24 protein-coding genes (2 of these 24 only partly in view) are annotated in these 57,671 nt (G+C 74.9%); 5 read left to right on the forward strand and 19 right to left on the reverse strand.

Features of this window, described 5'->3' with window-relative positions:
- The 6 genes from IL992_RS32780 to IL992_RS48590 form a co-directional block, all read right to left on the reverse strand.
- Positions 1-106, reverse strand: partial view of a beta-ketoacyl synthase N-terminal-like domain-containing protein gene (locus IL992_RS32780; RefSeq protein WP_193207196.1) — the beginning only. It extends 1,127 nt beyond the left edge of the window; the window shows 106 of its 1,233 coding nt (coding positions 1-106); it begins with the start codon at positions 104-106; its stop codon lies off the left edge, out of view.
- Positions 107-133: 27 nt separating this feature from the next.
- Complete coding sequence (locus IL992_RS32785; RefSeq protein ID WP_193207197.1) at positions 134-373, reverse strand: phosphopantetheine-binding protein; 240 nt, start codon at positions 371-373, stop codon at positions 134-136.
- 16 nt (positions 374-389) lie between these two features.
- Complete coding sequence (locus IL992_RS32790; protein WP_193207198.1) at positions 390-1,631, reverse strand: hydroxymethylglutaryl-CoA synthase family protein; 1,242 nt, start codon at positions 1,629-1,631, stop codon at positions 390-392.
- Positions 1,628-22,912 carry an SDR family NAD(P)-dependent oxidoreductase gene (locus tag IL992_RS32795; protein WP_193207199.1) on the reverse strand — a complete coding sequence of 7,095 codons (21,285 nt, stop codon included), beginning with the start codon at positions 22,910-22,912 and terminating at the stop codon, positions 1,628-1,630. Before IL992_RS32795 ends, IL992_RS32790 begins: the two co-directional genes overlap by 4 nt.
- 81 nt (positions 22,913-22,993) lie before the next feature.
- Positions 22,994-24,544 (reverse strand): AMP-binding protein, encoded by a 1,551-nt coding sequence (locus tag IL992_RS32800; protein WP_193207200.1) that lies wholly within the window; start codon positions 24,542-24,544, stop codon positions 22,994-22,996.
- 53 nt (positions 24,545-24,597) lie between these two features.
- Positions 24,598-24,861, reverse strand: a complete 264-nt coding sequence (locus IL992_RS48590) for an acyl carrier protein (protein ID WP_193207201.1) — start codon at positions 24,859-24,861, stop codon at positions 24,598-24,600.
- A 206-nt stretch (positions 24,862-25,067) separates the two neighbouring features.
- On the opposite strand from IL992_RS48590, the gene IL992_RS32810 reads away from it, so the two are divergent.
- Positions 25,068-27,128 carry an alpha/beta fold hydrolase gene (locus IL992_RS32810; RefSeq protein WP_193207202.1) on the forward strand — a complete coding sequence of 687 codons (2,061 nt, stop codon included), beginning with the start codon at positions 25,068-25,070 and terminating at the stop codon, positions 27,126-27,128.
- A 79-nt stretch (positions 27,129-27,207) separates the two neighbouring features.
- Positions 27,208-27,957 carry a class I SAM-dependent methyltransferase gene (locus tag IL992_RS32815; RefSeq protein WP_193207203.1) on the forward strand — a complete coding sequence of 250 codons (750 nt, stop codon included), beginning with the start codon at positions 27,208-27,210 and terminating at the stop codon, positions 27,955-27,957.
- Positions 27,958-28,132: 175 nt separating this feature from the next.
- On the opposite strand, the gene IL992_RS32820 is transcribed toward IL992_RS32815, so the two are convergent.
- The gene (locus IL992_RS32820) at positions 28,133-28,849 is read right to left on the reverse strand and encodes a PIG-L deacetylase family protein (RefSeq protein ID WP_193207204.1); all 717 of its coding nucleotides are present in this window, start codon (positions 28,847-28,849) and stop codon (positions 28,133-28,135) included.
- A 180-nt stretch (positions 28,850-29,029) separates the two neighbouring features.
- On the opposite strand from IL992_RS32820, the gene IL992_RS32825 reads away from it, so the two are divergent.
- Positions 29,030-29,437, forward strand: coding sequence for a DUF3224 domain-containing protein (locus IL992_RS32825; RefSeq protein WP_142562466.1), 408 nt, complete (start codon positions 29,030-29,032; stop codon positions 29,435-29,437).
- Positions 29,438-29,595: 158 nt separating this feature from the next.
- Positions 29,596-29,964 carry a VOC family protein gene (locus IL992_RS32830; protein WP_193207205.1) on the forward strand — a complete coding sequence of 123 codons (369 nt, stop codon included), beginning with the start codon at positions 29,596-29,598 and terminating at the stop codon, positions 29,962-29,964.
- Between the two features lie 120 nt (positions 29,965-30,084).
- Here IL992_RS32830 and IL992_RS32835 read toward each other — a convergent pair whose 3' ends face one another.
- The 7 genes from IL992_RS32835 to IL992_RS32870 form a co-directional block, all read right to left on the reverse strand.
- Entirely contained in the window at positions 30,085-31,008 is a 924-nt protein-coding gene (locus IL992_RS32835) for a DUF6039 family protein (RefSeq protein WP_193207206.1), read from the reverse strand.
- A 3-nt stretch (positions 31,009-31,011) separates the two neighbouring features.
- Entirely contained in the window at positions 31,012-33,492 is a 2,481-nt protein-coding gene (gene fabD / locus IL992_RS32840) for an ACP S-malonyltransferase (RefSeq protein ID WP_193207207.1), read from the reverse strand.
- An 88-nt stretch (positions 33,493-33,580) separates the two neighbouring features.
- On the reverse strand, positions 33,581-34,480 hold the full coding sequence (locus IL992_RS32845; RefSeq protein ID WP_193207208.1) for a DUF6039 family protein: 900 nt from the start codon (positions 34,478-34,480) through the stop codon (positions 33,581-33,583).
- 243 nt (positions 34,481-34,723) lie between these two features.
- A complete protein-coding gene (locus tag IL992_RS32850; RefSeq protein ID WP_193207209.1) occupies positions 34,724-36,454 on the reverse strand; it encodes an MDR family MFS transporter in 1,731 nt (576 codons plus the stop codon).
- A gap of 112 nt (positions 36,455-36,566) precedes the next feature.
- On the reverse strand, positions 36,567-43,505 hold the full coding sequence (locus tag IL992_RS46780) for a beta-ketoacyl synthase N-terminal-like domain-containing protein (protein ID WP_226874166.1): 6,939 nt from the start codon (positions 43,503-43,505) through the stop codon (positions 36,567-36,569).
- Between the two features lie 41 nt (positions 43,506-43,546).
- On the reverse strand, positions 43,547-45,415 hold the full coding sequence (gene fabD / locus IL992_RS32865) for an ACP S-malonyltransferase (RefSeq protein ID WP_193207210.1): 1,869 nt from the start codon (positions 45,413-45,415) through the stop codon (positions 43,547-43,549).
- Positions 45,412-46,224 (reverse strand): enoyl-CoA hydratase-related protein, encoded by an 813-nt coding sequence (locus tag IL992_RS32870; protein ID WP_193207211.1) that lies wholly within the window; start codon positions 46,222-46,224, stop codon positions 45,412-45,414. The genes fabD (IL992_RS32865) and IL992_RS32870 overlap by 4 nt, the downstream gene beginning before the upstream one ends.
- A gap of 176 nt (positions 46,225-46,400) precedes the next feature.
- Between IL992_RS32870 and IL992_RS32875 the strand changes: the two genes are divergently transcribed.
- Positions 46,401-47,255, forward strand: coding sequence for a 4'-phosphopantetheinyl transferase family protein (locus tag IL992_RS32875; protein WP_193207212.1), 855 nt, complete (start codon positions 46,401-46,403; stop codon positions 47,253-47,255).
- A 24-nt stretch (positions 47,256-47,279) separates the two neighbouring features.
- Here IL992_RS32875 and IL992_RS32880 read toward each other — a convergent pair whose 3' ends face one another.
- From IL992_RS32880 to IL992_RS32900, 5 genes are all read right to left on the reverse strand, one after another.
- Complete coding sequence (locus tag IL992_RS32880) at positions 47,280-48,074, reverse strand: thioesterase II family protein (protein ID WP_319018975.1); 795 nt, start codon at positions 48,072-48,074, stop codon at positions 47,280-47,282.
- A 24-nt stretch (positions 48,075-48,098) separates the two neighbouring features.
- Positions 48,099-55,418: a non-ribosomal peptide synthetase gene (locus tag IL992_RS32885; protein WP_193207213.1), complete on the reverse strand. Its 7,320-nt coding sequence runs from the start codon at positions 55,416-55,418 to the stop codon at positions 48,099-48,101.
- A gap of 241 nt (positions 55,419-55,659) precedes the next feature.
- Positions 55,660-56,364, reverse strand: coding sequence for a 3-oxoacyl-ACP reductase FabG (gene fabG / locus IL992_RS32890; protein ID WP_193207214.1), 705 nt, complete (start codon positions 56,362-56,364; stop codon positions 55,660-55,662).
- 81 nt (positions 56,365-56,445) lie between these two features.
- Positions 56,446-56,880 (reverse strand): group II truncated hemoglobin, encoded by a 435-nt coding sequence (locus IL992_RS32895; RefSeq protein ID WP_193207215.1) that lies wholly within the window; start codon positions 56,878-56,880, stop codon positions 56,446-56,448.
- 81 nt (positions 56,881-56,961) lie between these two features.
- Positions 56,962-57,671: the 3' end of an amidohydrolase family protein gene (locus IL992_RS32900; protein WP_193207216.1), read on the reverse strand. The gene runs 739 nt beyond the window's last position; the window shows 710 of its 1,449 coding nt (coding positions 740-1,449); the start codon falls outside the window, past its right edge; the stop codon is at positions 56,962-56,964.

Raw genomic sequence — 57,671 nt, forward strand, 5'->3', positions numbered from 1 at the left:
GTGGGCGCACGCCCCGCCGTCCCTCCCGCAGCGCCCGCTCGAACGCGCCGGCGTCGCCCGCGATCGCACAGACCACGCCGACGCCCGTGACGGTCACCGTCTCCATCGGAGCGCCTCCATCAGAGGGTGCCGGTCACGCGTGTTTCCGCAGCAGTTCGACGAGCTCCCCGACCGGCGCGCCCTGGCGGAACTCCGACAGCGGCACCTCGATCGCGAGCTCCTCCATCACCGCGGTGACGATGTCGGCCCGGTCCACGCTGTTGCAGCCGAGGTCGGCGAGGCTGCGGTCGGGCGTGATCTCAGCCGGATCGATCTCCGGGACCACCGCCACCGTCTGCCGCCGGATCGACTCGAGGATCGCGACGTCGTCCATGCACCCCTCACTCCCTTCAGATCCACTCGTACCGGCGGTGGTGGTCCTCCACCGCGCGCAGGGCCAGCATCGGGCGCCGGTCGGCGCACCGGTCCAGCAGGTGCTCGTAGGCGGCCACGTCCACCTTCCGGTCGCGCTCGGGCACCAGGCAGCGCATGCTCTCCGGCAGCACCTCCAGGTATTCGGCGAAGGTCAGCTCGGCCCTGGCCGACAGCCGTCCGGCGATGTCCATGGCCGCGACCTCCTGGGCCGACCTCTGGTCGGCCACCCCGCTGAAGAACTCCGACGAGCAGCCCGAGCCGTAGGAGAACAGGGCGACGCGCAGCGGCGCGGCGGGCCGTACGGTGTCGAGCGCGCTGGCCAGGGCGAGGTAGAGGGATCCGGAGAAGAGGTTGCCGACCTCGCCGGGATAGGCCAGCGACGGGCCCACCCGCCGCTCGAAGTCGGCCTCGATCTCGGCCGGGGCCGCCGCGGTGAACTCGCGCAGCAGCTTGCGGTGCCCGGCCTTGACCATCCCCGCGAACGGCGTGTGCAGCGCCAGCAGGTCGAACGTCGTCATCAGGTCGACGTCCTCGACCCGCGCGCGGTAGTCGGCGAAGCTCTCCCGCAGGCACTCCAGGTAGGCGAGCAGCGACCGGTCCACGTCGGCGATGTCGTACGCCGGGGAGGGCCGGGCGGTGTCGAGCGTCTCGAAGCTGTAGAGGCCGAAGGCCCCGGGGTCGAGGACGAGCACCCGAGGGTCGTCGCCGACCAGCATGGCGACCGCGCCGCTGCCGGTGGCCGGCTCGGCGTACTCCGCCCGTTCGTCGGCCAGCGCGACGTCGGTGGCGATCACCAGCGCGCGGGCGCCCGGCGAGACGCCCGACGCGACGTAGGAGGCGGCCAGGCGCAGCGCGGCCGTCGCCGAGTAGCACGCCTGCTTGACCTCCAGCAGCCGGCAGTGCCGGCCGAGGCCGAGGTGCTCGTGCACGTACGACGCGACCGACTTGCTGTAGTCGACCCCCGACTCGGTGGCCGTGATGAGGAACTCGACGCTGTCGCGCTCCTCCTCGCCGAGCCGCTCCAGCAACGGGGCGGCGGCGTTGACCGCGTTGGTCACCGGATCCTCGAACGGCAGCGCCACCGCGCGGCGCGCCATCATGAGATTGCCGAACCGGCCGGCGTCGAGCCCCCGCCCGGCGAACAGCTCGGCGACCGGCACGCACGCCACGCCGCCGTACACGTTGAGGGACTCGATGCCGGTGAGCCGTTCTGTCATCGTCGGCCCTGCCCTTCCTCGATCGATGCGGTCCGCCCCGCGTCGCCGGGGCGCTCGTCACCGGCTCCGAGGCGGAGGAAGCCGGCCAGTGCGCGGTTCACCTCGTCCGGGTGGGTGACGCAGGGGAAGTGACCCGCGTCGGGGATCTCGACGTACCGCGCGTCGGGAATGAGGCCGTGCAGCAGATGCGCGGTCTTGAGCGGGATGACCGAGTCGTGGCGGCCCTGGACGATCAGCGTCGGCACCGAGATGCCCGGCAGCCGGCCCAGCAGGTCGGGCTCGGCCGCGAAGACGTCGAGGTAGCGCAGGCCGATCCGCGGGTCCATGCTCTCGCAGCGCAGCAGCGCCGCCTCCAGGTCGTCCCGCTGCTCGCGGATCCGGGCGGACCCCGACCCGGCGATGATGTGGTCGAGGTCCTCGGCCACCACGCGTTCCAGCCGGTTGACGGCGCCGGCGCGGTTGGCGTACTTGTACGACCCGCAGATGATCGACAAGGACGCGGTGGCCTCGGGGTGCCGCAACGCGAAGTTCTGCGCCAGCAGGCTGCCGAACGACGCGCCCGCGACGTGGACCGGGAACTCCACCCCGAGCCCGCGCAGGACGTCGAGGTGCAGGGCGGTGATGCCGTCGAGGCTGATGTCGCCGTCCGCGGTGGTCGCGCCGACCCCGGGGTGGTGGATCACCACGACCCGGCACCGCCCGGCCAGGTCGCGGAACTGCCGGACGAACACCCCCGCCCCCATGTTGAACGGATGCATCAGCAGCAGCGTCGGGCCCTCGCCCGCGCTCAGCACCTCGACCTGTCCCCCGCCGTACGGCACGAGCGTGCGCCGGACGGCGGGAGCGGCCTCCCGCACCGCCGCCCAGTTCTGGTCGGCCGGGCGGTAGCCCTCGCGCAGCACGTCCTGGATGTCGGACGGCACCTCCCCGGCGGGACGGTAGGCGGCGCGGGCGGCGTCGAGGGCCGTGACCGGCTCCGCGGCGGTCATCAGGCGCGGCACCTCGGCGGCGGAGCCGAACAGCGCGGTCAGCCGCTCGGCGACGACGTCGATCTCGGCCTTGCCGTACCCCAGGGGGACGGCCAGCCGGACCAGCCGGTCGCCCGCGAGGTGCGGCCCGCCGCGCACGCCGGTCTCGCGGAACATCCAGGCGAGGAACGACGGCACCGGATGGGGCAGGCCGGCGAGGCGGTCCATGCGGGACAGGTCGAGCAGCAGACAGTGCCCGCCGGGAGGCCCGGCGAGCGGCACGCCCGCGGCGTCGAGCCGCCGCCACAGCGTCCGCACGCCGCGCATCCGCTGGCGCACCAGCTTCAGCACGCCCTCGCGGTCGGCGAGGGCCAGGGACAGCGCGCGGCGATCGAGCAGGCTGAGACCGGGCCCGCGCAGCTCGGCCTCCTCCCACAGCCGCGCCGCCACCTCGGGCAGGCGGGTCGCCACCAGGCCGCCCGCGTGGACCCCGAAGTCCTTGGTGGCGCTCATCGTCACGACGTCCGCCGACGCGAGCAGGTCGCGCACCACGTCCCACACTCCACGGCCCTGGTGTCCCGGCTCGTGCTCGGCCACGAACACGGCGTTCTCCACCACGCGGGTCGCGTCGACGACCAGCGGCACGCCGTGCGCCGCGGCACGCTCCCGCACCTGACGGAGATTGGCGGCCGACACCGGTGCGCCGCCCCCGGCGTTGCCGGTCAGCTCGACGGCGACGAAGGCGATCTCCCCGGCCTCCAGCGCCTTGTCCAGGGCGGCGAGGTCCAGGTCGCCGCCGAAAGGACCGTCGGAAGCGGACGGCACCGGGACGGGGTCGAAGCCGTTGTCGGCCAGATTGAACAGCAGGGTCGGGAAGAGCCCGTTGTGCGGCACCGCGCCGCGCCGTCCCGGCCACGACCGGCACAGCAGCGCCTCGGCCGCCCGGCCGGACGGCGCCGCGACGACCGTGTCGAACGACAGCCAGGGAGGGGTGAGCTCGTCGCCCGCGCCGGGCTCGGCGGCACGGCGGATCAGCTCCTCGACGCGCCGTACCACCGCCTCGTCCGTACGCTCGGCCCACGAGTCGGTGACCAGGTCGAACTCGACGGCCCCCGACGGCAGCCGCAGCGGGTTGTGCCCGTGGGCCGCCAGCAGCGCCTCCCGCTCCCCGGCCGTGGCCGCCGGGCCGGCGTCCTGCCGCCCGGCGGGGCCGGAGGAGGCGGTGACAGCGGCGGGGCCGCCGGAGGCGGCAGGTGCGGTGCCCTCGGCGGGGCCGCCGGAGGCGGCAGGTGCGGTGCCCTCGGCGGGGCCGTCGGAGGGGGCGGGTGGGGTGACGTCGGCGGGCATGGCCGGGTCGGCGATCATCAAGATGACGTCGGCGACCGGGGTCCGCGGCCCGTCGGCGGGCTGGCAGAGGTAGAGGGGCACGTTCACGGGCCGGAACTTGTTCTTGAACTGGAAGTTGCCGGTGCCGAAGATGCCCGCGCCGCGCAGCTCCTCCAGTCCCTGTTCGACCTCGGGCGCGGCGTTGGGCGAATCACACACCTTGGCCCCGAAGCTCGCGCCGAAGCTGAACAGCGTGCACCCCTCGGCCACGAGCAGTTCGATGATCTTCACGATGGCGTACTCGAGGCCGCCCAGCGGGCCGTCGGCGGGGTAGAACTCCACGTCGAGCAGGTAGCCGTTCTCCGACGGGACGCGGGTCACGACCACCGCGTTCACGAGGGCGTCGTCCAGGTAGGTCAGGAAGACCCGATGCCGCTCGTTCAGCAGGCCCTCGCGGATCTCTTCGCGGACCCTGCGGACGTACGGGTTGGTCATCTGCTTGCCTCCGGCCCAGCGGTCCACCAGCTCGGCCAGCCGGCGGTCCGTCGCGGGGTCGGAGCCCGAGCGGTACTCCACCGTGCGGCAGGAGCCGCTGCGCTCGAACCGCTGGACCATGTAGCGCAACCGGCTCATCCGGCCGCCCTTCAGCGTGAACCGGCTCAGGTCCTCCAGGCGCTGCACCGCGCCGAACGGCGTGGCGGTCAGGCGGTGGCCGCCCGCCTTCTCCAGCCGTCGCAGGGACAGGAAGTTGGCCCTGAGGCCGTGCCCGCGCGCGTAGTCCAGATATTCGGCCACGAGCTCGGTGAAGTACTCGTCCGGGCCGACGTAGCTCCAGGAGAACAGGTCGTCGTCGCGGCGCGAGAACGTGAAGAACCCCTGGCGGGACGAGCCGAGGAACAGCAACGGCGCGATGTCCCGGCCCGCGAGTCCGGTCTCCTTGGCGTACCGCCGCTCCAGGTCGGCCACCAGGTCGCGCAGGCCGGGTCGCTCGCTGACGGCGGCACGCGGGACGATCAGCGGCGCGCCCTTCCCGTCGTCCGATGCCCCGGCGGCCCGCACCGCGCCGCCTGCACCGGCGGCCTCGGGCGCGCCGGTGGTGGCGTCGGCGGGGGCGTCGGTGGGGGCGTCTGTGGGGGCGTCATCGCCGGAGGCGGCCAGCGAGGCCACGGCGGCGGCCCCGAACGTGTCCTGCAGCCAGCGGGTCAGCTCGGTGAGCGTGGGCCGGTCGAACAGCAGCGACTTGCGCAGCCCGCCGAGCCGTTTCTCCAGCGCGCTGATCACGCGCAGCATGTCGAACGACGTGAGCCCGTTGTGCTCGAAGCTCCGCGCCGGGTCCAGCGGCCGCCGGATGACGCTCTCGACGAGGTCGCGCACCGCCCGCTCGGCGGCCGCCCGGCCGTCGCCGTCGATCACTCCCCCAGCGCCCGCCCCCGCGGAGGCTCCCTCTGCCGGACCTTCCTGCCTTTCCGAGGGAGCACCCACGGGCGCAGCGGTTCCCCGGACGGCGGGCTCCGGCGCGGGCCGGGCGGGCCGGTCACCGGACGGCGCGGTCAGCGACGTGATGTGCGCGGCGAGCGAGTCGACGCTGTCGTGCTCGTACATGTCTTCGGCCTTGAGCTCCAGGCCGTACGCCGCGCCGAGCACGCGGGCGAGGTCCATGCGGAAGATCGAGTCGAGACCCAGCTCCGCGAAGGGCCGGTCGCCCTCGATCTCCTCGGCCGGAATGGCGAGGATGCGCGCCAGGTGTTCCCTGACGCTCCGCGTCACCGGCGCCGCCGCCTCGGCCGTGACCCGCACGGCGGCCGTGACGGCCACCGGCTGTACGGCGGGCTCCTCGGGGGCACGCGGGGCGGCGATGGTCTCGCTCGGCGCGGACCGGCCGTCGTCGGCGGGCGCCGCGCCGCGCATGGCGGGCTCGGGATGTTCCCCGGGCTCGCCGGGCCGGGCGGGGTTCCCCTGCCCCCGCGCGGCGTCCGGCGGGGCGAGCCGCACCCGGGCCCGGCGGGCCGGCCGGGGCCCCATGCTGTGCCGTACGTGCTGGTTCGGCTTCTGCACCGTAACCTCCGTGGTGACCTCCGTGGTGACCTCCGTGGCGGGACGGGACTCCTCTCGGGTGAACCAGAACCTGGTCCGGCCGAACGGGAAGCTCGGCATCGGCAGCCTGCGCGGCGGCCGGGCGCCGCCGCCCGCCCGCCGGGCCCTGTGGGCGGCCCAGTCGACGCGCGCCCCGGCGACCCAGGCGCGGGCCAGTGCGTCCAGGTCCTCCTCGTCGCAGTGGCCGGCGTTCCGCGCGGCGGTGCCGACATGGATCACAGCGTGGCCGCCGGGCGCCGTGTCACCCGCCGCCGCGGCGCGCAGCGCCGACACGAGCTCCTCGTGGCTCGCCGCCACCACGGCGAGCCGTTCGCGCAGTTCCTCCCGGCCGGCCTGCAGCGTGTACGCGACGCGTGACAGCTCCAGGCCGGGACGTTCGCCGAGGAAGCCCGCGAGGCGGGTCGCGTACGCGCGCAGCGCCTCGCGGGTCGGCGCGGACAGCACGAAAAGCTCGGGTCCGGCCGGCGAGGGCTCCGCCGCTTCCTCCGCGGGAGTCACCGCCCGCTCCAGCACGACGTGGGCGTTCGATCCGCCGAAGCCGAACGAGCTCACGCCCGCGCGCCGGATCGGCCGCCCGTCGGGCCCGGGGGTCGCGGGCCAGGGCAGGGCGGCGTCGACCAGGTGGAACGGCGTTCCGTCGAGCCTCAGGTAGGGGTTGACCTGTCGCCGGTGGAGGGTAGCGGGCAGTTCCCCGTGCTCCATCGCCAGCAGGACCTTGAGAACCCCGGCGATTCCGGCCGCCGCCTCCAGATGACCGATGTTCGTCTTGACCGAGCCGACGCCGATGTGCGGGGTCCGCGGCATCGGGCGGCCCCAGTCCTCGTACAACCGGGTGAACGCCTTCTTCAGGCCCTCGATCTCGATGGGATCGCCCAGGCGGGTGCCCGTCCCGTGCGCCTCGATGTAGGTGAGCGTGGCCGGGTCGGCGCCCGCCTCCCGGTGCGCCCGGACGAGCACGTCGGCCTGCGCCTCCGGGTTGGGCGCGGTGAGCGACGCCGACCTGCCGCAGTGGTTGACGGCGGTGCCCCGCACCACCGCGTACACGTGGTCGCCCTCGGCGAGCGCCCGGTCGAGCGGCTTGAGCATCACGACGCCGACGCCCTCGCCGCGCACATAGCCGTCGGCCGCCGCGTCGAACGTCTTGCATCGTCCGTCCGGGCTGAGCATCCCCGACTGGGTGAAGGCGACGAACACGTCCGGGTTGAGCAGCACGTTCACGCCGCCGGCCAGGGCCGTCTCGCACTCCCCCGCCTGGATCGCGCGGACCGCCCGGTGGATGGCCACCAGGGCGCTGGAGCAGGCGGTGTCCACCGCCTCGCTCGGGCCGCGCAGGTCGAGCAGGTGCGAGACCCGGTTGGCCAGCACCGCGTGCGCGACACCGGTCGCCATGTGGGCCTGGACCGGCACGCCGTGCCGGGTGAGCAGGGCGTCGTAGTCGGAGGTCGCGACCCCGGCGAACAGCCCGGTCGCGGTTCCGGCCAGCTCCGAGGGCCGGTGCCCGGCGTCCTCGATCGCCCGCCACGCGGCCTGCAGGAACAACCGCTGCTGGGGGTCCATCAGCGCCGCCTCCGCGGGCGAGATGCCGAACAGCCCGGCGTCGAACGCCGCGACGTCGTCCAGGAAGCCGCCCTGCAGGTGCCGCGTCCGATCGTCCGCGCGAAGGTCTGTGCGGTCGTCGGGCACCGGGCCCACGAGGTCGTCACCGCGCACCAGGTGCCGCCAGAACTCGGTCAGGTCGGACGATCCGGGAAGCATCCCGGCCATGCCGACCACCGCCACCTCGACCGGCCGGCGCTCACCACGGGGTTCCCCTACGGCGCCGTCCCCCTCGCGCGCCTCGCCGGGCCACTCCGGTCCCTCCTGCCGCTCGCCGCTGCGAGCCTCGTCGCGCGCGTCGTCGGCCGCCGCCCCCGTCTCCGGGGCCAGTGAGGCGGCGACGGCGGCGTCCGCCTCGGCCTGCACCGTGGTGTCCACGACGGTGGGCTCACCGGCGGCCGGCCGGTCCGTGCTCTCGTCGGCGGGCCGCTCCCGGCCGGCGTACCGGGCGGCGAGCTCGGCCCGGTGGTTGGCGTCGAGATAGGCGGCGAAACCGGTCAGCGTGGGGCACTCGAACAGGACGGTGGGCAGGAGATCGAGCGCGTAGCGCTCGTTGACCTCGTTGATCAGCTCGGTGAGCGAGACCGAGTCGAAGCCCAGCTCCATCAGGTCGGCGTCCGGGTCGACCTCCGACTCGTCCACCAGCAGGAAGCGGGCGGCCACCGCGCGCAGGTCGCGCTCCACGTGGGCCGCGTACCCCTCGGCGTCCTGCCCGCCGCCTTCCCGCGAGGCGGGCGCGGGCGCCCCGTGGGAGGCCTCGCGCGGCACAGGCGACGGCGTGTCCGCCTTCCGCGCGCCGGGCCCGCCGGCGGACTCGGCGACCGCCGGCTGGAAGACGACGAAGCTCGGCTCGTCCCCCGCGAGCGCCCGGCGGAACGCCTCCAGGCCCGCGGCCGTGCTCAGCGGCGCGATGTCCCAGTGACGGGCCATCAGGCGTTCGGTGGCCTCGTCCACGGCCATGCCGCCCTCACGCCACAGCGGGTAGCCGATGGCGACCGTGCGGCCCCGGCGCCGCCCGGCCAGCCGTTCCCGCTCCCGGTCGCGGGCGAACGCGTCGAGGAAACCGTTCGCGTACGCGTAGTCCGCCTGGCCGAGGTTGCCCATCTCGGCCGTCGCCGAGGAGAACAGCACGAAGAAGTCGAGCGGATCGTCCCTCGTCAGCGCGTCGAGGTGGAGCGTCCCGTCGATCTTCGGGGCCAGCACTTCGGCGACCTCGCCGGGCGTCTTGAGCACGGCCCGGGCATCGCGGGTGACGCCCGCCGCGTGGACGATTCCGTGGAGCCCGCCGAACTCCTCCCGCACCCGCTGGAGCAGGCGCTCGGCGTCGGACCGTACGGCGATGTCGGCGGGCAGGTAGCGCACCCGCACGTCCCCGCGATCGAGGGCCTCGATCCGGGCACGGCGCGTCTCGCCGAGCGGGGAGCGACCGGTCAGGACCAGGTTGACCGGGCCGTGCCCGGCCAGGAACTCCGCGACGAGCAGCCCGAGGGCGCCGGCTCCCCCGGTGATCAGGTAGGTGCCGCCGGGACGCAGCGGAAGACCGGCGCCGTCGGCGGGCGTGAAGCCCTCCAGCACGCGGATCCGGCGTCCCGCGCCGTCGTACCGCACCTCGGTGACGCCGCCGGCCTCGGCGCAGAGTTCCTCCGCCAGCAGGGCGGCGAGCCGCCCGCCGGGCGTGCCGGGGTCGAACTCCACCCGGGCGGCCGTGAAGCGGGTGTGCTCCAGGGCGAGTGTCCGCAGGGTCCCGGCCACGGCGGCGTACGCCGGGCGGATCGGCTCGGCGCCGCCCGCGTGCGCCACGACGACGCGCAGCGAGGCCCCGCCGTCCCGCCCGAGGATCGAGACGGCGGTCCAGAACGGCGCGTGGAACCCCTCCCGCACGTCGGCCGACGCGTCGCGAGGCTCCGCGGCCGGTACGCGCAGGAACGCGTCGGGCAGCAGGCCACGATCGGCGAGGTCGTCGATCAGCCGCCGGCAGTGGTCCGGGTGGCCCGGGACCAGCGTGTAAACCCCGTCGTCGCGCCGCCCGTAATCCGCTCCGGCGACCACGGACACGCAGGTCACACCGCGTCCCGCGAGCTCGCTCTCCGCGGCCAGGCGCAGGGGCTCGTCCGCGAGGTCGAGCAGGGCCACGCGGGGCGGGCGGCCCTGGCGTACCGGGCCTGCCGGACGCCAGACCGGACGCAGATAACGGCACCCACCAGCCCCCTCACCGCCTGGGGCGGCCGTTGCGACGGCGGTGGCGCCGGAGCCGGCGCTCTCCGAGGCGGCGCCGAGAGAGCCCGCGCTCCGCGACCCGTCGCTGCCCGAGCCACTGCCCGAGCCACTGCCCGGGCCGCTGATCGGGCCGCTGATCGGGCCGCTGATCGGGCCGCTGATCGGGCCGGTGCCCGCGGAGGCCGGCTGTTCGACCGGGGCGACCGGGGCGACGGTCAGGCCATCCACGGCGAGCAGGACGACGCCGTCGTCGGCGGCCAGCCGAAGGTCGAACCGTCGGCGTCCCCGATCGTCCGCGGCCGTCTCCGCGACATGGACCCAGCACGCGGGCGGCAGGGGGGCCGGGCACAGGGCCCGGTCGAGGCCGACGGGGACGTAGCCCGTCGCTCCCTCGACCAGCGCGGCGGCCGCCTGGAAGGCGCCGTCCAGGAGCGCGACCTGGCGCGCGAGGCCGCCGTCGACCCCGTCGAGCCCGTCCCTGCCCGTCTCCTCCGCCGCCGAGGAGCCCGGCACGGCTTTCGCGGCCGGGACCTCCCGGGCTGCCGCCGAGTCCGGCGCGGCGGACACCGCGGACACCGCCGGCACCGCGGGCACCGCCGGCACCGCGGGCACGGCGAGGCGGGCCAGGCACTCACCGTCGCCGACGCGCAGGGCGGAGACGACGCGGAGCCCCGGCCCGTAGTCGAGCCCCGCCCGGCCGAGCTCGCGGTAGAAGCCCGCGACGTCGATCTCCCGGCCGCACCGGGACCTGATCGCGTCGAGTTCGAGCACCTGCGCGGTGTCGCGAAGAACCGCCTCCGGTCCGGTCACGCCGTCACCGGCCGGGGCCGCGGCGGCGAGCGGGGCCAGCAGGCCCTCGGCGTACGCGGCGCCGTCTCCACGGGGTCCGAGCACCCGGAACCGCCGGCCGTCCTCCTCCGGAACGAAGCGGACCGAGACCTCACGAGTGCCGGATTCGAGGGTGATCGGGCGGTGCCAGCGCACGTCGCGCAGGGCTACGGCCGCGCCGGACAGGCCGGAGGCCGAGCGGACGAGTCCGAGGACCGCCGCGCCCGGCAGCCAGCGCGCCCCGCCGACACGGTGATCGGTCAGGTGCGGCTCACCGCCGTCCAACCGCAGGAGCACCGTCTCCCCGGAGCCGGGCCCTGCCTCGCCCGGCGGCACGGACGTCGTCGAGCCGCCGTGGGACGCGGCGCCCGCCGCATCCCCGTCGACCGCACGGGTCGTATCGGTCGCCCCGGTCGTATGGGTCGCGCTGGCCTCGGCGGGCGCCACCGGGCCGTCCAGGTCGAGCCAGTAGCGCCGGCGTTGGAAGGGATAGGTGGGGAACGACGCCCGCAGAGGCACGGGAGCGGGCCACAGCATGCGCCAGTCCACCGGCGCCCCGGCCACCCACACGCGGGCGAGCTTGGACAGGCTGCGCCTGGCCAGGAGCGCCGCCAGGAACTCCGCGCCCTCGTCGTCGTCCAGCAGGAGCCGGGTGTCGGCCCCCTCGGCCCTGCCGGTGACGACGTCGGGATGCGGCTCGCCCGACGCGTACGCGCGCAGGCGCTCCGCGAGGCCCCGCCGGTCGGTCGCCAGCACGGCCAGGCGCTCGGTCATCTCCTGGCGGCCGACCTGGCTGGTGTAGGCCAGCTCGCGCAGCGTGGCCTCGCACGCCGCGTCGTCGTCCACGAAGTCCGCCACCCGCGCCGCGTAGGCGCGCAGCCGTTCGGCGTCGCGGGCGGACAGCAGGAAGAGCTGCCGCTCTCCGTCGTCGGGCAGCCGGGGCCGGTTCTCCATGTGCTCCTCCACGACGACGTGCGCGTTCGCGCCACCCGCGCCGAACGAGCTCACGCCGGCCCTGCGGGGAACGGCCCGCGGCCCGCCGCCGAGGTCGATCACCGGCCGCCTCCACTCCGTCGCCCGCGACGGCGGAAGGAACGGCGACCTCACGAACTCGATCTTCGGGTTGAGGGTCTCGAGGTGGACGCAGGGCGCGATCGTGCCGTGGCGCATCTGGAGCAGCACCTTCGTCAGCCCGGCCACGCCCGCCGCGGCCTCCAGGTGGCCGATGTTCGCCTTGACCGAGCCGATCGCGCATCGGCCCACGCCGTCGTCCCCGGCCGCGCCGAACGCCCGGGTGAGACCGGCGACCTCGATGGGGTCGCCCAGCTCGGTGCCGGTGCCGTGGGCCTCGACATAGCCGATCGTCCGGGGATCAACCCCGGCCCGGCGCAGCGCCTCCGACACCAGCTCCGCCTGCGCGTTCGGGTTGGGGACGGTGAACCCGGCGGTCTTCCCGCCCGCGTTGACGGCGCTGCCGCGGATCACGCCCCAGATCCGGTCGCCGTCGGCCAGGGCCCGGTCGAGCGGCTTCAGCAGCACGGCGCCGACGCCCTCACCGGGCACGTATCCGTCGGCGCGGGCGTCGAAGACCTTGCACGCGCCGTCGGCCGACAGCATGTTCATCGCGCACAGGGACACGTGGTGGTTGGGGTGCAGGATGAGGTTCACACCGCCCGCGATCGCCATGCGGCACTCGCCCCGCCGGATGCTCTCCACCGCGAGGTGCACGGCGGTCAGCGAGGAGGAGCAGGCCGAGTCGACCGCGAAGCTGGGCCCGGACAGGTCGAAGAAGTACGAGACCCGGTTGGCCACCGACCAATAAGCAGAGTGCGCCCCCGACAGGCGCCCCCGCGGCCACTGGGTCGCCCCCAGCTCGCCGTACGTGCCGTACATGATGCCGACGAACACGCCGGTGCGCGGTTCGCGGGTGTGCTCACCCAGGTAGCCCGCTTCTTCGAGCAGGTTCCAGGTCGTCTCGAGGAACAGCCGTTCCTGCGGGTCGATGTCGACCGCGTCGCGCGGCAGGATGCCGAAGAACCCGGCGTCGAACCGGTCGACGCCCTCGATGAACCCGCCCCAGCGGCTGTAGGTGCGCTGCGGCCGGCCGCGGCGCGGGTCGAAGTAGGGACGCCAGTCCCACCGGTCTGCGGGCACCTCGGTGACGCAGTCGTTGCCCTCGGCCAGGTTGCGCCAGAAGGCCGCGAGGTCGGGCGAGCCCGGGTAGCGTCCGCTCACCCCGATGATCGCCACGTCGACCGGCCGTGCCGCGTCTCCGCCGCCGTCCACGCCGCCGGCACGGACAGTCGCGGGCGTGGTGGACGTGACGCCGGGGGGCGCGGACGCTCCGGAGGCCGCGGACGCCTCGGACGAGCCGGAGGACCCGGAAGGCTCGGATGAGCCGGACGAGCCGGAGGGCTCGGAGGACTCGGAGGGCTCGGAGGACTCGGAGGCGAGCACGCCGCCCAGCCGCTCCGCGTGCTCCCGTACGAGGTATCGGGCGAGCTGCTCGATCGTGAGCTGCTCGAACAGCAGGGTCGACGGCAGCGGGCCGAGGTCGCGCTCGAACCGGTTGATGATGTTCAGGCTGATCAGCGAGTCGATGCCGAAGTTCTCGAACGTCGTGCGCTCGCCCAGGTCCGCCTCGCGGAACTTGAGCACCTCGGCGAAGACGCGCTTGACGTAATCGCGGGCCTGCCGGTCGAGCCGCGCGCCCACCGGCGCCGGGACGGCTCCCACGCCGTCCTGCCGATCGGCCGCGATGGCCGAGGTCCCGGAGGTCTGCCGCCCTTCCCCGGCGGCAGACGTCGCGGCCTCGATCCCGAACCTGGCCAGTCCGGCGGGCCCGGCCTTCACCACGAGGGCCTGCGGCACCCCTGCGGCGAGGATCCGCGTGAACGCGGCCATGCCCTCGGCGGGCTCGACGGAGCCCACGTCGAGGTCGGCGAAGCGCCGCCGGTGCCGATCGGCCGCGCCCATGCCGACGGCGCCCCAGTAGCCCCAGTTCACGACCACGGCCGGGGCCTCACCCGCCTTCCGCAGGTGCAGGCCGTACGCGTCCTCGAAGGTCCCGGCCGCCGCGTAGGCCGCCTGCCCGGGGGTGTCCACGAACGTCGCGGCCGAGGAGAAGAGCATGAGGAAACGGAGCGGCTCCCCGCGCAGCGCCTCGTGCAGGTTGACCAGTCCCGTCGTTTTCGGCGCCAGCGCCGCGAGGAAGGTCTCCTCGTCGAGGTTGGCCAGGGTGCGGTCCGCCGCCACGGCGGCGGAGTGCACGGCGCCGTCGACAGGCCCGAACCGCTGCCGGACCCGCTCGACCGCGTCGCGCAGGGCGGCGGGATCGCAGACGTCCGCCCTCTCGTACATCGCCTCGCCGCCCAGGCCGGCGATCTCCGCGATGCGGCGCTCGATCTCCGTATCCCGCTCGCGGCGGCCGATCCACGCCAGGCGGGCGCCGTAGGTGCGGGCGAGGTGGCGGCTCAGCTCATGGCCGATGCCGCTCGCACCGCCCACGACGAGGCACACCCCGCCGTTCGGGAACGGCAGGCCGGTGGCGGGAAGCCGGGCCGGGACGAGCGTGCGCGTCCAGCGGCGGTCTCCCCGGCGCACCACGATCGGCGCGCCCTCCGTTTCCGCCCGTACGGCACGCGCGGCCGCATCGGCGTCGGGCACGTCGCCCAGGTCGACGCAGGTGACGGTCCACCGGGGGTATTCCGCGCCGAACGTGCGGGCCAGGCCGAGCAGCCCCGCGGCCTCCGCGCGTGCCGCCGCGCCGGTCGGCGCCGCCTCCACGTCGTCGAACGGCACCGCACCCGCCGTGACCACCGTCAGCGTCCCCCGCTCGGGGCGCTCGCCCGCGATGAGGGCCTTCATCAGCCGGAACAGGCCGAGCATGACGGGATGCCCGGAGGCGTCGCCGGGGCCCGTGCCGGCCAGGAAGTAGACCCGGTCGTACGGCGGGTCGAGCCGCGCCGGATCGAGTTCGGCCAGCGGCAGAGCCCGCGTGTGGCCGCCGTCGTGGAGCGCGACCAGCGCGCGGGCGAGGGCGGCCGACTCCGCCGTGTGGACGACCAGCACCCGCCGCTCGCCGCCGGCGTCCGCGCCGGCCGGGACGCGCTCCCGCGGTCCGGCCTCCCGCCATCGCGGCACGTACAGCATGCCGTCCAGGGCGTCCGGCACCGGGCGTACGACGAGACCGGACAGCCGCACCGCGACACGTCCGTCGCGGTCGGCCACCTCGATGGTGAAGCGGTGCTCGCCGTCCCGTCTGACGTGCGCGTACGCGGGTCCGGTCAGCGGCGCGAGGACGTCGACCCGGTCGGCGGAGAACGGCACGGCGGGACCGGTCGCGCCGTCCGCGACGAGGGCGGCCGCCGTCTGCAGCGCGCCGTCGAGCAGCGCCGGATGCACGGTGAAGCGGTCCTCACCCGGCCGGGGCGCGACCGGCGTGCCGTCGGGGGCGTTCGTGAGCGTGCCCAGTGCCTCCTCCGGGCCGAGGACGACCTCGGTGAGGGTCCGGAAGGCCGGGCCGTAGTCGATCCCCGCGGCGGTGAAGGTCCCGTACAGCTCGTCCGCGGTCCGCCGCTCACGGCAGCGGGCCCGGATGCCGGCCAGGTCCAGAGTGTCGGCCAGGTCAAGCGTGCCGGCGGACCCGTTCCCCGGGGACACCCGGCCGGTGACGTACGGGCCGGCCGCGTCGCCGGCCGCCAGCGCGAACGTGCCGTCGGCGGCCAGTTCGACGTGGACGGGCCCGGCGTCCTCCCCGAGGGGACGCAGCCAGCGCACCGACGACAGCGTGAGGGGCGGCGTGACGCCCTCCCGCGCGGCGGCACAGGCCACGGCCTCCACGGCCGCGGCGGCGGGCAGGATCGGCTCGCCGTTCACCCGGTGGTCGCGCAGGAGCCAGGGCACGGCGAGGCCGAACGCGTCCTCCCGTGCCCGCCCTTCCGGCGCGGCCTGCGCGGCCTGTGCGGCCTGCTGGGCGGGCCGGGCGGAGCGGGGGCCGCCGATCCAGTGCCGGTCGCGGGCGAACGGGTAGGCCGGCAACGGCACGCGGCGGGGCCGGCTGCCGTGGTGACGGTCCGCCCAGTCGACGGCCTCCCCCCTGACGTAGGCCGCGGCCAGCCGCTCCGCCTCGCCCGCCGTTTCACCTGCCGGTCTCTCGGCGGGCTCGGCGCCGTCCGGCGCGCCGGTCAGGAAGGAGCCCGGCGCCCGGCCCGTACGCAGGAGGGCGCGCAGCCGCTCCTCCAGTTCGGTCAGGTCGCGGGCGACGACGGCGGCCCGTACGGGCAGGTGACGGCGGCCCACGGCCAGCGTGTACGCGACGTCCTCCAGCGTGTACGACGCGGGCAGCGCGGCGACCGCGCCGGCCAGGTCCGCCAGCCGGCGGCGCAGCGCCTCGCCGGTCCGCGCGGAGACGGGGACGACGTGATCCTGCTCCGGGGTGTGGCCGTCCTCACGCGGCACCGGCCGCGGCGGCTCGGCGACCACGATGTGACAGTTCGTGCCGCTGAAGCCGAAGCTGCTCACCGTCGCGACCCGGCTGCCGGTCGGGCCCGGGCGCCAGTCGGTCAGCTCCCGCAGCACGTAGAACGGGCTGCCGTCGAGGTCGATGTTGGGATTGGGGCCGTCGAAGTGGACGGCGGGGGGCAGCTTGCCGTGCCGCATGGCGAGGAGCACCTTGATGAGCCCGGCCACTCCGGCCGCCATCGTGGTGTGGCCGACGTTGGCCTTGACCGAGCCGATCCCGCAGAAGCCCACCCGGTCGGTGCCGGTCCTGAACGCCTGGCTGAGCGCCTTCACCTCGATCGGGTCGCCGAGCGGGGTGCCGGTGCCGTGCGCCTCGACGTATCCGATGTCGTCGGGGCGGACCCCGGCCCGGCGGTGCACGGCGGTGAGCAGGTCGGTCTGCGACGTGGCGCTGGGCGCGGTGATGCCGTTGGTCCTGCCGTCGCCGTTCACGCCGGTCGCCCGGATGACCCCGTGGATGTGGTCGCCGTCGGCCAGCGCGCGGTCGAGCCGCTTGAGGACGACCACGCCCACGCCCTCGCCGAGCACCGTGCCGTCCGCCGAGGCGGCGAACGGGGCGCACCGGCCTGTCGGCGACAGCATGCCCACCTGGCTGCAGCGCACCTGGAGCTGTGGCGTGAGCATCAGCGCGACACCGCCGGCGATCGCCGTCTCGCACTGCCCGGTGCGGATGCTCTCGCAGGCCAGATGGACCGCGACCAGGGAGGAGGAGCACGCGGTGTCCACCGCCATCGTGGGCCCGGTCAGGTCGAGCAGGTAGGAGACCCGGGCCGCGAGGATGGAGGGCGAGGTGCCGAGGAAGCCGTACCCACTGTCGAGCACGCCCTCCTCCTGGAGCAGCCGCGCGTAGTCGCCCGCGCCCGAGCCCACGAACACCCCGCACCGCGGCGGCCGGCCCGAACCGGGGGCGGCGTAGCCGGCGTCCTCCAGGGCCTTCCACGCCTCCTCCAGGAACAGCCGCTGCTGGGGGTCCATCGCCTCCGCCTCCAGCGGCGACACGCCGAAGAAACCCGCGTCGAACGCGTCGACGTCGTCGAGCATGGCCGCCCAGCGGCTGCACGACTTGCCGGGAACCGTGCGGTCGGGGTCGTAGTAGGCGTCGGCGTCCCATCGGTCGCGGGGGACCTCCGTCACGGCGCAGCGCCCGGCCGCCAGATCGGCCCAGAAGGCGTCCAGGTCGGGCGCGCCGGGGAAGCGTCCCGACATGCCGATGACCGCGATGTCGTCCCCCCGCGGCCCGCCGTCCGGGATCGTCTCGCCGGGTTCGGTGCTTCTCGTCGCCGCACCGCCGTCAGAAGGCGCGCCCTGGTCGTGCGCTTCCGCGGTCGGCTCCTCAGCCGGAGACACGCCGTCGTCCGGTTGCGGGACGGCCGCATCGGCCCTCGGCCGCGGAGGTTCCTCCGGGCCGTCGGCCCGGGCGGCGGGCTCGGACGCGCGAGACGCGGCGGCGGGACCCGCGGCGCACAGTTCCTGGACGAAGTCCGCGAGGCGCTCGACGGTCGGATGGTCGTAGACGGCCACCGAGTCGAGTTCGACGCCGAAGCGCTCGCCGAGCTCCTGGCGCACCAGCTCCGCCGTGATCGAGTCCACGCCCATGTCGCTGAAGGGAGTGCGCGGGTCGATCTCCTGCCTGGACACGTAGAGCTGCTCGCACAGCGCGTCCTCGATGGCGCGGACGATCTCCTCGCGCGGCACGCTCGCCGTCTGCCCGAACACCGTCTCCTCGGGCGCCGTCTCGTCGAACCGCGTCTCCTCGATCGCCGTCTCCTCGATCGTTGTCTCCTCGGGGAGCGTCGCGTGGACGGTGAGCGGGCGGGGGCCGCCGGCCGCCACCGCTCGCCGGGCCGGACCGTCCTCGAAGGCATCGGCTTCGGCCGCGCCGGCGGGTGGGGAACCGGCGAGGGACACGAGGGTCCGCGGCGCTTCTGTCCCGCCGCGCCGCCAGTCGCCGAGCCAGCAGCGCTCCTCGGCGAAGGGGTACCCGGGCAGCATGGGCAGCCTCCGGGCGGGGCGGGGGTGGCACGCGGCCCAGGGCACGTCCGCGCCGCCTACCCAGGCCGCGGCCACCTCCGCCTGTCTTCCGGCCCGGAAGAGCCGGACGGGGTCGAAGCCCGCGAGGACGCCGCCGCTGACCGCCCCGGTGGCCGGCTCGGCGGCCGTTCCGGTCGCCGGTCCGGTCTCGGTTCCGGTCCCGGTCTCCGCCGGCGTCCACGACCGGACGCCGTCCCCGGGCTCGCCGTCCACGAAACGGGACAACGCCGTACGGATGTCCTCGAGGTCGTCCGCCAGCACGGCCAGCCGTACGGGCATGGGGGTCCGGCCGACCTGGCTCGTGTAGGCGAGGTCGGCGAGCTCGGGCAGCGGTTCCCCGTCGTCCCCGGGACGCAGGAAGGAGAGGTAGGCACGGGCGTACTCCCGCAGCGCGTCCTGCGTGCGGGCGGACAGGACGAACAGGTGCGGCCCCCTGCGGCAGGCACGGCGCGGCGGCCTGGGCGCCTCCTCCAGGATGACGTGGGCGTTCGAGCCTCCCGCGCCGAAGGCGCTCACGCCCGCCCTGCGGGGCCCGCCGCCCTCCGGCGCCGGCCACGGCTCCAGCCGCCGCTGCACGCGGAAGGGCGAGTTCGCGAAGTCGATGTGCGGGTTCGGCTCGGCGGAGTGCAGCGAGGGCGCCAGAGCCGAGTGGCGCAGCTGGAGCAGCGCCTTGGTGACGCCCGCGATGCCGGCGGCGCTCTCCAGGTGACCGATGTTCGACTTGACCGAGCCGACGGAGCGGGCGCCCGGGGCGAGCCCGGCGCCGGCGAACGCCTGCCGCAGGCCCTCGATCTCGATGGGGTCGCCGAGCGAGGTGCCGGTGCCGTGCGCCTCGACGTACCCCACGGTGCGGGGGTCGATCCCGGCCCGCCTGACCGCCTCGCCGATCACCTTCGCCTGCGCGGACGGGCTGGGGACCGTGAAGCCGCTGGTCCGGCCGCTGTGGTTGACCGCGCAGGCGCGGATGACGCCGTACACGTGGTCGCCGTCGGCGAGGGCCCGGTCGAGCGGCTTGAGCAGCACGGCCCCCGCGCCCTCGCCCGGCACGTAGCCGGTGCCGTCCCGGCCGAAGGCGCGGCAGCGCCCGTCGTCGGACAGGAACTGGCCCTGCGCGAGCTGGAGGTACTTCTGCGGGTGGACGCTCAGGTTGACCCCGCCCGCGAGCGCCAGGTCGCACTCGCCCCGGCGAATGCTCTCGACCGCCAGGTGCAACGCGGTGAGCGAGGACGAGCAGGCCGTGTCCAGGGCGATGCTCGGGCCGTGCAGGTCGAAGGTGTAGGACACGCGGTTGGCGATGGCCGAGTGCACCGCCATGGGCCGCACGCCGTCGTCGGCGGAGTCGAGGAGCTGGTAGTGGTTCCACATCACGCCGACGAACACCCCGACCGGCAGGCCGGAGAGCGCGGCCGGCGGGTAGCCGGCGTCCTCCAGGGCGTGCCAGCCGACCATCAGGAACAGCCGCTCCTGGGGGTCCATCCGCTCGGCGTCGCGACGCGAGATGCCGAAGAACGCGTGGTCGAAGCGGTCGACACCGTCGACGAAACCGCCCCAGCGCCCGTACGTGCGGCCCGCCGTGCCCCGCCGCGGATCGAAGATCTCCTCGTGGTCCCAGCGCTCGGCCGGCACCTCAGTGACGCAGTCGCGCCCGCCCGCGAGGTTGCGCCAGAAGGCGCGCAGGTCCCGCGCCTGGGGATAGCGGCCGGCCATGCCGATGACGGCGATCGGGGTCTGCTCGTTCGCCCCTGCCCGGCCGCCCGCCGCGCCGGCGAGGGCCCGCTGCTCCCGTACGGCGCCGGACCGCGCGCCGAACGGCAGGGACGTGCCGTGCTGTTCGGGCTCTTCGGATGTGACGGCCGGGAGGGCCCGGCCGACGGCCGCGCGGTCGCCGTACGCCGCGACGATCGTCACCTCGTCGTACGCCCCCGCCTCCTCGAGCGTGCGCAGCCCCACCTCGCTGGGCATCGGGGCCAGCCCCGACGACGCGCGGGCACGCTCCAGCACCTCGGGCGCGACGCGCATGCCTCCTTCGGCCCAGTAGGGCCAGCCGATCGCGAGCGTGCTCCCGGACCGGTCGGGCCGCTCCGCCCGCAGCCGGGCGAAGTGCTCGAGAAAGGCGTTGCCGTACGCGTAGTCGCACTGGCCGGGGTTCGGCAGGGTCGCCGACAGCGAGGAGAACAGCACGAACATGTCCAGGTCGTCGTCCGCCGTCGCCCGGTCGAGGCTGACCACGCCGTCGATCTTGGTCCGCAGGACCTCCGCCGACGCCGCCGGGTCCTTGGCGAAGAAGACCGCGTCGCGGACCAGGCCGGCGCAGTGGAAGACGCCGTCGACGCGGCCGTACAGCGCGCGCACCTTGTCGAGGGCCGCCGCGGTCTGCGCGGCGTCGGTGATGTCGGCCCGGAGGTGGACGACCTCCGCGCCCGCCTCCTCCCAGGCCGCCATCCGTGTGGCCGTCTCGGCCCGCAGCGGCCCCCGGCCGAGCAGCGCCAGCCGGGCGCGCCAGCGCCGGGCGAGGTGACCGGCCAGCAGGGCGCCGATCCCGCCCGTGCCGCCTGCCAGCACGTAGACCCCGCCCTCGCGGAACGGCAGCGGCTCGCCGCCCGGCCGGGCCTGCGCGTATCTGCGGACGAACCGCTCACCGTCGCGATACAGCACCTCCCCGTGGGCGTCCGCCGCCGCGCCGCGGGCGTCCGCTCCGGCGGCCGCCTCGGTGAGGATCGCGGCGGCGACGGCCTCGACGTCGTCCTCGTCGGCGTCCACCTCCACCCTGCGACAGCGCAGCGCCGGGACCTCGGCCGACAGGGTGCGGGCCAGCGCCCCGACCGCCGCGTCCTCGGGACGCGCCGCCCCGTGCGGGGCCGTATGGACGTACAGCACGTCGACCGGCTCGGCGACGCGGTGGTCGGCCAGCGCGGCGGCCAGTGCCCAGACGGCGTGGTAGGGCCCGTCCCGGTCCGCCGTCTCCGCATCGGCGAGATCGGCGAGATCCGCGGTGCCGCCGGGATCGGCGACGACGGCATAGGTCCTCGGCGCGGCGGCGGTCCTGGACAGCTCGCCGAGCAGCAGGCGCGCCTGGTCCCGGTCGCCGGGACGCATCTCGCAGGTGTCGCGGTCGATCACGGCGAACGCCTCGCCCGCCGTCACGTGCACGACCCGTCCGCCCGCGCCGGCGAGCCCGTCGCGCAGCGCGTCGGCCAGGTCGGCGGTGCCCCCGACGAGGACGAGATCACCGGGCTCACCGGGCTCACCGGGGTCACCGCGCTCGCCGGTCGGTGCGGCGGGGGATGCCGCCCACACCGGAGCCAGGCACGTCATCTCGGCCTCGCCGGACGCGGCGGCCGGGCGTTCCGCCGTCCCCGCGACGCTCTCCTCGCCACGGGTGCGCGCCGAGCCCTGGGACGGCGCAGGGCCGGTCCCGGTGTCGGTCGCGGTCCCGGTTTCGGTCGCGGTCCCGGTTTCGATCGCGGTCCCGGTTTCGATCGCGCCGCCGTCGCCGCCCGTCCGCGCCACGGGCCCGTACGTGTCCACCAGGTGGCGGGCCAGGCTGTCGATGTCGCTGAACTCGAACAGCAGCGTGGGGTAGAGCTTGCTGCCGACGACCTCCTCCAGGCCGCGGCTGATGCGCAGCATCGCGACCGAGTCGAGCCCGAGCTCGTAGAACCCGGCATCGGTCCGGACGTCCTCGGGGTCCACGCCGAGCAGCCCGGCGATCAGCTCCCGCAGGCGCCCGGCCACCTCGCCGACCGGGTCGCCCGTCTCGCCGGACCGATCAGCCTGATCGGTCTCGCCGCCCGCCGGTGTCGCGTCCTGCGCATCGGGACGGCCGACCGGAGCGCTCTCCCGCGCCGGCGCCGTGCCGTCGCCGCCCACCAGCTTGGTGATCAGCTCGGGATGACGGATCCGCTTGCAGGTGAGCTTGCGGAACTCGGCGACGAGCAACCCCTCCTCGTCGTACAGGAAGCAGTCGTTGTGGACCACGTCACCCGAGGGTGCGAACTCCTCGGGCGCCGGCACGTGCACGTGACAGCGGCCGCGCAACGGGCGAGGTGCGCGGAAGCGGTCGATGAAGACCGGGATGAACGGGTCGCCCGGCGACGGCCGCTGGCCGTAGGCCACGATGGAGGCCGCGTCGAGTGCCGCCGGGTGCAGGTGGAAGCCCTTCTCGTGGCCGGGCCCTCCGCTCTCCAGGTCCAGCTCGGCCAGCAGCTCGCCCTCCCCCTGGAACAGCGGGCCACGGCAGCGCATGGGGGCGCCGTGCTCGATCCGCTCGCCGCGTGCCTGCGCGTACAGCTCGGCGATGTCGCGGCGGACCGTTGCCCTCGCCCTGACGGCGTCGAGGTCGAGCCGCCCGGGCTCGGGCCCGTCGGCGAAGCGGAGCTCGGCCGAGAAGTTCCGTCGCCAGGACGAGTCGTCGGCGCCCGTCGGGCGGCTCTCCCCGGTCACCTGGCGTACGCCCTCCTCCTCGGGGCCGACGAGCACGCGGATCTCCCGGTCGAGGCCGTCGGCCGTGGCGACCGCCTCGGTGAACAGCACGTTGTGCAGCTCCGCGCGCCGGTGGTCGAACCCCTTGGCGATGAGGATGCGGTAGACGATGTCGAGGAAGGTCACTCCCGGCATCACCGACACACCGTGCACCCGGTGGTTCTGCATGATGAAGTCGGCGTGCCGCAGCGACAGGCGACACTCGATCTCGGGCATCGAAGCGTTCCTCTCCTCGGTCTGCTCAAAGCGCGCGTGACATCGCGGGGATGGTAAGAACGGGTCCGGCGGCGGCTCAGCTCACGATTGAGCGCCGAGGCGGCGCAGCGCCCGCTCACGCAGCGCCACCCGGTCGGCCTTGCCGTTGCGGTTCAGCGGCATCTCGTCCAACGGCCACAAGTGCCGCGGCAGCATGTACGGCGGCAGCCGGTCGGCCAGCCGCGCGGCGAGCACGGCCGCCTCGACGCCTCCACCGGCGACGTACGCGACCAGGACCTTCCCGGTCTCGTCGTCGAGCGCGAACACCAGCGGGTCGCAGCCGGGCGCGGCCTCGCGCAGCGCGTGCTCGACCTCCGCCAGCTCGACCCGGTAGCCCTGGATCTTCACCTGGGAGTCGTCCCGGCCGAGGTGCACCAGCCCCGCCTTGTCGTCGAGCCGGACCCGGTCGCCGGTGCGATACCACGTCCTGCCGTCGGCCCGGTGGAACCGGCCCGCGTCGTTGGCCGGGTCGAGGTAGCCGCGGAACATCTGCGGGCCGGTCATGCACAGCTCGCCGGTCCGCTGGTCGGGATCGCCGTCCGTGCCGAGCATCAGGAAGTCCATTCCGTCGTTGGGGTAGCCGATCGGCACGGTCTCGCCCTCCCAGTCGAGCGGCTCGCCCGCCGGCCATCGGTAGGCCGTGCAGGCGATCGTCAGCTCGGTCGGGCCGTAGATGTTGTCGAGGGCGGCGTCCGGCGCGGCCGCCCGCATCGCCCGCGCGGTCTCGATCGGCAGCGGCTCCCCGCAGAACACCGCGTAGCGCAGCCCGGCGAGCGACCCGGGCGCGAGCGCGCCCCTGGCCCGCACCGCGTTGATCAGGCTGGGGGTGGCGTGCCAGAGGGTCAGGCCGTACGACCGGACGTACCGGGCCGGGTCGAGGGCCTGCAGCCGGGTCAGGGCGCACACGCAGGCCCCGCTGCCCCAGGCCATGAAGATGTCGAACATCGCCAGGTCGAAGGTGAGGTCGTACACCTGGCTGAACCGGTCGCCGGGGCCGACGTCGTAGCGCGGCAGCGACGCCCGCAGGAACGCGCTCACGTTGCGGTGCGCGATCGGCACTCCCTTGGGCCGTCCCGTCGACCCGGAGGTGAACAGCACGTACGCGACGTCCTGCGGGGTACGGGCCGACGGCGGGCGGAAGGAGTCCGCGTCGTCGTCACCGGGCACCCGCACGGGCACGCCGGCCGGCACTCCGACGGCGGCGTCGGCGGCCAGGACGACGCGGACGCCGGCCGCCTCGGCCACGCGCGCCGCCTGCGCGGCCCCGCCGGCGTCCACGACCAGACAGTCCACACCGGCGGCACGGGCGATCTCCGCGTTGCGCTCGGCCGGCGCCTCCAGGCCGAGCGGCACGGCCGCGGCCCCGGCGTACAGCGCGGCCAGCAGGCCGATGTACGCCTCGAGGCTCTTGTTCGCGAGCAGTCCCACGCGGCGCGGCGCCCGCCCGCCCTCGGTCAGCGCGGCGGCCCAGGCGCGGGCCCGCCGGTCCACCTCCGCGTACGAGAGGGTCACGGCGTGCACCCGCAGGGCCGGGCCGCCGGGATCGCGGGCCAGCCCGTCGAGGAACCATTCGTCCAGCAGCCGCTCCGTCATCAGTCCTCCTGAAGCTCGAACCGCACCCGCCACCGGCGGCCCCGCGACCGGAGTCAGGGCCGGCCCGACGTGGCGCGCAGCCGGGTCAGCAGCGCCCACACGCTCCCGGGCGTCCGGAAGTTGGCGGGCACCAGGTCCTCGTCGGGGAACGTCACCCCGTACGCGTCCTCCAGCGCCGCGATGAGCCCCACGGTCGCCACCGAGTTCAGGCCGAAGGCCGCCGTCGTCAGGTCGGGCTCGAGCGGCGCGCCCTCCGGCAGCGTGGGAAGGTAGGGCCGCAGGACGCTCTCGAACGTCTCGTCCCAGTCCTCAGTCACCGTTCGGTCCGCCTTTCGCACTCGATCGACGTCGCGCCCACGACTGCGGCGCGCCACGCGGGCGGGCGGTGTGGCGGCCCGCTCGCGGTCCGGACGCGTGGGGGCAAGGCCCGCCGCGTACCGCCGGATGCTAGGCAGGCGCGCCGGACCGATGCCGCTCAAAGTTGAGCAGACGGCCGCGGGCCGGTCTGGCGACGATCGACAGCATGGCTCGTGACGTGCTGCTCGGCGGTTCGTCCGCCCTCCTCGCCGCCCGGCTCGCCGACCGCCTCCTGGCCCGCGGCGCCGGCCGGGTGACGATCGTCGTTCCTCCCGGGCGGCCGCCCGCCTCCACGGGCGCCGCGGCCTGCCCGGACGACCGGCCGCGCGATCCGCGGCTGCTCGTCGTGGACGCCGGTCCGTCCGGCGACCTGCCCGAGGAGGTGCGGGCCGACGTCGTCTGGCTCCTCACGGGGGACGCCGGGCCGGTTCCCGGCCGCGACGCCCGTGCGGACGCGGCGCTGGCCCGGAGCGTCATCGCCCGCCTGCCCGCGCTCGGCGCGGCCGGGATCGTCCACGTGACCGCCGACGAGTTGTGCCGTCCCCTCGGCGCGGACGCCAGACCGGTGGACGCCGTCGTCGCCCGTCTGCACACGGCGGTGGAGGAGGAGGTGGCCGCCGCCTGCGCGGAGCACGGGCTCGGCCATCGGCTGGTGCGCACGGTCTCCCCCGTCGACGCGCTGTCGCCCGCCGGCACTGTGGCCGCTCTCGGCCCGGTCGCGCCGGCCGGGGCAGTGCCGCCGAACGCCGGGGGCGTGCCGCCGGCCGCCTGGCCGGGCGATCCCGTGCCCGCCGGGCTGCACCGGTTCCTGGCCGCCCTGCGCTCGGTCGTCGACGAGGTCACCGCCCGTGCGCCGGATTATTTCGGCACCCGGCCGCTGCGCTGCCTGCTCCCCCCGGAGTCCGCCGTACGGCTGACGCCGATGGACGAGGTCACGCGCGTGCTGGTCGAGCTGGCGGACGATCCGGAGACGGCGGGCGGCCGGTTCCGCCTGGCCGCGTCCGAGGCCGTGCCCGCGGACGGCCTGCTCCAGCGGATCGGCGACGTCTACGGGGTGCGGCTGCTGCCGGTGCACGACCCCGCCGAGCTGGATCCGATCGACCGGCTGCTGCACGACCGGCTCACCGGGTTCCTGGCCGAGCCGTCGCCCTGGGCCGGCTGCCGGGAGACGACGCCGGGGCCGCTCGGGTGGGGGCCGCCCGCGCAGCGGGCGCTGCTGCGGCGGGTGCGCCGCGCCCAGGAGGCGGCCGGCGAGGCGGCCCGCGACCGCCGGGAGAGGCTGCCCGCACGGCTCGTGCGCACCACCATCGACGTCGCAGGACGGCCGCTGACCTACCACCTGGCGGTGCCCCCCGCCGTGCCGGGACCCGCCGGAACCCCGGCACGAGGGGGACCCGGAGCCGAGCCGGTCGTGCTGCTCAACGCGCTGGGCCAGGGCCTGGCCTTCTGGCACCCCTTGATAGACAGGCTGTCGGCGCGGTGGCGCGTCCTGATCGTCGATCCGCGCGGGCCCGAGGACGACGGCCCGGCGTCCGTGCCCGGTCCCGACGACCACGTCGACGACCTGGAGGCCGTGCTCAAGAACGAGGGCGTCGAGCGCTGCCACCTCGTGGGCTGGTGCACCGGGCCCAAGCAGGCCGTCCGGTTCGCGGTCCGCAGGCCCGACGTGGTCGCCTCGATGGTGTTCCTCAACGGCTCGTTCCGGGTCGAGGGGGGCCACGACGGCCTCGACACCCCCTACGAGCGGAACCTCGACTACCTGTGCCGGACGCTGGCGCGGCGGCCGGACCAGGCGGGGCGGCTGCTGCGCCTGTTCGGGGGTGATGACCCGCCCGCCTCCCGGCCCGACGAGGTGCTCGCCCTGACCAATGGCGCGCTGCGGGAGGAGGTCCGTGCGCCGTTCCTGTCGGCGCAGGCCCTGGTGCCCTACGCCCTTCAGATGCTCGCCTTCTGGGGTGACGACGTGTCGGCCGAGGCCGGGCAGATCCGCGTCCCGGTCCTGGCCGTCGGCGCGGAGCATGACCGGGTCGTCTCCACGCCGCGGCTGCGCGCTGCGGCGGCGCGTTTCCCCTCGGGACGCTTCGTGGAGCTGCGCGGCGCGACGCACCAGTGCCTGTACGACCGCGCCGCCGTGCTGGCCGAATTGATCGAGGAGTTCGTGGCCGATCCCGCGGCGATGGCCGGCTCCGACGTGATCGACGGTCTGGCGGGTGAGGTGGACCGGTGACCGTAGGCGGCGAGCCCGCGACCGGTTCGAGACGGTTCGGCGCGGTTCGAGAGGGTTCAACACTGAGGAGGAACGCCCGATGACGCAGGCCATGTCGTTCGACCGCGTCGCCGACAGCTACGACGAGATGCGCGGCGGCCTTGAGCGGGGCCGCCAGTCGGCGGCGTGCCTGGCCCCCCACCTGGTGGCCGGCACGACTCTGGAGGTCGGCGTCGGCACCGGCGTGGTCGCCGCGGGACTGCGCGAGCTGGGACATCCCGTGATCGGGGTGGACATCTCCGAGCCGATGCTGCATCGGGCGCACGAGCGGCTCGGCGGCCGGGTGGCGCGGGCGGACGCCAGGGCGCTCCCCCTGCCCGGGGGCACGGTGGCGAACGTCGTGTTCGTCCACGTCCTGCACCTGGTCGGGGACATGTCCGCCGCCGTGGGCGAAGCGGCCCGCGTGCTGCGACCCGGCGGGCGGCTCGCCGCCGTGCACGGCAGCCCCGTCGCCGACCCCGACGAGCTGGTGGACGCCCTCGACCGGCTGGCGCCTCTGCAGCCGCCGCGGCCGGACACCCCGGAGGGGCTCCTGTCCGCCGGGGAGGCCGCGGGCCTGCGGCCGGTGGAGCAGCACTTCGCCGCCGAGTACGAGAAGGCCACCTCGCCCGCGGAGCTGGCGGAGAGCATCGAGCGGCGGGTGCCGCCATACCTGTGGCACGTGCCCGACGACGTCTGGCGGGACGTGGTCGTCCCGGTCGTCGCCGGCCTGCGCGCGCTCCCCGACCCCGATCGGCCGCGGGTGCAGACCTGGCGCTCGATGTGCACGGTCCTGGAGAAGCACGGCTGAGGCTCTGGAGCAGCACGTGCCGCCGCCCCGCACTCCGCTCCGGGCGGTCCTTGCGGCTTTCGCGGCCGCCTGGCGAGCCGCGGCCCCGGCCCGGGCGGAGACGTCGGCCACGGGCCGGGGCGGGAGGACGGACGCCCCCGGGCTCGGCGAGGACTGCGGGGCTAGCGAGGGGAGCTCAGCGGGGGATGAGCTCGAAGGCGATCGCGAGCCTGCCGCCGAAGCGCTCGCCCGTCTGACGGGCCATCGCGGTCAGCGGGCCGCGCACGTCCGTGACGGGCGGCCGCAGGCCCGCGAGGTAGGCGCGGTGCGCCTCCAGGGAGGCCACGGCCTTGTCGATGGCGTCGGTGACGTCCACGGCGTGGGTCGGGTGCGGCGAGTTGGCGATGGCCACGTGGCGCACGCCCTGCCAGGGCTCCAGGCCGAGGTCGCGGAAGATCCAGCGGTTGCCCGCGTCGCCCACGGCGTCCAGCAGGGCTCGCCCTGTGTTGCGGTGGTCCGGCGGGTTCCACCGGCCGCTGAGGAACCGGTCGTGGTGGTTGAAGCCGATGACCAGCTCGGGCCGGTGCCGCCTGATCTCCTCGGCGAGCCGCCGGCGCAGCGGCAGGCCGTACTCGACGACGCCGTCGGCGTAGTCGAGGAAGGTCACCGAATCCACGCCCACGATCGACGCGCTCTCGCGCTGCTCGGCCTCCCGTACGGCGGCCGCCTCCTCGGGCGGCATCCCGTCGATCCCCGCCTCGCCGCGGGTGAGCAGCAGGTAGCTCACGGACTTCCCGGCGGCGGTCCAGGTCGCGACGGCCCCGGCGGCGCCGAACTCGATGTCGTCCGGATGGGCCACCACCGCGAGTGCCGTGCTCCAGTCGTCGGGCATTGGCTGCAGTTCGTCGCTCATACCATTTAAATTAGCACGCCACGCCATTCTCGATAAAGGCCGGACGCCGCTTTTATAAGCGCCGCAAATGCTCAATCCTGAGCAGACACACCCCCGCCTGCCAGGCAGAATCCTGCAGAACAGCGTTGTCATTCCGCACGTGAGTAATTCACGCGACATTCGAAACGCGGGAGGTTTCCGATGGGAAAGACCGCCACCGGGACGATGAAATGGGAGCCGTGGCAGCCGCAGCCGTACGCCGTGCAGGACGGCGGCCCGGTCCTGTCGCGGGGCACCGTCGTCAACCACTACACCGGCGACCTCGTGGCCACCGGCGCGCTGGAGTGCCTGGTCCTCACCGAGGCGGACGGCACCAGCCCGTTCCAGGGCCTGGAGCGGGTGACCGGCAGCCTCGACGGCCGCCAGGGCAGCTTCGTCTTCCGGCTCGACGGCGTCGTCCGGCCGGGCACGGCCGAGGCCACCCTGACCGTGGTGCCGGATTCCGGCACCGGCGACCTCAAGGGGCTGCGCGGCGAGGCCCGCTACACGAGCGGCAACGTGGGGCCGGACGGTCACGCGGAATTCACCTTTGAGTACGAGCTCGACTGATCGGCTGCGTACCATCGGAAATCGCGGCGCCGTCTGACGGCCGGTGAAAGCCGGCCGTCATGCGATGCCATCGCGCAGCATACGTCCGTCTGCGGCTCCGGAACGGGCCCGTCCGGCTCGTCCGGAGGCGCGGCAGGCCAGACGAAGGGAGCTTCACCATGTCAGCCATCGGCACTCTCGCCGCGGTTTCTCTCGACTGCCAGGATCCCGCGGCGCTGGCGGACTTCTACCGCCAGGTCACCGGCTGGGAGGTGGTGTTCAGCAGCGAGAACTTCACCTATCTCGCCGGGAGCGACGGAGCCGTGCGCCTGAGCTTCCAGCGGGTGCCGGACCACCCGCGGCCCAGCTGGCCCGACCCGGCCAAGCAGTTCCACCTCGACTTCAGCGTGCCCGACCTGGACAAGGCGGAGCAGCAGCTGCTCGAGCTGGGCGCGACCAAGCCCGACTTCCAGCCGGGCGGCGACAAGTGGCGGGTGCTCCTCGACCCCGCGGGGCACCCGTTCTGCATCACCACGTACACGGGCTGAGCCATGCTCCAGGTGTAGCGGAAGTCCCGCGCGTAGCGGACAATCCCGCGTGTAGCGGAGAATCACGAAGCAGCGGAAGGGGCCACGGCGGCGACGCCGTGGCCCCTTCCCCGTTCCGCCTCAGCCCCAGTACTGCGGGGTGAGCAGGACGTCCCGCGTGGTGCCCTGAACGATGATCTTGTCCCAGGCACCGCCGCCCTTGTCCATCGAAATCCAGTCCTGGATGAACGAGGCGCGCGGGGCTTCGGGGTCGGTGCGCGCGTCGAGGCCCATCAGCAGGTACATCACGTCCAGCGAGCGCATGTGGATGAGGAAGTGCGCGCGGTCCATCCGGCCGAACGCCTCCTCGTACAGGAAGACCGTGGCCAGGCCGTCCATGTTGAGGTTCATGTTCTCGGCCACGGTCCGCGCGAACACCCGCGCCTCGGCGCGGTAGCGGTAGTCGAAGTCCACCGTACGGCGCATGACGACGCCCGCCGTGGCCGAGTTGAGCGTCTTTTCGGCCGGCATCGCGGTCTGCTCCTGGGCCGGCCGCACGTCGAACCGGGGCAGTCCGCCCTCTCCGGCGACGATGGGACTCATCGCCGGGTCTGCGGCCATCGCCTCGGTGGCGGTGCCGAAGATGCCCCACCGGTGCGGGAGCATGACGGTCTCCCGCACGCTGCCCGCCTCGAACAGCTCGTCCCAGACGTCGGCCTCGTGCGCGCCGAAGACGCCGCCCCGGATGTCGCCGCCCGGGCCGCCCATCGCCACCAGCGTCCCGTAGTCGGCGTACGACGTGAAGTGCAGCAGCCAGTGGAGCCGGTTCTTCACGCCGAAGGTCTCCTCGTAGACGAAAACCGTGGCCGTCCCCGCGTGTTCGGCGTTGACGTGCTCGGCGATCTCGCGGGCGGCCTTCCGGGCGGCGCCGCCCTGCCCGGCGCGGATCTGCGCCACCCTCTCGACGATCACGCCCGCGTTCCCCGAGTGCAGGACGCGGTCCGGGGACTGCGACGTCTGGTGCAGCGCCGGCGGCACGGTCATCTGTGTGGTGCTGTTCGACACCGTCTACTCCTTCATGGACGTGAGATCTGCGGGGATGCGGCCGTCGAGGCATCGGGCGGCGCCGGTCATGAGTCGCTCGGCGATGACGTCGACGTGCCGGTTGCGCCAGTCCTCCAGGTCGGTGCCGCGGACGAACCGGTTGAACGCCCCCATCGCCGGGCCGCAGTGGATCTGGTAGTTGGCGCGCTCGGCCGGGTCTCCGGCGAGGGCGAGCCGGTTGGAGTGGGCGAAATACCACTTGAAGACGAGCACCATCCGGTGGCGCGGGTCGCGCTCGGCCTTCTCGACGACGTGGGGCCGCCCGCCGGACAGGTAGTGGTCACGGGTCTCCCGCCACACCTCCTCCAGGGAACGGCGGAAGAAGGTGCGCTCGATGCTCGCCAGCGTGGCCGGGTCGATCTCCTCCAGCGACCGGTGGCGCTGGTAGAGGTGGTGCAGCTTGGTCGCGCGGGCGGCGAACAGCGTCCCCTTCCGCACGACCTGCACCCGGGCCCCCAGTTCGAACATGTCGCCCGAGGGCGCGTACGCCGTGTCCTGCACGTCGAGCCCGGCCAGCAGGTCCTTGACGGCCTCGGAGGTGCCGGCCTCGGGGGAACACTGGTTCACCGACCCCGTCAGCACGAAGTCGGCCCCGAGGACGAAGGCGGCGGCCACCGCCTCGGGCGCGCCGAGTCCGCCCGAGGCGCCGAGCAGTATCGGCGCGCGGTAGCCGTACCGGTCCGTGAGCTCGTCGCGCAGCCGGCGCATGGCGGGGACCAGCGTGAGCGCCACACCCGCGTCGGTGTGCCCGCCGGAGTCCGCCTCGACGCAGACCTCGCCGCTGACCGGCAGTTCCCGCGCCACCTCGGCCTCCGCCGGGGTGAGTCCGCCCTCCCGCACCAGCCGGTCGAGCAGCGCCCGCGGCGGCGGGCTCATGAACGCGGTGGCCACCTCCGGGCGCGACACCTTGGCCAGCACCCGCCGTACGGCGACCGGCCTGCCCTGGGCGTCCCGGTGGGCGCCGCTGAAGCGGAACCGCACCAACGGGGCCGTGACGTTGAGGTAGGCCGCGGCCTCGGCGAAGCGCACGTCGTGCTTGAGATACAGGGCGACCGTGCGCTCCTCCCTGGCGGGGTCGTCGAGGTCGTTGAGGAGGTTCATGCCGAACGGGACCTCGGGGCCGAGGCGGCGCCGGATGTCGAGCAGCGCCTGCTCGGTGCGCTCCAGCGACAGCCCTCCCGCGCCGAAGAAGCCCATCAGGCCCGAGCGGCCCATGCGCACGACCAGGTCGGCCGAGGAGATCCCCTTGTACATCGAGCCGGCGAGGTAGGCGTAGCGCAGCCCGTACTCGCGGCGGAACCGGGCGGAGCCCAGCCGCTCGGCCGCCGACGCGAGCCGCGCGTCCGCCTCTGTGCCGGAATCCGCCCGACCTGCCTCCCGCGCGGGCTCCGGCCGCCACGCCGGCCGGAGCGGTACGGCCCCCGGGCGGCCGGTCCGGCCGGCCGGGGCCGCGTCCTCGACGGGAGCCGCAGTCACGGAAGCGGGGGGCACGGAAGCCGGGGGCACGGGAGCCGGGGGCACGGGAGCCGGGGGCACGGGAGCCGGGGGCACGGGAGCCGGGGGCACGGGAGCCGGGGTTATGGGGGCCGGGGTTATGGGGGCCGGCGTGCGGCGGGCCGACCGCCACAGCCCCGTGAGCACCGTGCCCGGGCCGACCTCGGCGACCTCGCGCACGCCGCGGTGGAGCAGGTAGCTCATGCTGTCCCACCAGCGGACCGGGCTGGCGATCTGCCGGGCGAGCAGGTCCGCCACCCCGTCCGGCGGGTACGGCCGGGCGGTGACGTTGGCGACGACCGGCACCCGCGGAGGCGCGAACTCCACCTCGCGCAGGAACGCCGCGAACTCCTCCGCCGCCGGTCGCATGTGCCGCGAGTGGAAGGCCGCGCTGACGTTGAGCGGCACGCAGCGGGCACCGCCCGCCCGTTCGACGGCCTCGACCGCCCGGGCCATGCCCTCCGGGCTTCCGGACAGGACCACCTGGTCGGCGGAGTTGTGGTTGGCGACGTCGACGTCCGCGACGCCGGCCTCCTCCAGCAGCGCCGCCACGGTCGCGGCGGGCAGGCCGAGCACGGCCGTCATGACCCCGCCGTTGGCCCGGCCCATCAACTCGCCCCTGCGGCGGACCAGCCGCACGCCGGCGGCCAGGTCGAAGCAGCCGGCGGCGAACAGCGCGTCGAACTCCCCCAGGCTGTGCCCCGCGTAGAAGTCGGGTTCCGGCTCCTCGCGCAGCCGGGCCAGGTGGGTCAGCGCGTTGACCACGAACAGCGCCGGCTGGGCGTACTGCGTCTGCCGGAGCCGTCCGTCGGGGTCCTTCAGGCACAGGTCGCGGATCGAGTAGCCCAGGATCGCGTCGACCTCGGCGCACAGGCCGGGGAAGAGGTCGAAGAGCCCCTCCCCCATGCCCTTGCGCTGCGACCCCTGGCCCGGGAAGAGCCACGCGCGCATGATCAGCCTTCTCCTCCTCCGCCGGGTGCCGGCGGGCGCGGCGCGCCCGTCCGGAGCCCGGACTGGTCCGCTGTCACCGGGAAAGCCGTCACCGGGGAAGCTGGTAGGGCACCAGGAGCGTGTCGTGCAGCGTGCCGTCCACGAAGGTCCTGGCCCAGGTGCCGCCGCCGCGGTGCGGCGCGATGAAGTCCTTCTCCAGGATCCGGCGGAAGTCGGGGTCGTGGTCGTCGAGGTGCATCAGCGTCAGGTAGTCCTCGAACGACCGCAGGTGGATCAGCCAGTGCAGCTGGTCCATCACGCCGAAGGTCTCCTCGTACAGGTACGACGTGACCCGGCCGGGCAGGACCTTGTTGACGTGGTTCTGCCAGGCGAAGGCGAAGTAGCGGGCCTCCTTGCGGAACTCGTGCTTGGCCTGGCCGACGCGGTGCAGGACGAGCTCGGCGTTGGCCGAGTTGAGCTGCTCCGACAGGGGCTGCGAGCTCTGCTTCCAGGCCGGGTCGACCCACAGGTCGCTCGGGACGTCCTCCTCGTTCTCGTGGTGCGCGCCGTGCTGGGGCACCAGGATCTTCTCCTGCATCGTGCCCTCGACGATCAGCCGGCCCCACGCGCCGACGCCGTCGTCGTCCTTGACCCGGTCGGACTCGAGAAGATCGATCATCGTGTCGTCGTGGTCGACCATCTCCAGGCTGATGCCGTAGTCGTTGGGCGACTTCCAGTGGATGAGCCAGTGGAGGCGGTCCTGCGTGCCGAACGCCTCCTCGTAGCAGAAGAAGGAGGCCCCGTTGAGGTCGGAGTCGTTCATGTGACGGACGACTTCGGAGAAGAACTGGCGGCCCTCGGCCCGGTGGCTGTACTTGAGCTGGGCGTTGCGGGCGATGATGAAGCCCGAGTTGCCCGAGTGCAGCACCTTGTCGGCGGGGACGGAGGTCTGGTGCTGCGCCGGCCTGATCCGGCCCGTGTCGAGGGTGGACACCGCCGTGTCTGACATTGCGCGATCCCTTCTCGAAGATCGGCGCGCGCCTGACGGATCTGCCCGCCGAGCGCGTGCGCCGCGTTCGGAGGAGACGATGGGGAACTGCGGCAGACGCTACTTGGCCAGGTCAGGGCGTGTCTGCGCAATGTTGCGCAAGGAAAGGGGGCCCGATCGTTGATCGGGCCCCCAGGGATGCGACGGGTCAGCTGGAAGACCAGGGCTCAGCCGGAAGGCGGCGGCTCAGCGGAAGACGACGGCTCAGCGCGAGCTGTTCACACGGCCGCCCTGCTCGGCGCCGGCTCGCTCCCGGCTGTCGGCGTCCGGCGGCGCGTGGCGCACGCCCTGCTCGGCGCCGGCCCGACCCTGGCCGTCGCCGTTCGGCGTCGTCCCCCCGAGGGGCTGCTCGTGCTGCCGGGGTTGCTCGGGCCGCTCGGGCTGCTTGTCGCCTGCCGCCTGCGGGGCGCCGTCGGCGGGCGGGGGCACCTGCCGGGGCGGCACCTCGCGCAGGAACAGCGACACGACCAGCGCGAGCACGACCACGGGCACGGCGACCAGGAAGACGTCGTCCAGCGCCTGCGCGAACGCGGCGAGCACGTGACCCCTGACCGGCTCCGCCAGCCGATGGACGGCCTGCACGTCGTCGGCCGCGACCCGCACGCCGCCCGCCTCGTGGGCGAGGTGGCGGGCCAGGCCGGAGCTGAAGACCGCGCCGAGCACCGCCGTGCCGACGGCCGCGCCCATCCGCTGGAAGAAGTTCGCCGCCCCGGTGGCCGCCCCCAGGTCGCGCATCTCGACGGCGTTCTGCACGGCGGTCAGGACGGGCTGCATGGTCAGGCCGGTGCCCGCGCCGAACACGAACGAGAGCACGGCCACCCACCAGTACGCCGTGTCCACGGCGAGGCGCGACAGCGGCAGCATCGCCAGCACCAGCAGCACCGAACCGAGCACCGGGAAGACCTTGTAGCGGCCGGTGCGGGTGATGAGGTTGCCGGAGACGGCGGTGGCGATGATGATCCCGAACATCGCCGGCAGCATCGCCAGGCCGGCCGTCGTGGGCGACATGCCGGACACGACCTGCAGGTACACCGGCAGGAACACGATGCCGCTGAACATCGCGGCGCCGGCGAGGAACCCGAACACGTTCGCCACCCGGAAGACCGGGTTGCCGAACAGCCGCAGCGGGATGACGGGCTCGGCCGCGCGCCGCTCGACCACGACGAACAGCACGGCGGCGACGGCGAAACCGGCCAGCAGGGCGAGCGACCCCGGAGCGGCCCAGCCGTACTCCTCGCCGGCCCAGTCGAGGTAGAGCAGCAGCGCGGTGACACCGGCGACGATCAGCGCCGCGCCGAGGTAGTCGACGTGGTGTTCCCTGCGGGTCACCGGCAGCCGGAGGACGGCCGCGACGACGGCCAGCGAGACGAGGCCGACCGGCACGTTCACCCAGAAGATCCAGCGCCACCCCGGCCCATCGGCCAGCCAGCCGCCGAGCAGCGGGCCGCCGAGGCTGGCCAGGGCGAAGACCCCGGCGAAGTACCCCTGGTAGCGGCCCCGCTCACGGGGCGGCACGACGTCGCCGATGACGGTCAGCGCCAGCGCGAACAGCCCGCCGCCGCCCAGGCCCTGCAGGGCCCGGAACGCGATGAGCTGCCCGACGTCCTGGGCCAGGCCGCACAGCGCCGAGGCGACCAGGAACGACCCGATCGCGGCCATGAACGTCGACCGCCTGCCGTACAGGTCGGAGATCTTGCCCCACAGCGGGGTCACCACCATCGATGTGACGAGGTAGGCGGTGACCACCCACGAGAGCATGTCCATGCCGCCCAGGTCGCTCACGATGCGGGGCAGCGCGGTGCTCACCACGGTCTGGTCGAGGGCGGACAGCAGCATGCCGGCCATCACGCCGGCCACCGCCAGCCGGACCTGCGCGGCGGACAGGGCGGAGGCCGCCTGCCCTGCGGGGGGTGCGCCGCTGGCTGTGGTGCTCATCGTTTCCTCCCGTCTGGTACGGAACGTGGTCTGCGGACTGCGCCGCCGCCCGGATCGCCCTCCGCTCACTCGCGAGGACCTCTCGGGACGGGCCGCCGTGCGGACCTCGGTCCTACTCGGTGAAGGAGAGCTCGAGCAGCGACGCGACGAGCTCGTCCTCATTCTGACTGGTGTCCTCACCGCGCGCGGTCCCGGCGGTCGGACCGGTCGCCGTCGCCGTCGGCTCGGCCTCCCGGCCGAGCCAGAGCCGCTTGCGCCGGAACACCGGGGCGGGCAGCGGCTCGCGGGGCGCCGGAGCGCCGTCGCGCAACCGCGGGTCGAGCTGGGCGGCGACGAGATGGGCGTTGGTGCCGCCGAGCCCGAACGAGCTGAGTCCTGCCACCCGCGTCCGCTCCCCCGGCGCCCAGGTGCGCAGCCGGGTGTTCGGGAAGAACGGCGAGGCGTCGAAGTCGAAGCGCGGGTTGGGGGTCTCGCAGAACAGCGTGGGCGGGATCTGGCCGTGCTCGACGGCGAGCACCACCTTGATCAACCCGGCCACACCTGCCGCGCTGAGCAGGTGGCCGACGTTCGACTTGACGCTGCCGATCGCGCACCAGCCGGTCTGGTCGCTGGTCTCGCGGTACACGTCGGTCAGCGCGCGCAGCTCGATCGGATCGCCGATGAGGGTTCCGGTTCCGTGCGCCTCGACCATGCCGATCTCGTCGGCCCGCCGGCCCGCCGCCGCCAGGGCCTTCCTGATGACGTCGGCCTGGGCGGCCGGGTTCGGCGTGGTGATGCCCATCGTGTGGCCGTCGTTGTTCACGGCCACAGCCTCGATGACCGCGTGGACGCGGTCGCCGTCCGCGAGCGCGGCGGCCAGCGGCTTGAGCAGCACCGCCCCGCACCCCTCGCCCGGCACGAACCCGTCGGCCCGCTCGTCGAACGTGGCGCAGCGGCCCGACGGGGAGATGGCCCGGGCGGCGCTGAACTCCAGGTAGTGCTGCTCGTCGAGCAGCACCTCGACGCCGCCGGCCACGGCGATCTCGGCGTCGCCCGCCAGCAGGGCACGGCACGCGAGCTGCACACTGACGAGCGAGGAGGAGCAGGCGCTGTCGACGACCAGGTTGGGCCCGCGGAAGTCGAAGTGATGGGCGACGTGGGCCGCGATGAAGTTCTGGTCCGACTGCAGCACGGCGGGGCGCAGCCCGGCCCGTCTGCCGTAGGAGGAGATGCGGCCGCCGACGAACACGCCGACGTCCCGCCCCCACAGCTCGGCCCCGGTGTACCCGGCGTCGGCCAGGCAGGTCGCGGTGGCCTCCAGGAACAGCCGGATGCCGGGGTCGAGGCAGGTCGCCTCCTCGTCGCCCATGCCGAAGTACGCCGCGTCGAAGTCCTCGATCCCGTCGAGGAAGCCGCCCCATTTGCTCAGCGACCTGCCCACGGCCGGGACCGGGCTGTACAGCCGCCGATGGTCCCACCGGGACGCCGGCACCTCGGTCACCGAGCAGCGTCCCGACAGCAGGTTGGCCCAGTAGGTCTCCACGTCGGGCGCGCCGGGGAAGCGGCAGGCCATCCCGATCACCGCGATCTTGCCGGCCGTCGCGTCGTCCCTCCCCACACCGGAGGGCGGTACGGCCCGCTCCACCGCGGTCACGGGACCGGCGTCCGGCATCGGGCCCGGGCCGGGCTCCGGAAGCACACTGCCGCCGCTGACTCTGGGGCCGGGCTCCGGAAGCCGGCCGGGATCGGGTTCCGGGGCGAACCGGGCCAGGTAGGCGGCGAGGCGTTCCAGCGTGGAGTGGTCCAGCAGGACGGACGGCTCCAGCCTTCGGCCCAGGTGCTCCTCGATCTGCTGGAGCAACTCGCCCAGCATGACCGACTCGACGCCGAGCTCGGCGAAGTCGGCGGTGGGATCGAGGTCCCCGGCCGGGAGCCCCACGTTGCGCGCGAACAGCTCCACCAGCCACGCGGGCGGGCGGCCGCCGCTCGCGCCCGCGCTCACCGGCATCCGCGCCACGGACGGCTCGGAAGGCACGGACGGCCCGGAAGGCACGGGCGGCCCGGAGGGCACGGGCGGCACGGACGCGTCCCGCGCCGCGGCGGCCACGCCGGTGGCGGCGTCGCCGATGAGGGCGGAGGCACCTGCTTCCCGGTCGGCCCAGGGCCCGGCGGAGGGACCGGCGGAGGGACCGGCGGAAGCCTGACCGGTCAGGAGCAGGGCGCCGGGATCGGGCGCGACGCCGCGCAGCGGCGGGCAGGGCAGCACCGAGGCGCCGTCCTGCAGGGCGCCCGCGGGCAGGGCGAGCACGCGCTCCAGCACCCGCAGGCCCTCCGCGTCGCCGAGGCTGTCGAGCCCCACGGGTTCGCAGACGTTGGGACCGCCGCGTCCCGACCCGCTCTCGCGCCACATCGGCCAGTTCACGGAGCGGAACGCGCCGTGGCCCTGTCGGGCCTTGCCACTCACGTAGAAGTCCATGAAGGCGTTGGCGGCGGCGTAGTCCGCCACTCCGGCGGCGAGCCGGGGCACTGCCGCGCACACCGAGGAGAACGTGAGGAAGAACGCGGGCCGGTCGGTCTCGCAGACTTCGGCCAGCGCCTCCAGGCCGTCGGTCTTCGGTTCCAGCACGGCCCGCATCTCGACCGCGCCCTTGTGGGCGAAGACCGGGGTGCCCCGGCCGACCCGCCCCGCGCAGTGGACGACGCCGGCCACGGGGCCCCACGCGCCACGGACCGATCGCATGAACGCGGCGAGCCCGGCCCTGTCGGAGAGCTTCCCGGTGTGCGCCCGCACTTCGGCGCCGAGGCGCTCCAGCTCGCGCACCGTCGCGACGGCGGCGGCCGAGGGCTCGGGCAGCGACGGGTCGTCCCACCGCTCCTTCGGCGGCAGCGACCGCGCGCCCACCAGGACGATCCGGCGGGCGCCCCGTTCCACCAGGTGGCGGGCCACCCGGGCGCCGATGCCCCGGGTCGCCCCGCTCAGCACGTACGGCGCGTCCGCCGCGAGCCGCAACGGCGCGTGCGGCGCCTCGACCGGCACGAGCCGGGGCTCGTGACGCCGTCCCGCGCGGTGGCAGACCTCGCCATAGCGGCCGGGGTCGCCCCACTCGTCCAGCACCTGCCGGGCGACCTCGGCCGCCCGTGAGGCGGGCACGTCGGTGTCGAGCACCGTCGCGCGGACCTTGCCGTACTCCGCGCCGAGCATGCGGACGAATCCGGCCATGCGGGCGCCGGCGAGTGTGGCGGGAGCGCCCGGCGCGCCGAGCAGCCCCCGGGTGACGTGGACGACGCGCAGACCGGCGGCGTGCCGGTAGGACACGAGTTGCTGCAGCATGGCCAGTCTGGCCTGCCACCGCCCCGGTCCCGGGGCGTCGAGGTCGCACAGGTCCACCCATCCGGCCAGGCCGGGATGCCGGGCCAGCAGAACGCCGACGGCCTCGACCGCGCCCGCCTCGTCGTCGTACGAGAGCACGCCGCCGTCGCCGGAAGCAGGGCCGGAAGCGGGGCCGCATCCGTTGCCGCCGGGATCAGGATGGGCGGCGCCTTCGCGGACCAGCAGCACCCGTCCCCGGTCCGCGGCGCGGGCCAGTTCGCGCGCCACGTTCTCGGTCCGGTCGTCGAAGACGCACAGCAGCGGCCCCTCGGCGGAGGCGGGGACGCGTGCGGGGTCGGCGGGGACCCACTCCTTTCGGTAGAGCGGGATCTCCCGGTCCGCCTGAGGTCCCTCACCCGTCTCCCGCCCATAGGACACCCCCGGCGCCTGACGGTCGTCGGCGGAGCCCGCGACCGGCGTCACGGCGTCGGGCTCGTACGGCCGCTCGGGCAGCCAGCACCGCATGCGGGCGAAGGGATACGACGGCAGGGCGATGACGCGCGGTGAGAAGCCCTCGGCGTCCCGGTCGCCCTGCTCCGGATGGGAGGTCCAGGAGCGCCGGAGGTGGGGCCGGTGCAGGCGCGGCCAGTCCACCCGGCCGCCGCCTGCCCAGTGGGCGGCGATCTCCCGCAGCTCGTCCTCGCCGAATCCGGGGGCGTACGCGGGATCGGAAGCGGGATCGGAAGCGGAGTGCGTTCCCGTGACGGGAGCGTGCCCGGCGCCGGGTGCCGGGACGCGCGGGAGCACGGGTCCCGGCTCCTGCCCCGGGCCGGGGGTGCGGCCCCGCAGCACGCCCGGTGGTTCCTCCCCGGCGGCGACGCGCTCCAGGAGACCGGCCGCCTCCCGGGAGTCCGCCGTGACCAGGGCGAGCCGTTCGCGCAGCGGTTCTCGGCCGGCCTGCAGCGTGTAGGCGACGTCGGCCAGGTCGTGGCGGCCGCCCGCGTCGCGGAGCCAGGCCGCCATGCGGCCCGCCAGCCGCCGCAGGGCGTCCCGATCCTGCGCCGAGAGCACCAGCACCTGCGGGCGTCCGGCCGGCCGCCCGGTCGCGAAGCGGGGCCGCTCGGGGACGTCCGCGTACTCCTCCAGGACGACGTGGGCGATCGTCCCGCCGGCCCCGAAGGAGCTGACGCCGGCCCGGCGCGGCAGCGGACGGCCATAGCCGTCCTCACGCTCCGGCCAGGGCGCGGCCTCACGCTGCACCCGGAACGGCACGCGGTCCCAGGCGATCTTCGGGTTGAGCTCCTCGGCGTGCAGGGACGGCGCGAACGTGCGGTGCCGCATCTGGAGCACGACCTTCGTCAGGCCCGCGATGCCCGCGGCGGCCTCCACGTGACCGATCGACGACTTGACCGAGCCGATCGCGACGGCGCCGGGGGGAAGGCCGGCGTCGCCGAAGGCCCGCATGAGCCCGTCGATCTCGATGGGGTCGCCCAGCGCCGTTCCGGCTCCGTGCGCCTCCAGGTAACCGATGGTCGCCGGGTCTACTCCCGCGTCCCGCAGCGCGTCGCGCACCATCTCGCCCTGCGCCGCGGGGTTGGGCACGATCCAGCCGTTGGTCCTGCCCATGTGGACGACGGAGGTGCCGCGGATCACCGCGTGCACGCGGTCGCCGTCCTCCAGCGCGCGGCGCAGCGGCTTCAGCACGACGACGCCGACGCCCTCCGACGGCACGAACCCGTCACCGCCCAGTCCGAAGCTGCGGCAGCGCAGGTCGGAGGCGGTCAGCTTCATGCGGCGCTGCTGGATGAACTTGTTCGGGTGCAAGGACAGGTTGACCGCGCCCGCGATCGCCATCTCGGCCTCGCCGCGACGCAGCGCCTGCACGGCCAGGTGGATGGCGACGAGCGAGGACGAGCACATCGTGTCGACGGTCATGCTGGGCCCGCGCAGGTCGAAGTGGAACGAGACCCGGTTGGCGATGCCGCCGATGGCCGACCCCGAGTCCTGGGGGGTGCCCCGCAGGGTCTGCTCGACGCCGAAGAAGGGATACTCGTTGTACATCGAGCCCGCGTACACCGCCACCCGGGAGCCGTGCCGCTCGCGCAGCCGCCGCCGGGGGTAGCCGGCGTCCTCCAGCGCCTCCCAGGTCACCTCGAGGAACAGCCGCTCCTGCGGGTCCATGAGGGCGGCGTCCCTGGGTGTGATGTTGAACAGCAGCGGGTCGAACATGTCGACCTCGTCCAGGAACCCGCCCCACATGATGTCGGCGGGCCAGCCGGGGCGGCGCCGCGCGGCCGGCAGCGGCCCGACGCAGTCACGCCCGGAGACCAGGTTCTCCCAGAACCGGTCGAGGTCGGGCGCGTGCGGATACCGTCCGGCGATGCCGACGATGGCGATCGCCCGGTCGTCCCCGTCGAGTTCGCCTTCCCCGCGCCGGTCGTCGCGGGCCGCGAGCGCCCCCTGCCGGAGCCGCGCCTCTCCGTCTCCGGCATCCGCGGGCCGTGCCTCCGAGCCCTGCGCCTCCCCGTTCCCGGCATTGTGGTGCCGTGCCGCCCAGTCTCGTGCCGCCCAGTCTCGTGCCGCCCAGTCTCGTGCCGCCCAGTCTCGTGCCGCCCAGTCTCGTGCCGCCCAGTCTCGTGCCGTCCAGTCCAGCGCCTCCGGCTCGGCCGGCCCGCCGTCCCCTTGGGCGTCGCCGTGTCCGCTCCCGGACGCGGACGCCGTACGGCCCGCATCGTCCGCGAGCCAGGGACCGTCGAGATCGAGGAGCGCTCCCGCCACCCCGGCGAGGTCGCGGTGCTCGAAGAAGAGCGTCGGGGAGACCTCGCCCAGGTCGCGCGCCAGCGCGTCGTTCAGCCGGGCCACGATGTACGACGTGAGCCCGTAGTGCTCCAGCGGCACATAGGCGTGCAACTGGTCCACCGGAATGCAGGAGACCTCGGCATACCGCGCCTTGAGGTAGTCCTCCACCCGGGCGCGCAGGAGGGGGTCGTCCGCGGGAGCACGGCCGGGGCCGGCCCCGCCCCCGGACGCGTCCATGCCCCCGGAAACGTCCACGCCCGCAGGAGCGTCCACGCCGCCAGAAGCGCCGCCGGCGGAAGCGGCGGCGGGCCCGTCCCCGGCAAGGGCCCGGGCGGTCTCCGTCCGCGGGTTGTCGGAGGGCGGTCCGTCGAAGGGATACGTGGGCAGCGGGACGCGGGCGCCCGGCACCGGCCAGCAGTCCTCCCACGCCACGTCGTGCCCGGCCAGCCACGCCGCCGCGGCCTCCGTCTCGGAGAGGGCTCGCCCATCGGCCCCCGCCGCGGCATGGCCCGCCTTCGCGGTCCCGGACCCGACCGACGCCCCGCCGGAAGAACGGCCCGCCGCCGGGGTCGCGGACGTGCCGGGGACGCCCGGCGGCGGGGCCACCGCCGTTCTCAGGGCGGGGTGGTCGCGACCGGCCACCTGGGCGTCCAGGGCCACGGCCAGTGTCTCCAGGTCGGCGCAGCGGACGGCCAGCCGATGGGACATCGCCACCCGGCCCGTCTGCAGGGTGAACGCGACGTCCGCCAGCGCGGGGGCCGTGCCGGCGGCGCGCGCCGCGACCAGATGGTCACGCAGCCGCCGGGCGTAGCGGCTGAGGTGTTCCGCACTCGCGGCCGACAGCACCACCACGTGCGTGCGGGGTCCGGGCGGCGCCGCCCGGCCGTCTTCCGGGTCCGGGGCCGAGGAGGCTCCCCGGCCGGTGGCCCAGGGGTCGAGCCGTTCGGGCTCTGTCCAGGTCATCTCGCCTCACAGATGCGTCGACGGTCGGTCTTCGGGTGTGGTCACGCGCCCGCCGGGAGGGGCCGGGCGCCGGGCGGCGCCAGTGGCGTCAGGCGCCGGCCGAGCAGGTCGGCCGCGGCCTCCATGAGCCGCTCCGCCTCCACCTGCGCCGCCTCCACCTGCGCCGCCTCCACCTGGCCACCCGCGGGGAGGTGCGGCGGACCTGCCGGTGCGCGGCCGCCCGCGCCGCGGGGCTCGACGTGGCGGGCCGCGACCACGAAGTCGGCGCCCAGCACGAACGCGACGGCGGCGGCCTCCGGTGTCGCGCACGCCGCCCCGACCCGGACGTGGTGTCCGTGGGCGGACACCACCTCGTCGCGGCGGCGCAGCGCCTCGGGCAGCCGGACCTCCAGCCCCGGGCCCTCGGACGAGCAGTCGAGGCAGACGTCCTCGCTCACGGGCAGACGCCGGGCGACCTCCACCTCGGCGGGCGTGAGCGCTCCCCGGGCCGACAGCTCGGCCAGGATCGGCTCCGCCGGGGGCCGCATCAGCCGTTCCGCCAGGTCGGGGGCCGCCACCCGGGCGACGAGCCGGTTGGGCGCGACAGGCCGACCGGCGGCGTCGCGGCAGGCCCCCGCGAAGCGGAAGCGCACCACCTCGGGCGGCGCCTGGTCTCCGAGGGTCACGTGCAGGAAGCGCACGCCGTAACGCAGGCACAGGCCGGCCACGCGCTCCTGCTCCGCCTCGTCCCCGCCCGTACGGCGGGCGTCCAGGGCGACGCCGTACGGCGCGCCGGGACCGAGGTCGCGGCGCAGGCGCTGGACGGCCCGCTCGACGTCGCCGGCGGACAGGCCGTCCACGCCGAGGAAGGCGAGCACGCCGCGCCGGGCGGTCCGGGTGACCTCGTCGGCCGAACCCGCCGCGCCCGCGTCCTCCAGCGCCGCGCATGCCAGGCGCGTGCCGTAGTCCCTCCTGAACTCCGCCGAGCCGAGGCGTTCCACCGGGACGCGGTACGGCTCTGCGCCGGAATCTGTACCGATTCCGGCCCGGACGGCCGGCCCGGCGGAGGCGGGCGTGGACGCGACGAGGTGTCCTTCGGCCTTGCGCCACAGTTTGGTGAGCACCTGCCCGGGGCCGATCTCGCGGACGTCGCGCACGCCCTGCCCGGCCAGGTAGACCATGGTGTCCCACCACCGCACCGGGCTGCGCACCTGCCGCGCGAGCAGGTCGGGCAGGGTCTCCGGCCGGTGCGGGCGGGCGGTCACGTTCGAGACGACCGGCACGCGCGGCGGGGCGAAGTCCACCGTGCGCAGGTATTCGGCGAACGCCGCGGCGGGGAACGCCATGTACCGCGAGTGCGCGGCGATGCTCACGTTGAGCAGCACGCACTTGCCGGCGCCCGCACCGCGCAGGACGGCGGCGAGCGCGCGCACCGAGTCCTCGGGGCCCGACAGCACGACCTGGTCGGGGGAGTTGTGGTTGGCGAGGTCGACGTCGGTGGCGCCCTCCTCGGCCAGCACCTCGCGCAGCCGGTCGACCGGCATCCCGACGACGGCGAGCATGCCGCCGCCCCGGGCGCGGGCCATCAGCTCGCCGCGCCGCCGCACGATCCGCAGGCCGGTCTCGAAGTCGAAGCATCCGGCGGCGTGCAGCGCGGCGATCTCGCCGAGACTGTGCCCGGCGAGGTAGGCGGGGGCGGGCCCCTCCTCCAGCGCCGCCCGATGGGCGAGCGCGGCCACGGCGAACAGCGCCGGCTGGACGTATCGCGTGTCGTGCTGGAGTCTCTCCTCGTCTCCCGCGCACAGACGGCGCAGCGAGACCCCGATGATCTCGTCGGCCCGGGCGACCAGATCCGGGTAGCGGTCGAGCAGCCCGGCGCCCATGCCCTGGCGCTGCGCCCCCTGCCCCGGGAAGATCCAGGCGACGCTCATGTGCCCCTCCTTCCGTCCGCGTCCGTGAGCGGGCGTGTCCCACCCCCCGCGCCGGTCTCCCACGGCATCCGCTGGTGCAGGGTGAAGGCGGCGATCCGGTCCCGTACGGCCGGAGCCGCCATCAGGCGGGCGAACTCGGCGGCGGCGACGCGGCCGGTCTCCTCGGTCACCGGCCAGAGCAGGCCGAAGTACCGCTTGGCCTCCCCGATCGCCTCGGGGGCCACCTTGGTCAGCCGGAACGCCAGGCGGCCGAGCGCCGCGGCCGGGTCGTCGCACACCTCGTCGACCAGCCGGTCGCGGTGCGCCTCCGCCGCGGACACGGGCTTGGTGGTCAGCGTCATCGCGTACGCCGGTTGGAAGCCGGTGCGCCGCACCAGGAACGGCAGGACCGCGCACGGCAGCAGCCCCCACAGCGCCTCGGGCAGGCTGAACGTGCTGCGGGGCGTGGCCAGCACGAGGTCGCAGGCCGCCGCCAGCCCGACCCCGCCCCCGGCGGCCTGACCGTCGACCTCCGCCACCACCACCCGGGGCGTCGTGCTGATCCTCCGCAGGAGGGCGTGGAAGTCCGCCACGCCGCCGTCGCCCTCGGGCGCGTCCACCGCCTCGGCGAGGTCCATGCCCGTGCAGAACACGCCCGGGCGGCCCGCGAGCACGACGATCCGGCAGTCCGGCCGGTGCTCGGCCTCGTCGAGGGCGTGCCGGATCTCGGCGATCGTACGGGCGTCGAGACCGTTGCGCCGGTCCGGCCGGTCGAGGGTCACCCGCATCATGTCGGGGGACGCCTCGACACGGATGCCCCGATAATCCATGATCATCTCCATCGGCGGCGAGGACGACGATCCGGTTCTACCGCCGGCCGGGGGCCGCGTCTGCTCACCATTGAGCAGGCCGCGTCGCCGCTTGCGGGGGACGATTGCGGCGGCGCGTCCCCGGAAGCGGGGAGGCGGGGAGACAGACGGCGGCGGGATCGGAGGCGGGCCGAGCGGTGACGCTGACGGGACGGGCGACGGCCTCTGCGGACGGAAGGGACTCGCCGGAGCCGCGGATCAAGGCGGGCGAGGCGCACGTGTGGGTGGCGGACCCGGACGCGCTCGACCGGGACGGGACGCTCGGCGGCTACCGCGCGACGCTGTCACAGCCGGAGCGGGACCGGGCCGCCGCCTTCCGGTCGGAGGCGGACCGGCTGGCGTTCGAGGCCGCGCACGGCCTGGCCCGAGCCGCGCTGACCTGGTGCGCGCCCGCCGTCGCCGCGGACGCGTGGCGGTTCACGACCACGCCCCACGGCAGGCCGGAGATCGCCGGCCAGCCGCCCCGCCGACCGCTGCGGTTCAACATCTCCCACACCGCCGGACTGGTGGCCTGCGTGGTCACGCTGGGCGCCGCCTGCGGGGTGGACGCCGAGCGCGTGCACCGCCGGGCCGACCCGCTGCGGCTGGGCCGCCGGGTCTGCTCGCCCGCCGAGTACGCCCGGCTCGTCCCGCTCGACGACCCCGACGCCCGGGCCGACCTGTTCTTCCGCTACTGGACGCTGAAGGAGGCGTACGTCAAGGCACGCGGATACGGGATGACGCTGCCGATGAACGAATGCGACTTCGAGATCGCGGCGTCCGTCCCGGCGGGGACGCCCGCGACGGTGGAGGGGCGGAGCGTGGCCACGCCCGCGACGGTTGAGGGGCGGAGCGTGGCCCGGTTCGGGCCGCGGCTGCGCGACGATCCGGCCCGGTGGCGCTTCGCCCAGTGGCGGCCCGGCCCGCGCCACCTGCTCGCCCTCGCCGTACGGCGGGAGCCCGGCCTGCCCTGCGCGGTCGTCGTCCACCCGGCCCCGCCGCCCGTGCCGTAGAGGCGAGGCGTTCAGCAGGCCCGTTCAGGAGGTCACGGACAGCAGGCGGCGCAGGTCGGTCCTGAGGGCGTCGATGAAGTCGGGCCGGACGCCCTTGAGGTAGAAGTGGTCGCCCGCGAACACGCGGAGGGTGAAGGGGCCGGTGGTCACCTCCCGCCAGGCCAGCATCTCCTCGGGCGTGACCTCCGGGTCGGCGTCCCCCGTCAGCCCCGACACCGGGCAGGACAGCGGCGGCCCGGGGAGGGGCCGGTAGGTCTCGTTCAGCGTGAAGTCGGCCCGCATGCCGGGCACGAACAGCCGCAGCAGGTCGGGCTGCCGCAGCACCTGGCCGGGGATGCCGTTCAACCGGGCGACCGCCGCCACGAACTCCTCGTCCGGCAGGCCGTGCAGGTCGGCGCGGCGTTTGGGCAGGTGCGGGGCCCGGCGGCCGGACACGACCAGCCCCGCGGGCGGGGCGGCCGGGCCCGCGGACAGGCGGCGGGCCACCTCGTAGGCCACCGCCGAGCCCATGCTGTGGCCCATCAGCGCGTACGGCCGGTCGAGATAGGGCAGCAGGCCGTCCACCACGGCGGGGACGAGCTCCTCCATCCGCGTGTACGGCCGCTCCCGCAGCCGCCACTCGCGACCCGGCAGGACGACCGGGCAGATCTCGACCTCCGGCAGCAGCAGCGGCCGCCACGGCCGGAAGAAGCCGGCCCCTCCGCCCGCGTGGGCGAAGCAGAACAGCCGGGCCGGCGCGTCCTCTCGCCCGGCGTCGCTGCTCAGCCATGCCGGCGGCGCCGGCTCCGGCCCCTTCGGGTACGCCTGCGCGATCGTCACGCGACCACCTCCTCCCCTCGTCCGTCATCCGGCGGAGCGCAGCACGACGTGAGCGTAGGACCCGCTGGCGCCGAGCGCGTTGACCAGGGCGCGCAGCGGCTCCCCCGCGCGGCGCGGACGCCACGGCTCACGCCGGTCCGCCAGGCGCAGCGGCAGGTCGTCCCAGGACACCAGCCCGCCGGTCCGCCCGGCCAGGGTGGGCGCGATCTCCCGGTGCGCGAACTGCAGCAGCACCTTCGCGAGCTGCGACATCCCGGCGGCCGACTCCAGATGGCCGATGTTCGGCTTGACCGTGCCCACGGGCACGCCGCGCCCGCCATCCCCGGCCGTCCCGGCGAAGACCTCCGCGAGCGCCTCGATCTCGGCGGCGTCGGCGACGCTCGCCCCGGCGGCCGCGCACTCGACGTACCCGATCTCCTCCGGCGTACGGCCGGCGCGGCGCAGCACCTGCCGGATCGAGTCGGCGAGCGCCGGACTGTTGGGCGCGCCGAAGCGCACGCTCCGGCCGGAGTGGCCGATCCAGGTGGCCTCGACGACCCCATGGGCGGTGTCGCGGTCCCGCGCCGCCGCCGCGGCCGGGCGCAGCAGGACGGCGCCCGCCCCCTCGCCGAGCACCCACCCCGAGGACGCGGCGTCGAACGCGCCCGCGGAGCCGTCGGGCGACACGAGCCCCAGGGCCGACAGCACCTCCGCGTGGTAGGGGTGGCAGACCAGGTTGACCCCGCCCACCAGGGCGGCGTCGCACTCGTCCCTGCGCAGGCTCTCCACCGCCAGGTGCAGGGCGGTCAGCGACGACGAGCACGAGGTGTCGACGGCGACGCTCGGCCCGCGGAAGTCGAAGAAGTGCGAGACCCGGTTGGGGATGTCGGAGGCCATGGCGGTGACGGCCGGCGGCTCGCCCCGCCGCCACGCGTCCGCGCCCGCCTGCCGGTGGTCGTGCCACATCACGCCGGTGAACACGCCGACGCGCGGCGCGGCCCGGCGCAGCGAGCCGGGCGTGTGCCCGGCGTTCTCCAGACACTCCCACATGACCCGCAGCATCATCCGCAGCTGCGGGTCGAGCGTGCGGGCCTCGGCCGGCGAGATGTGGAAGAACAGGCTGTCGAAGTCGCCGGCGTCGGGGAGGAAGCCGCCGGTCAGGCCAGTGCCGCCGGCGGTCCGGCCGGCCGGCATGGGGCCGAACGCCTGCCGTCCCTCGGCGAGGCCGCGCCAGAGCTCCGCCAGGTCGGCCGCGCCCGGATAACGCCCGGCGACCCCCACGACCGCGATCTCCGCCGCGCGCCGCCCGTCCGAGGCGGGGACGACGGGCGCGGCGAGCCGGTCGAGGCGGGCGGCGCCGAACACCGGCCGCTCCCCCGAGGCGGCGACCGGGGGCACGGGCCGGGCGGGCACGCCGCCGAGGAACGACTGCAGGAACCGGTGCCCGTCGCCCAGGCGCAGCCGTTCGCGGATCGGCTCGAAGGCCACCGCCCCGACGGGGCAGAGCCCGACGCCGCACGCCGCCTGGCCCATCATCAGGAGCTGGCCCAGGTATCCGGCCTCCAGGGCCAGGTAGCGCGGGGCGTCGTCGCCGTACAGGGGCGCGATGCCGTCGAGCTGCCCGACCAGGTACAGCTCGAAGCAGGCCTGGTCGTAGACGGGCCGGTTGTAGTAGAAGTGCGCGGAGCGGCCGATCCCGTCCGCCGATCCGACCAGTTGCAGCGCGTGCTCTCCCGGCCGGTAGTAGTACAGCCCGGCGGCCACGCCCTCCACGCGGCGCACGTGCAGGTATACCTGGACCGAGTAGGTGTCCCCCGCCGAGGGGTAGAGCCGCCGGCCCCGCTCGCCCGGCGCCGACGTGCGCAGCAGGCTGAGGAATCGGCAGAAGTCGTCGTAGGGCAGCGCCGCCTCGGCGAACTCGCGGTGGCTGCCGCGCCAGTCGTAGTGCTCGGGCGCGAACTCTGCCGCGTCGAGCGGGACGATCCGCTCCCCCGCCAGCCGGGGTCGCTCACCCCACCGGCCGGCCTTGAACGCGGCCCGCTCCTCCGGCGAGAAGAAGTCCACGCTTCCCGCGGCGGGCGCCCCGCCCGCGTCGCCGTCGCCGGGCCCGGACGCAGCCCGCTCGGCGCCGTTCGTGTCCAGCGCGGGATGCGGAACGCCGGACCTCGCGACGCCGTCGACGGCCGGCAGGTCCGGCGACGGGCCCGGCGTCGCGGAGCCGTCCGACACGGAGCCATTCGACACGGAATTATTCGACGCGGAACTATTCGACATGGAGCCGTTCGACGCGGAGCCGTTCGACGCGGCGGGGGTCGCCTCGGCGGCGCGGGGCCGCGAAGGCCGGTCCGTCTCCCGCGCGTCCGCCGCGGGGATCTCTCCGCCGTCGCCGCCCGAGAGCCGGGCGGCGACGTGCCGGGCGATGGCGGTGACCGTGGGCTCCGACAGGAGCGTCGCCACCGGCACCCGCTGCCGATACCGCTTCTGCAGCTCGCCGGAGACCTGCACGATCGTGAACGACGTGGCGCCCTGGTCCCACAGGTCGTCGTCGGGCCGTACGGCAGGCACGCCCAGCCGTTCGGCGAACAGCGCGGCGATCTCGTCCCGCAGTTCTTCGACGCTCGGCCCGCGCGGCTCCTCCTGCGGCTCCTCCTCCGGGGCCTCCGGTTCGGCCCCGGACTCCTGCGCCGGGCCGGGCGCATCGGTCAGCGGCCACGGCAGTGCGTCCCGGTCGAGCTTGCCGTTCGCGGTGGCGGGGAACGTGCTCACGAAGCCGACGAAGTTGGGCACCATGTATTCGGGCAGCGTCTCGGCCGCGAACGCGCGCAGGTCCCTGACCCCCGGCGGCGTCGGGCCCGACGGCTGCACGTACGCCACGAGCTTGCGATCGCCCGTGTGGTCCGGACGGGCCAGCACCACGACCTCCTTGACCCCCTCGTGCTGCCGCAGCCGGTGCTCGATCTCGCCCAGCTCGACCCGGAACCCCCGGATCTTGACCTGGTTGTCGGCCCGGCCGAGGAAGCAGATGTTCCCGTCGGGGAAGAAGGAGGCCCGGTCGCCGGTCCGGTACATCAGCTCCCCCGGCCGTGGTGAGAACGGGTCGGGCACGAAACGCTGGGCCGTCAGCTCGGGCTGGTTGTAGTAGCCCAGGCTCAGGCACTCACCCGCGATGTAGAGGTCGCCCTCCACGCCGACCGGGCACGGTTCGAGGTGCTCGTCGAGGATGTAGTAGCGGCTGTTGTCGATGGGCCTGCCGTACGGGATGCTGCGCCAGGCGGGGTCGATGTCCCCGACCGGGAAGTAGTTGGACCAGACGGTCGCCTCGGTGGCCCCGCCGAGGCTGACGACGCTCGCTCGGGGGAACACCGCCCGGACCTCCCCGGGCAGGGACAGCGGGGTGTAGTCGCCGCTCAGGAACACCAGCCGCAGGTCGCCGGTGCCCGGCCGGCCCGCGTGCGCGGGAAGCAGCGGGGCGAGCTGGGTGAGCGTGGTGGGTGCCGAGTTCCAGAAGGTGATCGGCTCCCGCAGCAGCACGTCGGCCAGCTCGGCGGGGTCGCGCTGCTCGGTCTCGTCCGCGACGTACAGCGCGGCGCCCCGTCCGAGCAGCCCCAGGATGTCGAACACCGACAGGTCGAAGCCGAGCGAGGTCACGCACAGCCCGACGTCCGCCGGGCCGAAGCCGAACTCGCGGTAGGCCCAGTTCAGCAGGTTGAGCACCGGCCGGTGGGCCACGGCGACGCCCTTCGGCCGGCCCGTGCTGCCGGAGGTGAAGATGACGTACGCCGTGCTGTCCGGGGTGGTGACCGGCGGCGGGTTCTCGTCGCCGCGCGGGTCGTCGCGCACCGGGTCGCGGTCGACGCGGACCACCTCGACGCCCACGTCGTGACACGTGGTCTGCGAGGTGGACAGCACCAGCGCCGCCCCCGCGTCCCCGAGCATCACGGCCGCCCGCTCCTTCGGCAGGTACGGCTCGACCGGCAGGTAGACGCCGCCCGCCTTGAGCACCCCGAAGACGGCGGCCACCATGTCGGGCCCGCGCCGCATCGAGATGCCGACCACGGTCTCCGGGCCCACACCGCGGTCGCGCAGCTGCCAGGCGATGCGGTTGGCGCGCCGGTTGAGCTCGGCGTACGTCATCGTGCCGCCACGCCAGCGCAGCGCCACGGCGGCGGGACGCTCCCGGGCCTGCCGTTCGAACAGCAGGTGGACCGGCCCGTCGGCGGGGAATTCGCGGGCCGTGTCGTTCCACTCATAGAGGATCTTGTGCCGCTCGGCGGCGGACATGCCGCCGGGACGCTCCCGCTCGCCGAGGAGGCCCGCCAGCCGGTCCCGGAGGCCGGCGAACGCCGCCTCGGCCGTCTCCTCGGGCAGGTCCGCGGGGTCGAGGTCCCAGCAGAGCTGCAGCCGGTCGCCCTCGCCGACGGCCACGCAGTCGAGCGAGACGTCCGGCGTGCACGTCCGCCATTCACCGGCGACGACCCCCGGCGGCAGCGGGTGGCCGTCGAGGTCGAACACGCTCGTGTAGACGACCGGATGGGCCAGACCGCCGCGCCGGGCGGCGACGCGGCGCAGCTCGGCCAGCCCGCTCGCGCCGTCGGCCGCCGCGTCGGCCACGAGGAGACGCTGGTGGTCGCGTGCCCGCTCCAACAGCGGCGTGTCTCCCGGGACGTGCGGGATCCAGCTCAGCGCCGTGTGCTCTCCCGGCCGGCACGGCTCGGCCCACCCGGGCCACCGTACGACCGTCAGCGCGAACGCGCCGGGCAGCCGGGCGGCCAGCGCCTCGCCGAAGGCGGCCAGGATCACGGCGTCGGCGGACACCCCGGCGCCCTCGGCGATCTCCTTCAGCCGCCGCCATCCCGGCAGCGTCGCCTCCAGCCGCACGCGCCGCCGGCCGCGATCCTCCCCCGCGGCGGGCGAGGGCAGCGCGGGTCCCGGCGGCAGTTCGGTCAGCCGCTCGCGCCAGTACGCGACCTGCTCGGGTGAGGAGGCCGGGCGATGCTCACGCGAGTCGGCGGCGGGCGCGGGATCGGCCGCCGGGTCGGCGTACAGCCGCCACAGCTCGCGCAGCAGGAGATGGATGCTGCGCGCGTCGGCCACTGCCAGGTCGACCGCGACGTGGACGGTGGCCGTCCCCGCGGCACCGGCAGCGTTCCCGCCGGGTGACGGGAACACGCTCGCCGGGGACACGTTCTGCGCGAGGGACGCGCCTGCGTCGCGCGAGCCGGAGGTGCCGCGCGTCACCTGGATCTCGGCGTGCGGCCCCCGTCCGAGCGGGAACGGCCGCACGGACAGCGTCGCGCGGACCGCCTCGGCGTCGAGGCCGGACACGGGGATGTGCCACCGGCGCGGCGCCCTCGACCGCACGAGCAGCCGCCCGTCCACGGTCACGGACGCACGCAGGGGCTCGTAGGCCTCGGCCAGGCGCAGCCACGCCCGCTCCAGGCGGTCCAGGTCGAGGTCGGCCACCTCGAAGGCGTGGTAGACCTGGCAGCCCTCCCCGCCGGACCGCCGGGCCACGTAGTAGGCCTGCTGCAGGTCGTTGAGCGGCAGGACGCGATCGGCGCGGGGGTCCTCGGCCGCCAGCGCGCGCAGCGTGTTCGCGAACCTGGCGAACACCGCCTCGACGCCCGGGTGGAGGCCGTCCGCCACGTCCCAGCGGAAGCGCAGCTCGCCGTCCTGCTCCCACATCTGGTGGTCGAGCCCGACACCGGACGTACGAGTGACGGCGTAGCGGACGTCGCGGCCGAACCCCGGCGGCTCGGCCCGCGCGCCGAGCATGCCGGTGAACACGACGGGCAGCGGCGGCGGGGCTCCACGCCACAGGTGGCGCAGCGCCTCCACGCCGCCGACCGCCGCGTGGTCGAGATCCGACCACAGCAGCCGGTGGACCTCACGCGCCGCCTCGCCCAGGTCCATGCCGTCCAGGGCCGGCATCGGGAAGACCAGGCTGGAGGTGAACGGGCCCACCAGGCGGTCGGCCGCGGCGGGCAGCCGCGCCCGGTCACTGGTCGTCAGCACGAGCGAGAAAGGCGTGCGCGCGCCCGCCCACGCCAGGGTCTCGGCGAACACGGTGAGGACGAGCGCGGTCGGGGACACGTTCCAGGCGGCGGCCCGCTCGCGCAGCGCCCGCCACTCGGCCTCCGTCAGCCCGCCCTCCAGCGGCCGCCGCGGCTGTCCCGACGGCGCCGGGACGTCGGGACCCGCCCCCGCCGCGGGCGCCGCGCTCGCACAAGGCAGGGCCGGGGCAGCAGAGCGCAGGGCCGGGGCAGCACGGCACAGGGCCGGGCCGGGGGGCAGGTCGGCGAGCCGTCGCCGCCAGTGGTCGAGGTCGGCCTGGTGGGCCGGAGTGCGCGTGTGCGCCCGCAGGCGCTCGACGCACTCGCGTACGGTCGGCCCGGCCCCCGGCAGCTCGGGCAGTGGGTCCCCGGGCCGGACGTAGGCGCGCCACCAGTCGGACAGCAGCAGGTCGAGACCGCGGCCGTCGGTCACGACCGCGTCCACGTCGAGATGCACGACGGCCCGGCCGTCGCGCGCCCGGGTCACCTCGAGGGCGAACAGCGGCCAGTCGCCCGGCTCGTGCCGCAGCCGCGTCAGCCGCCCCCTGACCTCGGCCACACGGTCGTCGAGCTCGGCCTCGGCCACCTCGTGGACCGGCATCGTCCAGGGGCTCGCCTCCGGCATCACCCGCTGGCGCCCGTCCTCGATCAGCACGGCCCGCAGCATGTCGTGGTGCGCGACGACCCGTCCCCACGCCTCCTTCAACCGGTCGGGGTCGAGCCCGGCGATCTCGAACTCGCGGTAGAGGTGGCAGCCCACCGGGTCGGGCCCGAGGTCCGGATGCGACCCGGCGACGTACGCCTGCTGCATGGGCGTCAGCGGGAACGGCGCGAACCGGTCCTCAGGCGCGGCCCCCTCGCGCGGCGAGGCCTGGGCCGGCCGCCCGGGCGGTTCGGCCTTGTGCGATTCGGCCTCGTGCGATTCGGCCTCGTGCGATTCGGCCTCGTGCGATTCGGCCTCGTGCAGGCCGTCCACCGGCAGGCCGTCCTCGGGGAGCGCCCCGGCGATTCGCCGGGCCAGGTCGCGCAGGCCCGCCGCGTCGCGCAGCCACTCCAGCGGCAGGTCGGCGCCCAGTTCCTCCTTGATCTCCAGCACAAGGCGGGCCGCCGTCATCGAGTCCAGCCCGTACGCCGCGAGCGGGGTGTCGTCCGCGAGCGTGTCGGCGGAATCCGGGCCACTGTCCGTGCCCGGGTCCGTGCCCGTGCTCGTGCCGGTGGGCAGCGCCGCGGCCAGCATCCGCCGCAGCGCCGCGAGGACCTCGTCCACCGGGGCGTCCACCGGTTCCGCGACCATGTCCCGTGTCGGTCCCATCGCTCTCCCAGTCGTGTGTCGGCGTCGGAGGGTGAAGCGGGCCGGGCGGGGGCATGGAAGGGGCCCGCCGGCGATCGCCGCGGCGAGGGCGTCCGCGGATGACCCGGCGGAGATCCGGCGTGCGATCCGGCGTCGGGCCGTCGCCGCCCGTCCGTACCGAAAAGCTAGGCGGGGGCCCGCCATCGCGCTGCTCAGGATTGAGCAGGCCGCCCCGGCCGCCCCCGCGGCCGGATCGGACGGCTCAGTGGCCCATGCCGAGGCCGCCGTCCACCGGGACGACGGCGCCCGTGACGTAGGACGCCGTCTCCCCGGCGAGGAACACGACGACCCCGGCCACCTCCTCGGGCTCGGCCGTACGGCGCAGCGCGATCTGCCCGAGCACCTCGGCCCGCCGCTGCTCCGTCATGGAGTCGGTCATGTCGGTGCGGACGTATCCCGGGGCCACCACGTTGACGGTGATCCCTCGGGAGCCGAGCTCGCGGGCGAGCGACCGCGCCAGCCCGACCATCCCGGCCTTGGCCGCCGCGTAGTTGGCCTGCCCGGCCGCGCCGGACAGGCCGCTGACGGACGAAATGAAGATCATCCGGCCGCGCCGCATGCGCACCATCGGTCCCACCGCGCGCCGGGCCACGCGGAACGCGCCGGTGAGGTTGGTGTCGAGCACGCCGGTGAAGGCGGCCTCGTCCATCCGCATCAGCAGCATGTCGGCGGTGACGCCGGCGTTGGCGACGAGGACCTCCACCGGGCCGTGCCGCTCCTCCACCTCCGTGAACGCGCGGTCGACCGCCGCCGCGTCGGTCACGTCGCACCGCACGCCGAACAACCCGTCCGGCGCGCCGCTGCCTCGGTGGGTGACCGCCACCCGGTCGCCCTCTTTCGCGAACGCCCGCGCGATGGCCAGGCCGATGCCGCGGTTGCCGCCGGTCACCAGCACCGAGCGATTCACGCCACCTCCTCGCCTCCGGCTCGGAGTGGCATGCGCCAGATGCCGTGCCTACTGATTCGCTCGCTACGCTCGCTCATTCCGTCACCAGTCCCACCGGCCCATCGGGGGGAAGGGGGCCTGGTAGGCGTCCGGCGCGTCGTGCGACACCTTCGTGGAGAACCCGGCCGCCCGGGTGACCTGCCGGGTGAACGCCTGCCTGAACCGGGCGTCGCCCGGCAGCCCCGCCTCGTCCGCGGCCCTCAGCATCAGCTCCACGAACCGGTCGCGCTGCTCGTCGGTGATCTTCAGGCCCTGGTGGGCCCGGAAGATCGCCTCGAACCCGCCGAGCTCGTCGCTGAAACGGCTCGGGCCGCCCATCATCTCGACGAAGAACGCGGTCAGGTTCTCGGCGTGGTGAGAGGACCCGTACTCGAACAGTCTCTTGAGCAGGGGATCGCGCAGCACGGAGTCATGGAAGTGCTCGGCGAACTTGCGCAGTGCCGCCTCGCCGCCGACATGCTCGTACATCGTCGTCATCGCAGCCTCCTCGGAACGCCTGGGCTGGCGTCACCGTAGGCGGCGGACCGTCGCCGATTCTGCTCAAAAGTGGACGAGGGATCAACGGCTGTGCGTCGCGGCGCTGTGGTAGTCGGTGTACGTGTAGGGGTTGTCGAGGATCTTCGTCTCGGGGATGTCGGGGTTCATCCCCTTCTGCCACGCCTCCTCGCCCAGCGTCGAGCGCAGGTACTCGACCGTCCGCTCCACCTCACGACGGGCCGCGGCGAGGTCCACGCCGACCAGGCGGTGCTCGTGCTTCACGACGCGGCCGTTGACGAGGACCGTGTGCACGTCGCCGCGCTGCGCCTGGAACGCGACGTGCCCGTACGGGTTGAGCAGCGGGAACGACACGGGCGACGCGTCGTTCTTGATGAGCACGATGTCGGCCTTCTTGCCCGCTTCGATGCTGCCGAGGTCGTCGGCCCGGCCGATGGCGCGGGCGCCGCCGCGCGTCGCCCAGTCCACCACCTGGTCGGCGCGCAGGCTGCAGTGGGTGACCGTCTCCCCCTTGGCGTGCGCCTGCATGTGCTCCCGCGAGCGGTCGGCGCCGAGCGTGGTGCGCATCGCCGAGAACAGGTCGCCGCTCCACCAGACGCTGGTGTCCATCGACAGCGAGACCGGGATGTCGTGCGCGCGGATGGCCCAGGTGGGCGGATAGCCCTGGCCGGCGCTCTGCTCACTCTCCGTGGAGACCGAGATAGAACCGCCGGTGGCGGCGATGCGGTGGTAGGAGTCCGCCGACAGCGAGGCGGCGTGCACGTACACCGTCT

Source organism: Microbispora sitophila, from assembly GCF_014892245.1.
Classification (GTDB): Bacteria; Actinomycetota; Actinomycetes; order Streptosporangiales; family Streptosporangiaceae; genus Microbispora; species Microbispora siamensis.

What these genes read in the sequence shown, in the direction of transcription:
- IL992_RS32785 (WP_193207197.1), bottom strand. Translation starts at nt 373, where the DNA reads ATGGACGACGTCGCGATCCTCGAGTCGATCCGGCGGCAGACGGTGGCG.
- IL992_RS32790 (WP_193207198.1), bottom strand. Translation starts at nt 1,631, where the DNA reads ATGACAGAACGGCTCACCGGCATCGAGTCCCTCAACGTGTACGGCGGC.
- IL992_RS32795 (WP_193207199.1), bottom strand. Translation starts at nt 22,912, where the DNA reads ATGCCCGAGATCGAGTGTCGCCTGTCGCTGCGGCACGCCGACTTCATC.
- IL992_RS32800 (WP_193207200.1), bottom strand. Translation starts at nt 24,544, where the DNA reads ATGACGGAGCGGCTGCTGGACGAATGGTTCCTCGACGGGCTGGCCCGC.
- IL992_RS32810 (WP_193207202.1), top strand. Translation starts at nt 25,068, where the DNA reads ATGGCTCGTGACGTGCTGCTCGGCGGTTCGTCCGCCCTCCTCGCCGCC.
- IL992_RS32815 (WP_193207203.1), top strand. Translation starts at nt 27,208, where the DNA reads ATGACGCAGGCCATGTCGTTCGACCGCGTCGCCGACAGCTACGACGAG.
- IL992_RS32820 (WP_193207204.1), bottom strand. Translation starts at nt 28,849, where the DNA reads ATGAGCGACGAACTGCAGCCAATGCCCGACGACTGGAGCACGGCACTC.
- IL992_RS32825 (WP_142562466.1), top strand. Translation starts at nt 29,030, where the DNA reads ATGGGAAAGACCGCCACCGGGACGATGAAATGGGAGCCGTGGCAGCCG.
- IL992_RS32830 (WP_193207205.1), top strand. Translation starts at nt 29,596, where the DNA reads ATGTCAGCCATCGGCACTCTCGCCGCGGTTTCTCTCGACTGCCAGGAT.
- fabD (WP_193207207.1), bottom strand. Translation starts at nt 33,492, where the DNA reads ATGCGCGCGTGGCTCTTCCCGGGCCAGGGGTCGCAGCGCAAGGGCATG.
- IL992_RS32845 (WP_193207208.1), bottom strand. Translation starts at nt 34,480, where the DNA reads ATGTCAGACACGGCGGTGTCCACCCTCGACACGGGCCGGATCAGGCCG.
- IL992_RS32850 (WP_193207209.1), bottom strand. Translation starts at nt 36,454, where the DNA reads ATGAGCACCACAGCCAGCGGCGCACCCCCCGCAGGGCAGGCGGCCTCC.
- IL992_RS46780 (WP_226874166.1), bottom strand. Translation starts at nt 43,505, where the DNA reads ATGACCTGGACAGAGCCCGAACGGCTCGACCCCTGGGCCACCGGCCGG.
- fabD (WP_193207210.1), bottom strand. Translation starts at nt 45,415, where the DNA reads ATGAGCGTCGCCTGGATCTTCCCGGGGCAGGGGGCGCAGCGCCAGGGC.
- IL992_RS32870 (WP_193207211.1), bottom strand. Translation starts at nt 46,224, where the DNA reads ATGGATTATCGGGGCATCCGTGTCGAGGCGTCCCCCGACATGATGCGG.
- IL992_RS32885 (WP_193207213.1), bottom strand. Translation starts at nt 55,418, where the DNA reads ATGGGACCGACACGGGACATGGTCGCGGAACCGGTGGACGCCCCGGTG.
- IL992_RS32895 (WP_193207215.1), bottom strand. Translation starts at nt 56,880, where the DNA reads ATGACGACGATGTACGAGCATGTCGGCGGCGAGGCGGCACTGCGCAAG.